Below are 56,068 nucleotides of genomic sequence, written 5' to 3' on the forward strand. Positions count from 1 at the left end.
ACCGACGACCACGTCGTCGTCACGAACAATCTCGGTTAGTTGGTGATCCAGTCGCTGGAGCCGTCGTTCTTCTTGTACGAGCCACCGCTGGAGTTCTTCACGATGATCGGGTCGCCCGCACCGAAGTTGTCGAAGAACCACTTGGCGTTGCTGGGGCTGATGTTGATGCAGCCGTGGCTGACGTCGCGTTTACCCTGGTCGTCCACCGACCACGGGGCGCTGTGCACGAAGTCGCCGACGTTGTCGAACCGCACGGCCAGCTCGACGGTCACCTTGTAGCCGTAGGTCGAGTTGACCGGCACCCCGTAGGTCGACGAATCCATCACCACCGAGGGCATCTTCTCCTGTACGTAGTACGTGCCGTTCGGGGTCTGGTGGTTGCCCGACGTCATGCCCATCGACATCGGGATGGTCTTCTCCACAGTGCCATTGCGCGTGACGGTGAGCTGATGCGTGGCGTCGTCGGCCGTGGCGATCAGCTGGTCTCCGGTCCGGAAGCTCGACCTGGTGCCACCCGCGTCGATATTCACCGCGGTGTTGGCGGGCCAGAAGTTGATCGGGCGCCAACGCAGCTGCGTCGGAGTCATCCAGTAGAACTTCCCGGGGACCGGCGGAATGGACGACACGTGCACGGCGGCCTGAGCGGCGCCGGCGTCATCGACATGTCCGGGGAAGTTGATGATGATCGGCTGCGCGACACCGACCATCGCGCCGGTCTTCGGGACGAACGAGGGCGTCCCGAACGGCGCGGTGCCGGTGAACGGGGTCGGGTCCTGCCCGTCGGCGGCCGCCACTGCCACCGGCGGCGCCCACGGAGGCGGCGGCGGAGCGTCACCCGGGGGCGGCGGCGGCAATCCCGGCAACGGCGGCAGCTCGAATGGCGGTGGAGGCGGAGCGGGGGGTGCGGCAACCACGTTCGGATCGGCGGGAACCGGGTCCGGATCCGCCAGTGCCGGGGCGCTGCCCAGCACGAACACAGCGGCGATACCGGCTGCGTTCAGAGCCGCGAAGAGGCTTGCCCTCGTCCAGCCCGACATATGCATCCCTCCAGTCAGTTACTGGACCCAGTGTGGCATAGCGGCGCCCCCAGCTACCTAATCCGCACCCGGCGCAACACTCGTCAGGCCCGCAATTGTGTGCTGTGAGCTGCCGGGTTATGAATCGCGTGAGCTTGACGGAGCAACGTCCAGCACCCGCCGGTTGGCCGCAATGCCGGCCAGCGCGATTCCCATCAAACCCGCCGACGCGGTGAGCATCGTCGCCACGCTGTGCTCGTACAACAAACCACCGGACAGGGAGCCGGCCATGATGCCCACCTGAAACGCCGTCACGTACAGGCCGGACGCGCCGTCGGGGTCGTCGGCGCCGTTGCGCATCGCGGCGGATTGCATCATCGGCGACACCGCGGTGGCCATGGCACCCCACAGCACGATGGCGGCGGTGCCGAGCAGCGCGGTGAGCACGGTCGTGGTGCGGTCGCCGAACGCCAGCGCGGTCAGCACCACGAATGCGGCGGTCAATCCCGCCATGCACAGGATGATCGCGCCCCGGGGCCGACGGTCCAGCGGCCGCGCCACCAGGGATACCGCCAGCAAGCCGGCCACCCCGTAGGCGGCCAGCAGCCAGGCCTGATTGGGCCCGCGCACGCCGACGACGTCGCGGATGACCACAGAGATGTAGGTGTATGAGACGAAATGTCCGGTGACCGCGACCATCGCCAGCAAGCTCACGATGATCAGTCGCGGATTGCGGTGGTGGGTCGATCGCGGGCCGACGCAGGCCAGCTGATCCTCGGTGAGCACCATCGGCGGCAATATCACCCGGGCGGCGACCGTGACGATGGCCGCCGCGGCCATCACGCACACGACCGCCAGCCGCCAGCCCCACATCAGGCTCATTGCCGCCGTGAGCGGGCTACCGATAACCAGCGCCAGGCTGGTCCCGACATAGATCGACGTCGTCGCGCGGCCCGCGTGGCTGGGCGGCACCAGGCGGGTGGCGATCGGGGCGATCACCGCCCACAGCAGACCGTGGGTGAACGCGCACAGCACCCGTCCCGCGGCCAGCACCGCGAAGTTGGGTGCCAGCGCCGAGATGACCTGCGAGGCGGTCAGGCAGGTCAGGCTGAGCATCAGCGCCCGCCGGCGCGGCCAATGCGCGGTCCAGCGCACTAGCGGAACCGTCGTCAGGGCCGCGACCAGCGCATACCAGGTCAGCAGGGTTCCCACATAGACGACGCTGACGTGCAAGTCCCGGGAGATCGCGGACAGCGCGCCCACCGGCAGAATCTCGGCCGTGACATAGATGAATGCCGCCGCGGCCAGCACTGCCAGCTGCGCGGCGATCCGTGGCGTCCACGTACGCGCGGTGGCGGCGGCTGTTCCGGTTTCGGCAGTCATGGCGTGGGATACGGTATCGGCCGGGCTCCCCAGTTCCTGGGTTGTCGTGCCTAATGCGATCACACTGCCTTACCGTACGCACCTCAACAACGGGTTCGTCCAACTTAGGACCGCAACATCGGTCTCAACTACGTCACCAATCAGGAACGAACCAGACGCGCGATGGCCGCGGATGCCTCGGCGAGCTTGTTGTCAGCGTCGCTGCCGCCCTCGGCGACCGCGCGCGTCACGCAGTGCCCGAGGTGCTCGTCAAGCAGGTTCAGCGCCACCGACCGCATCGCACTGTTCACGGCGCTGATCTGGGTAAGCACGTCGATGCAGTACTTGTCGTCCTCGATCATCTTCGCGATGCCGCGCACCTGACCCTCGATGCGTCGCAGCCGCTTGGCGTAGTTGTCCTTCTGCTGCGAATATCCGTGTGGAGTCGTCATCTCGGCCTCAAAACCCTTCCGGCTGCGCGCCCAGCTCCCGCTGCATGTCAATCCTCCACGATACCTCATACCCCAGCGGGGTATGGCCTGAAAATTGGCTTGTCAGGGCCGCGCATACTTGATCAATGGCCCTGCACCCCGACGCGGCAACCGCCGACATCAAACCCCGTAGTCGTGACGTCACCGACGGTCTGGAGAAGACCGCCGCCCGGGGCATGCTGCGCGCGGTAGGGATGGACGACGAGGACTGGGACAAGCCGCAGATCGGTGTCGCCTCGTCCTGGAACGAGATCACGCCGTGCAACCTCTCGCTGGACCGGCTGGCCAAGGCGGTCAAAGAAGGGGTGTTCGCCGCCGGCGGCTACCCGCTGGAGTTCGGGACGATCTCGGTGTCCGACGGCATCTCGATGGGCCACGAAGGCATGCACTTCTCGCTGGTGTCCCGCGAGGTGATCGCCGACAGCGTCGAGACGGTGATGCAGGCCGAGCGACTCGACGGCTCGGTGCTGTTGGCCGGCTGTGACAAGTCGCTGCCCGGCATGCTGATGGCCGCCGCTCGCCTGGACCTGGCGTCGGTGTTCCTCTACGCGGGCTCGATCCTGCCGGGGGTCGCCAAGCTCTCCGACGGCAGCGAGCGCGAGGTGACGATCATCGACGCGTTCGAAGCCGTCGGCGCCTGCTCGCGCGGGTTGATGTCGCGCGAGGACGTCGACGCCATAGAGCGAGCGATCTGTCCCGGCGAGGGCGCGTGCGGCGGCATGTACACCGCCAACACGATGGCCAGCGCCGCCGAAGCGCTGGGCATGTCGCTACCGGGCAGTGCGGCGCCCCCGGCCACCGACCGACGCCGCGACGGGTTTGCCCGGCGCAGCGGCCAGGCCGTCATCGAACTGCTGCGCCGCGGGATCACCGCCCGCGACATCCTCACCAAAGAGGCTTTCGAGAATGCGATCGCGGTGGTGATGGCATTCGGCGGCTCGACCAACGCGGTGCTGCACCTGCTGGCCATCGCCCACGAGGCGGAAGTCGATCTGTCCCTGGACGACTTCAGCCGGATCGGGTCCAAGGTGCCGCACCTGGCCGACGTCAAGCCGTTCGGCCGGCACGTGATGTCGCACGTCGACCACATCGGCGGCGTCCCGGTCATGATGAAGGCGCTGCTGGATGCGGGACTGCTGCACGGTGACTGCCTGACGGTGACCGGGCGCACCCTGGCCGAGAACCTGGCCGCCATCGAGCCGCCCGACCCGGACGGCAAGGTGCTGCGTTCGCTCAGCGACCCGATCCACCCGACGGGTGGGATCACCATCCTGCGTGGCAGCCTGGCTCCCGAGGGGGCGGTGGTGAAGTCGGCCGGTTTCGACTCGGACGTGTTCGAAGGCACCGCAAGGGTTTTCGACGGCGAACGAGCCGCCCTGGACGCACTTGAAGACGGCACCATCACCAAGGGCGATGCGGTGGTGATCCGCTACGAGGGCCCCAAGGGTGGCCCGGGAATGCGCGAAATGCTGGCCATCACCGGGGCGATCAAGGGTGCCGGGCTCGGTAAAGACGTGCTACTGCTGACCGACGGACGGTTCTCCGGCGGAACGACCGGCCTGTGCGTGGGACACGTCGCACCCGAGGCTGTCGACGCCGGCCCGATCGCCTTCGTGCGCGACGGCGACCGGATCCGGCTCGATGTCGGCGGCGGCACTCTTGACGTGCTGGCCGACCCGGCCGAATTCGCTTCTCGCCAAAAAGGTTTCACTCCTCCACCGCCGCGCTACAAGACCGGCGTGCTGGCCAAGTACGTCAAGCTGGTCAGTTCGGCAGCGATCGGCGCGGTCTGCGGCTAACCCTGCCCCGAGCCGATATCGATCGGCCGGGCAGAGTGAATTACTGTCTGGCTTAGCTGTTTTCGCCGCTACGCGTGGTCAGTCGCGGCGCGCGTGCGCATGCCGAAGTAGGCCGCGTTGAGACCGAGGAAGGTCATCAACGCGCCGGCGACGACATGCGACCAGATCGTGCCGGTGGTTAGCGTGACGCCCGGCACGGCCCACGGCGCGACGACGACCCATCCGCCCAATACCGGCAACGTCCAGGTCATCCCGTGCGCGCGGTCCAGCGTCGTCGCGAACCCGTACGCCAGGAACGCCACCGCGATCCCGACGATGAAGTCGGACGTGGCAAGCGATGCCGTCCCGCTGAATCCAACGATCCACGGTGATGCGGCGACGTACAGGCCCGTCAGCAGAGCCAGGCCAAAGGTGAAATGCGCACTCATCGACTCGGCGACGCGCTCGTAGCGCGCCCGCAGGGCCAACAAATCGGGGTGGTGATCGATTGATGAATGGACTGTACTCATTTTGTAACCTTTCTGTTATGCAGCAAGCCCGTTGTGTAGCAAGCACTGTGAGCGGACTGCACAACCATCCATCTGTTCCAGAGTACGCCCGATCACGCGACGTCAGCAACGAAAGTCGTTGCCGCTAAACGGCCGCCGTTCCTGCGGTTTAGAGCGCCTTCACCAACGCGATCGCAAAGCCGTCCCAGTGCTTGGCGCCGACCGTCTGAATCACCGCGGTGTCCAGCTGTGCGTGCTCACCCATCACCTGCAGCGCCTCACGCGTCGCGGCGACCTTGGCATCATCGGAGTCCGGCGCGAGTATCTCGCCTTCGCGAATAACGTTGTCCACCACTATGAGTGCGCCGGGGCGAGCCAGCTTGACCGCGAACCGCACATACTCGACGTAGTTCTCTTTGTCCGCATCGATGAACACCAGGTCGAAGGGATCACCGTCGATGGTGGGCAAGGTTTCCAACGCCGCGCCGACCAAAACCTGCACCCGGTCGGCGACTTCGGCCCGCTGCAGGTTGGCGCGTGCGACATCGGCGTGGTTGGGCTCGTACTCCAGCGTCACTACCTGTCCGTCCTGGCCCACCGCGCGCGCCAGCCAAATGGTGCTGAAACCACCGAGGGTGCCGATTTCCAGAACGCGGCGCGCCCCGATCGCAGTGGCCAGCAGGGACAGGAACTTGCCCTGCTGCCACGACACGGCGATCTGCGGCAGCCCGGCCGCGTTGCTGGCCTCCAGCGCGGCGGACAAGGCCGGATCGTCACCGATGACGGTGCTGTCCAAGAAGGCGTCGACGTCTTGCGGGGTGGGTTTCTCGGTCATGCGATCAACGCTAGCCGCGCGCGCCGCACCCCCGGCGTCGCGCCTGGTCACACATCCGATCGATAACAGACACCCCGCAAGTTCTTTACCAGATACCCGTATGGGGTATACATTGAGCGCGGTCGCCCGCTCGGCGGGCAACCACTGAAGAAGGTAACCACCGGATTCCGGTGAACGAACCGGAATCCCGCAACAGACAAGGGTGATTCACATGGCGCATTACGACGAGGGGACGCTGCTGACCTGCGGTCACGAGGGGTGCGGGTGTCGCGTCCGCATCGAGGTCCCCTGCCACTGCTCCGGCGCGGAGGAGGATTACCGCTGCGCCTGCAGCGAAGTATTGGTGCCCGTCAAGTAGATCCCGCAGGCCGGTCGGTGCGTTCGCAGTGCGACTCAGCGCGCGAACGCTCGGCCGGCCAGCTCGACCTCGGCCGTGAGCCGTAGCGCGACCGCCGAGGCGCCGACCGCCACTGTGTGGGGGCCCGGCTTGATCCGCCAGCTTGCGCCTTCATAACGCGCGAGCAGGCGCGGGTCCGCCGCGATGGTCACCCGGCACGTCGCCCCCGGGTCCAACTCGACCCGCTCGAATCCCAACAACCGCAGACATCGCGCACCGGCGCCGGTCAGATATAACTGCGGGACATCGGCCCCGCTGCGATCGCCGGTGTTGACGACGGTGAAGCTCGCCGTCACCGTGTTCCCGCCGGTGACCACCAAGTCGCGGTACTCAAAGCTGGTGTAGGACAAGCCATGACCGAACGCGAACAACGGCGTTTGGCCCCGGTCGTGGAACCACCGGTAGCCGACCTCGGCACCTTCGAAGTAGTCGATCGTGGTCGGTGTCCCGAACGGGGCGCCGAGGTCGGGCAGCTCCGGGCGCGGTGTCTGACCGAGTCCGACCGGAAACGTGATCGGTAGCCGTCCCGATGGATTGACTTGGCCCGCAATGATCTCCGCAATCGCCTGACCGCCGGCCTGGCCCGGATACCACGCCTGCACGATCGCGTTCGCCGACTCTTGCCACGGCATCGCCACCGGGTTGCCGGTCTCGAGCACCACGACGGTGTTCGGGTTGGCGGCCGCGACCGCGGCGATGACCCCGTCCTGGCCCCACGGCAGCGACAAGTCGGCGCTGTCGAAACCCTCGCCTTCGACGCGGATCGCGAACACGATCGCGACGTCGGCCCGCCGCGCGGCCAGCACCGCCTCCGCCGGGCTGAGACCCGGATCAAACTCGATCTGCGCGTGGGGGAACTGCTTCCTGAGTTCGTCGAGCGGACTGGACGGCAAGAGGTACAGACTTCGGGTGCCGCCGGTCAGGCCCGCGCCCCCGATCGGGATCACCTGCGCGTAGCCGCCCGGTGGAACCACGGCACTCGAGCCGCAGCCGGTGGGAACCCCGAGCTGCGCGTAGCCGCCGATCACGGCGATACGGGCATCGGGCGCCAGCGGCAGCACCCCGCGGTTCTGCAGCAGCACGGTCCCCTGCCGCGCGATCTGCAGCGCAATCTCATTGTGGGCGGCCATATCCGGCTTAGAAGTGGGGCCAACCGTGTCCCCACCTCGGTCGATTCCGACCGCGAACATCGAACGCAGGATCCGCCGAACCATGTCGGACAGACGGTCTTTGGGCAACCTGCCGTCGGCGTAGGCGGACCGCAGGGGTTCGGTGAACGCCTCGGATTGCCAGAACACGGTGTCGATCTGGGCGCCGCATTCCTGGTCCAACCCTTGCAGCGCGCACTCCCAGCTCGGGGTGGCGCCCCAGTCCGACATGACCCAACCGCGGTATCCCCAAGCACCTTTCAGGATGTCGATGAGCAAGACCCGGTTCGCCGAGGCGTAGTCACCGTTGACCTTGTTGTAGGCCGTCATCACCGCGCCGGGCTGGGACCGCTCGATCGCGATCTCGAAGGCCAGCAGATCGGATTCGCGATGCGCGTCGGGATCGATGATCGCGTTCAGCCAGTGCCGGTTGGTCTCGTTGCAGTTCAGCGAATAGTGCTTGAGCGTCGAGATGACGCCCTGTTGCTGGATGCCTTTGACGGATTCGGCGGCGATGGTGGCCGTCAAAAGCGGGTCTTCCGAGACGTATTCGAAGTTGCGGCCATTGCGCGGGTCGCGTGCCAGGTTCATCGCGCCCGCCAGTTGGACGTTGAAGCCGCGGCTGCGCGCCTCGCGGCCGATCACCTGGCCCGCGGCGTGCGCGAGAGCGGGATCGAAACCCGCGGCCAGCGCCAGGCCGGCCGGCAGCGCGGTCGCGGTGTCACCCGGCCGGTAGCCGGGATTGGTGACTCCGAGGCCGGCGTCGCTCATCCGCAGCGCCGGGATACCGAGCCGGGGGATCCCCGGCACATACCCGGCACTCATCGGGGTGCCGGGCGGGATGCGGTCATCCGGCAGCGGCCACAGTTCCGACATTCCCATCACCGCGACCAGCAGCGTGAATCGCTCGTCGTCGGTCATCCGGTTTTCGATGTCGCACGCCCGGGCGTCCGGATCGTCTAATTCGCCCAGGCTCAATTGTCCGGCTCCTCAACGGCCCGCCCAGCGGGCCGCATCGTCGCCGTCCAGTGCACACCCTCTTTGGCGTAGACCACCCGCAGCACGTGCCCGAGTTCCGGTCCCATCACCAGCTCGGCCAGCGAGCAGATCGTGTCGACAAACTCCGGACCGTGCGCCGGCTGCGCATGGCACAGATGGTGTGCCACCTCGTGCAACACCACCAGCTCGCGCAGCGCCCAGTCGGCGGTGTTACGGTCGGGAACCGCGATAATGCCTGCACCATCATGGTTTTCGTAATGCGCGGCAGTAGCGGCCCGCCGCGACCGCACTCTCAGCGGTGACACCTCGGGCCAGCGGTCCCGCACCGCCGGTAACGCAAGCACCTCGTCAACATAGCGCTGCACGGACGCCACGGAGCCGAATCGCCCTTCCGGCGGCAGCGTCAACTGCGTGCCGAAAAACTCCACGGCCGAAGAGCCGTACTCGGCGGCCCGGTCGAACATGGTGCGGACGAACTCCTCGGCCGCATACACCTTGGAGCGCTGGGAATCCCGCTTGGGCGCATCCCCTTCGGTCACGTGCCCAGCGCGCTCCGCGCTCCGGGCAGCTCGGGACTGTCGCCGAGCCGCGCGCGTTTACCGGCCCGATCACCCGCGCGCCGTGCGGCCGACGAGTACCCCGCCGTCGCTCGGCTGACTTGGTAGGTGCCACGCGCCTTGGACGCCCTGCGGTAATGGTCATGCAGCTCAACATCTTTGTCCCGCAAAGCAATAGCGGTACCAGGCCGACGACTGCGATCCCGGGTCGCCTCGCGCCGTGCCTCTTCGCGCGCCTCGCCGAGCCGGTGACCGACGCGGGCCCCGAAGGCCAGCTGGAAGTTGAGCCGCGCGGTGATCGTCGGAGTGGGCCGGTGGGCGCCCGACGCGAGGTAGCTATCCGAGGCCCGCACCATTTGAACGACCAGGCTGGCGTACAGGGCGTGGCTGGCGTCGATGTCCTCGGCGAACCCGTAGGCGTACACGAACGTCGAATTCGACGCCACGTCGCAGCGCACGTCGTTGGCCGACGCGATCACCACGAAGAGCTGCACGTAGGTCCGCAACCCCTTGGTGCCGGCCGTCCCGATCGTGATGGTCCGCTGGGTCGGCGCTTGGGCCGCCGAACGGGTGGCCGCATGGGAACGGGCGACCGCCAAGTCGATGGACGCCGCCGTCGCCAACCGCTGCGCGGCGGTCATGAAGGCGTCGGCCTCGTGCGTGTTGTCAGTGCCTTCGGCCTGACGCAGCAGCGCGGCGATGCGCGCCAGCATTTTGTCGTCAGTCATAGCGCCGCTCCTCCTCATCGCTGCGCTCTGCATCGTCGCCGGCGCGGGTCATATCGCCAAACTACAAGAGGGATCCGACAGTTCGCTTACAGCCGATCGGTGATCCAGGCAACGACATCGTCCAGCACCTGGTCTTGCTCGGGCTCGTTGAAGACCTCGTGGTAGAGCCCCGGATAGACCTTCAGCGTGACGTCGGTGGATCCCACGCATTCGACCAGGCGACGACTTCCGGCGACGGGAACCAGCCGGTCTTCGCCGCCGTGCACCACCAGCAGCGGCGCGGTCAGCGCCGGCGCCCGCTGCGGCATGGTCTCGCTGACCTCCAGCATCGCCCGGCCGACACCGAACGGGATCTTCCCGTGGTAGACCAGCGGGTCGGCCTTGTACGCCGCGACCACCGCGGGGTCACGGGAGATGCCGTCGACGTCGAGGTCCTGCACCGGCACGCCGGGCAGTACGGCGCCGAGGAATTTGGCGGCGAACGCCACCAGCGCCGGCACCGCATCCTGGGCGGCCACCACCGGCCCGGACAGCACCATCAGGTCGTAATTGTCCGGCCGCTCGACGCCGTAGGCGAAGACGATCCCGCCGCCCATGCTGTGCCCGAGGACGATGCACTTGAGGCCGGGGTGTTCCCTCGTCGCGATACCGACCAGGGTGTCGAAGTCGGCGGTGTACTCCGAGACGTCGCGTACCAGCATGCGCTTGCCACCGGAGCGGCCGTGCCCACGATGGTCCAGCGCGTAGGTGACCAGCCCGGCCTCTTCGAAGCGCTGCGCGACGTGGTCGTAGCGGCGGGCATACTCGCCCAGACCGTGCGACAGCACCACCACCGCCCGCGGCGGTGTATCCGGCGTCCAGACGTCGTACACGATGCGCACGCCGCCAAGGCCGTCGAAATTCCGTTCAGTGCGGGTCATCGGTCGTCCTAGTCATTAGGGGCAGCGTAATGGCTCCTGAGGCGCTATGGTCCGAGGCGCTGCGTAGGCTCATTCGGGTGAGCGTGCTCGCGGAAAACTCCGACGACGCAGAAATCCCCGCCGCGCGCGGGGCCCACGGCGATTTCTCAGCCCGTGCCGAGCCGTATCGTCGCGAGTTGCTGGCGCACTGCTACCGGATGACCGGGTCCCTGCACGACGCCGAAGACCTGGTGCAGGAGACGTTGCTGCGGGCCTGGAAGGCCTACGACCGGTTCGAAGGCAAGTCCTCGATACGGACCTGGCTGCACCGCATCGCCACCAACACCTGTCTGACCGCGCTGGAGGGCCGGACCCGACGGCCGCTGCCCACCGGGCTCGGCGGGCCCAGCTCGGATCCGACGGCCGAGCTGGTGGAACGCCGCGAGGTGCCCTGGCTGGAGCCGCTGCCCGACCTGACGGAGGATCCGGCCGACCCGTCCGTCATCGTGGGCTCGCGCGAGTCGGTGCGGCTGGCATTTGTCGCTGCGCTGCAGCACCTCTCACCCCGGCAGCGCGCGGTGTTACTGCTGCGCGACGTGCTGCAGTGGAAGGCCGCCGAAGTGGCCGACGCGATCGGTACCACCACCACCGCGGTCAACAGCCTGCTGCAGCGGGCCCGGTCGCAGCTGGAAACCGTCGGACCCAGCTCGAGCGATCGCCTGGCGGCACCGGATTCGACCGAGGCGCAGGACCTGCTGGCCCGCTACATCGCGGCGTTCGAGTCCTATGACATCGACCGGCTGGTCGAGCTGTTCACCGCCGAGGCGGTCTGGGAGATGCCGCCGTACACCGGTTGGTACCAGGGACCGCAGGCCATCATCACCCTGATCCACCAGCAATGTCCCGCCGAACATCCCGGCGACATGCGAATGATCGGGCTGGTCGCCAACGGCCAACCCGCCGCCGCGATGTACATGCGAGCCGGCGAGCAGCACGTGCCGTTTCAGCTGCATGTGCTGGATGTCCGCACCGACGGGGTGTCGCGTGTGGTTGCATTCCTCGACGACGCATTGTTCACGAAGTTTGGACTGCCCCGCTCCCTGTGACGGGGCAGATGCCGGTCGCAGAGAAGGGTATCGCCCATGCCAGAGTCCCCCACCGTCACGCCGGTTCCGGGCAAGCCACTCTTGCTGTTGGGCGGCTTCGATATTGGCGACCTGGGCTACGTCGCCGAGGAGTTCTTCGTCTCCGGAACGGCCTCGTCGTACGCGCCGGCTTCGGAATTGGGCCCCGACGGCCGGTGGGCCGTAACACCTTCCGGCACAGATGATTACACGACCCGGATCGTGGTGCTGACGCCGTCGGATCAGGCGCAGTTCAACGGGACGGTGCTGGTCGAGTGGCTCAATGTCAGCGGCGGCATCGACGCTCCGGCGGTGTGGATGATGGCGCACCGCGAAATAGTCCGGGCGGGCTACGCATATGTCGCGGTCTCGGCGCAGAAGGTCGGGGTGGATGGCGGGACGAGCATGCTCGGCTTCGACATGTCGCTCAAGACCCAGGATCCGACCCGTTACGCACCGCTTGGCCACCCGGGCGATGCGTTTTGCTACGACATCTTTTCGCAAGCCGGTGAGCTGGCCCGCAGTGCCGACATCTTGCGCGGATTGCGCGCCGAACACGTTATCGCCGTTGGCGAGTCGCAATCGGCGATGTACCTCACCACTTACATCAACGCCATCGATCCTCTTGTCCGGCTGTACGACGGGTTCCTGGTGCATTCCCGTTTCGGCCCTGCCGCACCACTGGATGGCGGTTCCATCTTCGACGAATTGCAGAGCGGCACAAAGCAGGCGGTGAAGTTCCGTCACGACCTGCGCGTGCCGCTCCTCGTGATCATCACCGAAACCGACCTGTTCGGCGGCCTCCGTATTGGCTATTACCACGCACGTCAGCCGGACAGCGAGCGGCTGCGGGTCTGGGAGATCCCCGGCTCCGCGCACGCGGACAACTACACGATCATGGTGGCGCCGATCGACACCGGTTCGGCGCCGCTCAAGGACATCGTGGCCGCCTACCAACCCACCAACATGCTGATGGGCCAGCAACTCGACCACTACATCAACTTCGCGCCGCAACACCACTACGTCGTGCAGGCGGCAATCGCGTCACTGAACACGTGGGTCGACACCGGCGAGGTCGCACCCGCCGCGCCATTTATCGAGGTGCGTGAAACCGAAGAGCCCCAACCGATTCTGGATCCCCACGGCCTGGCAAAGGGCGGCCTCAGGACGCCCTGGATCGACGTGCCGCTGGCCCGGACTTCGGGTGACGGCGCCCTCGCGGACGACGCCTCGAATTTGATGTCGGCGATCTTCGGCTCCGGCGAACCATTCGACGAAGCCACCGTGCGCCGGCTCTACCCGGGCGGGGCCGCAGCGTATCTGGACAGTTTCACCGCGGCGCTGGACACGGCCATTCGGTCCGGCTTCATCCTGCCCGCAGACCGTGCCGAGATTCTGGAGCTGGCTACCGCGACCTATCCGGGCGGCGATTCGTAAAGTCCGCGTTTACTTTTCGTCGGCCAACACGTCGCGCACCGCGGCATCGACGGCGCTCAGCACATCCGGGTCGATGCCGGACCGGCCGCGCACCAGTATCGAGGCGCAGTTGGGTGCCGGCAGTCCCTCGGCCGGGCATAGGCCGTCGGGAAGCTTGCCGATCTTGGGCAGCAGAGCCAACCCCAGACCCGAGCGCACGGCCGCGTAAAGCCCTGCCAGGTCACCACACTCGGCCACGATCTCGTAGTCGACGCGTTGTTTCTCGAGCAGCGCGAAGGCCGGCTCACGCAACGTGCACGGTTCGGCATAGATCACCAGCGGCAGCGGCTCCCCCTGTTGGACAGTGCAGGTCCGAGCTGAAACCCATTGCAGCTGAACGATTCCCGATGCATTGACACGATCTAGCCCCGAACCGTCGAGCATGATCGCCAGGTCAACCAGCCCCCGGTCAATCGCGTCCGCCAGGGAAACGTTGCGATCCAGCCGGAAACGCGGCCGCCGGTCGGGAAGCCGCTCACGCAGCACGCTGGTCAGGGCGGGCAACATCACGTCCGCGCCGTGCTCGGTGGCGCCCACCGTCAGCACCTTCTGTTCGGTGGCGCCGAGGTCGTCGAGCGCCGCGTCGTGCGCCGCCAAAATCGTGCGCGCATGCCGCAACACCCGCTGACCCATTTCGGTGAACAACACACCACGCCCGGAGCGCTCGACCACCGGCTTGCCGACCACGCTCTCGACTTTGCGCAGATGCTGGCTGACCGCGGACTGGCTCAAGTGCAGGGCGGCGGCGGCGCGGTGAAATCCGCCGCAATCGGCCACCGCGACGAGGCTGCGCAGCGGCGCGATGTCGAGCACCTGAGGCATAACTCACAACCATAGTTCGATCAGCAATCCTGATCAATTATTCGGATAGATGACCTGGATATTCCCAGATACTGCGAGAGTCGATCACGATTCATGATCGGTTGTGATCGCCAAAAATCGTTGGACGGAATAGCTCGCCGTTCGCGACCATGGGGGCATGCACCTACCGCGCATGCCCCTGAGCACCGCTTCGGCGGTCACCTTCACCTATGCGGTCGGGTATCCGATCGGCGCCCTCGCGGTGGCCGAGATGACCCCGATGGCCGTGTTGGTGCTGCGCTTCGGATTCGCTGCCATCATCCTCGCGTCGTGGGCCTTGGTGGCCCGGGCGGCCTGGCCGCGCGGGGCGCAGTTCGGTCACGTCATCGTCGCGGGCCTGTTGATCCAGGCCGTGCAGTTCTGCTGCTTGTACGAGGCGCTGCTGCTCGGCGCGTCCGCGGTGCTCTGCGCGGTGGTGATCGCGATGAATCCGGTCATGACGGCCATCCTGGCCACGACGTTCCTGCGCGAGCCGCTCGGCCGGCTGCGGGTCGTTGCGCTGGTCCTCGGCGTCGTCGCGGTGCTCGCCGCCTGCGCCAGAAGGCTGATGGGCATGCACGGCGTCGACCCGGTGATGTTGCTGCTTGTGGCTGGGCTGCTTGGCCTTTCGGCCGGCGGCGTGTATCAGCAGCGGTTCTGCGCCGGCGTGGACTTCCGCACGATGAGTGCGGTGCAAAACTCCGTGGCGTTCATCCCTGCAGCGGTGCTCGCGATGCTGACGCCGTTCGCGGTGCACGACCCGGGCAGAGCCGCCGCCGCGATCGCGGGCATGGTGCTGCTCAACGCCACGCTCGCGGTCAGCATTTACCTGCGTGCCATCAGCATTCACGGCGCGGCGGCGGTGGCGATGCTGTTCGCCATCATCCCCGCGGCCGCCGCGGTGCTGTCCTGGCTGATGCTGGGCCAGCGCCCGGATGTCGGCGTCGCGATCGGCCTAGTCGTCGGCGGCGTGGCCTGCTGGCTGAACAGCCGGGCAGGCAAGCGGCACCGCGCGGAAAAGCCGAGCCCCGAGCCGGAATTCGCGCCCGCGCCGCGCAACATGGTGAGTTGTTCAGCGTCCGACTAGGTGTTGCGGGCTTGCACGCAGAGCAGTGCGGGAGGGCATGGCGCTCGGGAAAACGGGGCCTGGTTGTCTGGGCGCCAAGCGAAAGCGACAAGCCAACGCGCCACACGACTTACGCGGTCTTCTTCGAGGAGCGGTCCCGGCCCGGTTCGACAGCCGAAACTTGTCGTACCTGGCTGCGATGATGACGTTATGTCCTCGACCGCATCGCCGCCCGCGGCGGTGAGCCCTGCCGAGCGTCTTGAGGTGTTGTTCGCCGAGTTGGCGGAATTGGCCGGTCAGCGCAACGCCATTGATGGACGCATCGTGCAGATCGTCGCCGAGCTGGATCGCGACGAGCTCTGCGGCGCCACGGGTGCACGGTCGGTAGCGGCGCTGGTGGCCTGGAAGCTCGGCTCGTCGTCGGCAAACGCCCACACGATCGCCACCGTGGCGCGCCGGCTGTCGGAGTTTCCACGCTGCGCGGCGGGCATGCGGGAGGGTCGGCTGTCCCTGGATCAGCTCGGCGTCATCGCCGGACGGGCCGGCGACGGATCTGATGAGCACTACGCTCAGCTGGCGGGCTCCGCCACGGTCAACCAGCTGCGCACCGCGGTCAAGCTGGAACCTCGACCCGAACCCGACTCTCGGCCGGAGCCGCCGCACTCGATCACCAAGACCACCAACGAGGAGTTCACTTGCTGGCGGATCAAACTTCCCCACGACGAAGCGGCGATGTTCGACGCGGCACTGGCGTCCCATCGTGATGCGCTGATCGCCGAATGGAGACACGATCGTGGCAACGGCAACTGTGCATTGGATATCGCGCCGCCGTTGCCGGGCCCTGTCGAGGCGTTCCTGCGCCTGGTCGAGGCCGGATGGGACGCCGAGGCGGCCCGCCGACCCCACGGGCATCGCACCACTGTGGTGGTGCACGTCGACATCCACCAGCGCGCCGCCGCGCTGCATCTGGGTCCCCTGCTCACCGACGCCGAACGGCTATACCTGACCTGCGATGCCACCTGTGAAGCGTGGTTCGAACGGGACGGCGAGCTCATCGGCGTCGGCCGCGCGACCCGGGTGATTAACCGGCGGCTTCGCCGCGCGCTCGAGCACCGCCATCCCGCGTGCGCGGTTCCCGGCTGTGGCGCCACCCGCGGTCTGCACGCACACCACATCCGGCACTGGGAAGACGGCGGCCCCACCGAGTTGTCCAACCTGGTCTTGGTATGCCCGTACCACCATCGGTTGCACCACCGAGGCGTCGTTACCATCACCGGAACCGCCGACGAGCTCACAGTCGCGGACCGCTCCGGCCGACCACTCAGCGCAGGATCGCTCGCGCGCCCGCCGAATCTTCCCCCGTCCGCTGCCCCACCGTGCCACGGGCCCACCGGTGAGCGCGCGCAGTGGTGGTGGTACCAACCGTTCCAGCCGCGACCGTCACCAACGAACAACTAGAGCGGTTACCAAAGTCGGACATTGCCGGCACGGTACCGATGCCCAAACAGGTTGAAGCATAGAGGAATTCGTTCGCTATACCTCATCCACGTCATGGCCTCATGTGACGAGGCGGCTGTCCGGTGATGGCCCGTCGACCGGACGGACCAGTCCGGTCCCGGTGATCAGCGGCAGATCGAGCGCGGACAACAGTCCGGGCGCGGCCGCGCACACCGCGGGGATCGCGTTGACCATGCGTGAGGAGCCCGCGATGCGTGCCCCCAGATCGTGGTCGTGGTCCTCGGCCATCTCGAATTCGCACCGCATGCTCGGCGAGCCCTCGATCTCGACGCGGTAGACACCGCGGCCCGACGCCAGTCCGAAGCCGAGGTCCTTGGGCGCAAGGCTGATGTGCGGTTGCGGCCAGTCCGCGGCGATGTCGTCGCGCATCCGTGTCACGTGGTCGACGACGAAAGTTGGCTTGTCCCCGACGTATCCGGTCAGAGTCGAGCGCATCGCCGCGATCGTTCCGGCCTCGATGTGGCCGGTGGGGGTGTCGAACGACTCGGTGGTGGGGACGCGTTCGTTGCTCTCCTCGACGGTGTCGATCTTGACGCCCAACCCCGCCGCGAGCTGGTGCAGCACCGGGCCCCAGCCGAAGGTGAAGATTCCCGGCTGGGCGGCGAAGGCCTGATACTCCGGCGGCTTGCCGAAGCCGAGGATCTCGTACACCGCGGCCGGATCCGGGTAGGTGGCGTAGTTGAACATCTCGGTCACCCGCACCGATTCGATGGCCCGCGATACACCGGTAAGCACCAGTGGCAGAACATCATTGGCAAATCCTGAGTCGATCCCGGTGGTGAAAAACGATACCCCGCCATCCAGCGCAGCTTGGCGCAACGGGCCGGTGAACGCCCCGTCGACCGCGTCGGGGAAGACCAGCGGCACCACCGAACACGACACCACGTTCTTACCGGCCCGCAGGATCGACACCATGTCCTGCACGGCCTCCAGCGGCCGCAGGTTCGCGCCGGCGGCGTACACCACCGCGTCGGCGTCGCCGGCGAGCATCGGCGCCGGATCCTGAGTGGCCACCACGCCTACCGGGGCGATTCCACACAGCTCCCCCGCATCACGACCCGCTTTGGCGTCACTGTGCACGACGAGATCGGTCAATTGCAGCTCGGGGTGGTCGATCACGCCTCGCAGGGCGATGACGCCCATCGAACCCGGCCCCCAGACTCCCACCTTCAGCACTTTATCTCCTAATATTAGGATGCCTATTCTTACATTTTGGACGGATGCTAGGGAGCTGGGCATGGGTACGTCAACCGCCAAGTCGCCGCCGACCGCCCGGGTGATGGACGTGCTTGCCGCACTGGCGGATTCGCCGGACGGGCGAACCTCGGCGGAGCTGGCGAAGACCTGCCGGATCAGCACCTCGACCTGCGCGCTGGTGCTGGCCGAGCTGGAAGGCCGGTCCTGGGTCACCCGGCGCGGGGACCGCCGTTATTGCCTGGGCAGTGGATTGTTCGGGCTGGTGCACGGGCTGCGGACACAGTTCCCACTGCTGGACCGGGGGCGCGATGCACTGGCCTACCTGCACCACACCCTCGGCGCGGGCTGCTCGATGTCGAAGATCGGCGGCCGCCATCTGACCACGGTCGACGCGGTGGGACATGGCACCGACGGCGCACATGCCGTCGGCCAGCGCTTCCCGATCGATCCGCCGTTCGGACTGGTCGCGATGGCCTGGCGCGACGACGATTCGGTCGCGGCCTGGCTGCAGCGGGTGATGCCGCGTCCGACTCGCACCGAAATCGCGCAGCATCAACGGGTACTCGCCGACATTCGCGCCCGCGGCTATGGCGCCTGGCGGTTCGACGACACGCATCAATCGCTGCACCATCGCCTGGCCGGGGTGCTCGCGTCGCTGGAGCCGACCGCGCAGGTCACCCGGCAGCTCACCACGCTGATGACAATGGTGACGCTGCAATCGATCACCGACACACTCGAAAAGGACTTGACGTCAACGGAATTTGTTGTGCTGCCAATTTTCGGCCAGGACGGGCAGCCGGAGTACCAAATCGAGATCCATCTGGGCGGCCCGGCCGGACTGACGCTGGCCACGCTCGACGACGCGCTGCGGCAGGCACAGCAACTGCTTGGCGCCGGGGTGGCCTGAGGAGAGCGATTACGCTGAGGCCATGCCTGCCAACTCCGAGATTCGGCGTGCGGCTGACCGGGCTGTCACCACGACGCCGTGGCTGACGTCCAGACATTCGTTCTCGTTCGGCGACCACTATGAGCCGGAGAACACCCACCACGGGTTGCTGGTGGTGAACAACGACGACGTCGTGGCGGCGGATGCCGGTTTTGATACCCACGCCCACCGGGACATGGAGATCGTGACGTGGGTGCTGGAAGGCGAATTGACACACCAGGATTCGGCCGGTAACCGCGGCGTGATCTATCCGGGCCTGGCGCAACGGATGTCGGCGGGCAGCGGGATCCTGCATTCGGAGAAAAACGATTCGTTAACGCAGCCAGTACATTTCGTTCAGATGTGGGTGATCCCCGACGAGAGCGGTATCTCACCCGGCTACCAGCAGCATGAGATCGGCCACACGGGCGCCGAACTTGTGACGATCGCCTCGGGCATACCCGGGCACGACGCGGCCATCTTGCTGCACAACCGCGGCGCGGCCCTGCACGGGGCGCGGCTGCAAGCCGGCGACACCGTCATCGCGCCCACCGCCCCCTACCTGCACGTATACGTGCCGCGCGGCCGGCTCACGCTGGACGGGGCCGGCGAACTCGGCGACGGAGATGCGGCCCGGCTCACCGACGTCGACGGCCCGCGGCTGACGGCGAGCGCGCCGACGGACCTGCTGATCTGGGAGATGCACTCAAAGCTGGGCGGCTAGACCCAATAGAGTGGGCATGACAGACAGGAGCCGGGATGTCGAAAGCCCAACCGCGGCACGCGGTGCCGAACCCGAAGCACAACGCAAAAGCACTGAAAACAGTGCAGTTCTGGGCGTTGCCGATCGGCGCCACGCTGGCCCTGATGTCGGCGCTCTGTGCGCTGTATCTCGGCGGCATCTTGAATCCGACCACCAACCTGCGCCACTTCCCGATCGCCGTGGTGAACGAGGACGCCGGAACCGCCGGCCCGAAAATCGTCGACGGCCTGCTCTCCGCGCTGGATAAGAACAAGTTCGAAATCAAGGTCGTGTCGCACGACGAGGCCAAACGGCTACTGGACCGTGCTCAGGCGTACGGCGAATTGGTTATTCCGCCCACGTTCTCGTCGAATCTGCGCGAGTACGGTGCGAGCGCGGTCACGCCCACCAAGGCCGAGCGGCCCTCGGTCACGATCTTCACCAACCCCCGAGCGGGCACGTTGGGCGCCGGCATCGCCGGGCAGACCCTGACCCAAGCCATGGCTGTCGCCAATACCAAAGTGGGACAGTATCTTTCGTCTGAAGTCGCCCAAGAGACCGGCGGGGCGCCGCTGACCGGTGCGTCCCAATCGGGATTGGCCAGCCCGATCGATATCAAATCAGCCGTGTACAACCCGCTACCCAACGGCACGGGCAACGGACTGTCGGCGTTCTACTACGCATTGCTGTTGTTGCTGGCCGGGTTCACCGGCAGCATTGTCGTGTCCACCCTGGTGGACTCTTTGCTCGGATACGTGCCGGCCGAATGGGGTCCGGTGTATCGATTTGCCGAGCAGGCCAACATCTCTCGCTTCCGCACGTTGTTGGTGAAGTGGGGAATCATGCTGGTGCTGGCCTTGCTCACGTCGGGCGTCTACCTGGCCATAGCCCACGGACTCGGCATGCCGATTACGCACGGCTGGGAGTTGTGGGCGTACGGCGTGTTTGCGATCGTCGCGGTGGGTGTGACGTCCAGCTCGCTGATCGCGGTGCTGGGCTCGATGGGCTTGCTGTTCAGCATGCTGGTTTTCGTCATCCTCGGGTTGCCGTCGGCCGGCGCCACCGTGCCGCTGCAAGCGGTGCCGCCGTTCTTCCGCTGGCTGGCCGAGTTCGAACCGATGCACCAGGTGTTCTTGGGTGTGCGGTCGCTGTTGTATCTGAACGGCGACGGGGAGGCCGGCCTCTCGCAGGCGTTGTTGATGACGTCGATCGGGCTGGTCATCGGCCTGTTGGTGGGCGGCATCGTCACCCGCATGTACGACCGCAGCGGGTTCCACCGGATTCCCGGCGCCATCGGCGTGGCGATCGCCGAGGCGCACCAAGCCCAACACCAATCGCAACAGAAGGCGCGCGCGGGCAAGCACGAAAGTTCGGGCGAACCCACCGACGCCGACTCCGCCGAGCCGGATCCCGAAAGCGTAAGCAAGCAAACGTAATTCGCGCGCGGCCTAAGTGTCACACGTTTGTTATTTATGTTGACAGTGGGGCTTATGTGACTGATGCTGTGAATGTTGCATCCAGTTAAGGGCCGAAAGGGCTGCCGTGCTGACACGACGCACCGGGCTGCGCCGACTGGCGGCCAGCCTCACGGCGATGTTCGCCTGCACCCTGTTGACGAGCACCGTCGGGCCACCCGTCGCCCACGCCGCTGACGCCCGCGAACTCCTGGCCAGCGCGATCGGCGCCACCAAGGGCTCGTATCTGGTCTACAACTTCGGCCCCGGCCACCCCACGCCGCTGATGGACGCCAGCGGTCGCTGGTATGAGATGAACAACGGCGGCCACCTGATGATCATCAAGAACGCGGCGGGACGCCTGTCCCCGCATCTGCTGGTCGACACGCACCGGGGTGACCAAGCGCGCTGCGAGAGCAACCCCGGGGCCCGCACCGGCGAGGGGTTGATGCAGGCCTCCGAGCTCTATACGCCGCTTAACGCGTGGCAACGGATGGGGCAGCCGACCATCGCGATCAACGCCAACTTCTTCGACGTGCGCGGACAGAAGGCCGGTTCGTGGCGTCAGACCAGCTGCAGCTCGCCGCTCGGCGCCTTCATTGACAACACCAATGGACAGGGCCGCGCCAACCAGGCGGTCACCGGCACCTTGGCCTACCCCGGCAAGCAAGGGCTCTCCGGCGGCGGCGAGAGCTGGTCCTCGTTGACGACGATGATCCTGCCGTCCGGCGGTGCGCCGTATGTGGTGTGGCCGCGCAGCAAGAACGACTACGACGCCGCCACCCCGGTGGTGGCCGACCTGCTCAACAAGAACGAGAAGTTCGTCGCGGTGTCCGGGATCGGGCTGCTGGGCCCCGGCGAGACTCAGCAGCTGCGCGACGGTGGCCCCAGCGCGGCGCGAACGGCCCTGGCCTATGTCAAGCAGCGCGACGAGATGTACATCTTCGAGGGCGGCAGCTACACCCCGGACAACATGCAGGACCTGTTCCGCGGCCTGGGCAGCGACACCGCGATCCTGCTGGACGGCGGCGGCTCGTCGGCGATCGTGTTGCGCCGCGACACCGGCGGCATGTGGGCCGGTGCGGGGTCGCCGCGCGGGTCGTGCGACACCCGTCAGGTGCTGTGCGACTCCCACGAACGCGCGTTGCCCAGCTGGCTGGCCTTCAACTAACCGTCAGCCGGCTCGGCAGTCGCGGCCACCGCGGATTCCGTAGCGGGAGGCCCGAACCGGAAGATCAACAGGCTGGCCGCCACCAGGACCGCGATGAAGGTGAACACCGGAGCGATCACGAACCGTGAGATCGTCGCGCCGGAGAACGCACCGGCGCACATCGTCAAAACGACAGTGAGACGCAGCTTTTCGCGAGCACCCGTCCCACCGGACAGTCGGCTGTCCATACCGAGACTGACGATCGTCGCCGTCAAGACGGTGGTGGAGAGCTCTTGGATGCCGAATTGGCGCGCGCTCGAATGCTGCAGGCCGAACGTCACCGCGAGTAAGCCGATCACGATGAGTTTGGTGTCGTCGTGATAGCGCAGCACACCGGAGCCGGCCAGGATCGACAACACCGTCAGCAACACGATCTCCAACGACAGGACGATGGTGATCCACGGGCGCGTCCGACTACCGAAATAGCGGGTCAGCCTGCCGCTGAGGATGGTGGTGATGACGAAAGTGGGCAACGCCACGACAACCGCGGTCAAGTCGACGTTGGTTCGCGGAGCGAGCCAAAAGCCAAGGAAGATCACGTTGCCGGTCATATTCGCGACGAACACGTGGCCAAGAACCAAGACGCTGATCGCGTCGGCCAACCCGGTGGCAAAGGTCAGCAGCAACAGCGCCACGACGGTCGATCGCTCGGATACCGGCGAGGCCTTGAATTCCACGGCTCGGAGTATATTTCGGCGATCTCGGTTCGGCCGGGCTACGTACGCGGGGTCAGATCCAGCGAGGTCACGGTCGTCATCCTGGTCACCAGCCAGCGCCCGTTCGCGCGCTTCATGAACAGCCGATAGGACAGGTACTTCAGCGCCGGGATGTTCTTGGTCAGCGGGCTGGTCGAGGTGGTGTTGGTATACACGATGACGACCGCGTTCGGGCCGTCCAGCGATTCGACCGCCGCGCCGGTGACTTGGGTTTTGTTGGTGATCTGGGCTTGCTTGTTCGGGGCCACGATGGCGTCGACGAATTTTCGGTATTGGGCCTCGAAGTCACCGCCGAGGTAGGCCGACGCGCGATCGGCGAGGCCGTCCATATTCTCCGGCGTGTAGGTCCACAGCGTCGTGATCGCATTGGCCGCGGTGCGAGCCACCTTGAGCTTGGTCGCCGCCGCGGCGCGGTCGGCCAGATAGGGCTGCATCGTCGCGCCCGCGAACGCCGCGGAGCCAACGAACAGTAAGGCGGCCACCACCACGACGATGGCCATCCATCTCCCGGCCAGCAGTTTGCGCCGCTTGCGGCCACCCTCTTCAGTCGCAGTTTCGGACTCATCGGTGTCGGCTTCGATCTCATCCGTGGTGTCCACGGCGGCCTCACCGGCCGGTTTGGTGCCGGATTCCGTTGCCGTGGAGCTGTTTTCGTTGTCCTCGGCGACGTCGTCGGAGGCCGCCTCGGCGGTCAGATCACCTGCAGCAGGCTGCTTATCTTCCACTGATTCCCTTCCCGCGTAGCAGTTGCCGTCCAACGATTCGTGTTCTCGAATACCTGCTTCTGATCCGGCGACTTGGACGTGACTTCGGTCGCCACCATCACGGTAGCGCTGCCATCGTCGTTCCACCGTTCCACGGCCGCGCCGAGGATGCTGCCGGTCGCGGGCTCCGCGCGCGCGACCTGCAGCAGAATCTCGTTGGCCTTGTCGTGATACTGCTTGGCGAAATCGCCTGTCGCCTGGGCCATTATCCGCATGACGTAGTCGTTCGCGTGATAGGGGTCAAGAGAGGTGAACTGCGTCATGAACCCCGTCACGTAGTTGAGCACCTCGCGGTCTTTGGACGCGGTGTGCTCACGGGATTGATGGGAGATCAGCATCAGGGTGGCGAGCGTGATCGCCGCGGTCATCAGCACCGCGGCGACCGCACCGGCAGCGGGTAACCCCCACGGCCGGCGCTGGATCTGCGGATCCGTCGCGACGAGCAGCGCGCCCTCGCCGGGCTCAAACTTGCGGCGGGGGCTCATTTTCCGTTCCCCGACGGTTTCGGTTTGGTCAGCACGGTGAGGTTGTCGACCAGCCAATGGCCGCCGGCGTCCTTGACGAAACTCACCCGGACGGTTGCGGTGATGTACCGCTCCTCGGGCGCCGCGCCGCGCCGCCCCTGCATGAACAACAGCATCGTCGCCCGATCCGGCGACGCCGACTCGATCGAGCCGTCGGTCACCCAGTACTCGTTGATGACCGGGTTGCCCTTTTGGACGATGTCCTGCTGCGCCTTGAGCTGGCCACGATAATTGTCGGTCGCCAGCGACTGGGCACGCACGAAATCGTCATGCAACGACTTCGGGTCGTACGTCAGCATTTGCGCGACGATCTTCGGTCCCTGTATCGCGATCTGGGCCCGCGTTTGATCGGTCGCCTGATCGCGGGAGTACACCACCCCATAGCTGACGACGGCACCCGCCACGCATAGCCCGGTCGCACTGAGCACCGCGATGATCGTCCACCGCCGAAGGTCCGATCGCGGCGTTTCCGAGCTCCGCACTTCGGTACGCAGCAACATGTCGGCGAAGGTGCGGCGCTGCGAATCCCACAGCGGCCAAAGCCATCCCACCACCGACACAGTGTCGAGCAGATGAGCAACGTCGCGCAGCAGCAGGCCCCACGCGCCGATGGCGCCGCCGTCGCGGTGCACCACCGCGATTCCACACAGTGCGCGTCCCAGGCTCCAGCCGAAGATGGTCGGCAACAGCAACCGGTTGACCAGCATGGCCAGCACGGCGGTCCCGAGAACGCAGCTGCTCAGCCACCACCACGCGCCGCGCGCCGGCACGGTGAACGACACCAACGCCATCGTCGTCGCCACGGCGGCGGCCGGCAGGACGTCGATCGCGAACGCGCACGCGCGAATATGCCAGGGCGCCAAGGCATTCTGCGATGACACTTGGGGGGCCGTGGTCTGAGTCTCCTCGACCACCAGCGTCACTTCGTCACCTGGTCGAGCCTGGCGATCCGGTACTGGCCTTCGTCCAGCGCCATCTTCACCCGCAGCCGGTAGCCGGTCTCGTTCTCTGATTGCTCGGTGGCCACCTTGACCCGCATCGCCACGAGCACCTCGATCGAACCGTCTTTGTTGTTGCGCTCGACGGCGGCCCGGACATCGGCGACCTGAACGTGGATATTGGCGGACTGGTAGGCCTGCACGAGCATGCCGGTGTAGACCATGGCCTGTTCACGGAAGGCACCGGTGCCGCACTCGATGATCTTCTGCTCGCTGGCGATCATCGCGTTGGTGTCGGGCGCCTGCGTCGCCGACACGCATTCGATCGCCGCCTTGAGCGCCGCGGCGTTGTTGCGCGCGATTGCCTGGCTCTCGTGGTGGTAGCGCAGCGCCAGGTAGCCGCCGGTGCCGACGGCACCGGCCAGCAGGACGAGGGCGGCGGCGATGCCGGCCAGCCACGCGCGGCCCAGGGCCGACGGGGGGCGCCCGGAACCATCCGCCTCGGCCGCGGCGTCGGCATCGTCGTGATCGCCGTCGGCCTCCGGCTGTTCGGCATCGTCTGCTGCGGGCTCGGATTCGGCTTCGGCCTCCGGTTGTTCCGGGGCCGCGGCTTCCGGGGTGGCTTCGGGTTCGGGGTCCGGCGAATCCGGCGCCGTCACCTCGGCGCCGGCCTGGTCGGCTTCGACCTCGGAGTTGGTCTGGTCGGCTCCGTCCTCGGATTCAGACGAATCCTCGGCCGTCACCTCCGGGTTTGTCTCGTCGGTGACGTCGTCCGAGTCCTTCGGCCGTCTCCGACGCAGACGACTAAGCATCGACATCGGTGGTGGGTTCAGCCGGCTGGCGCCAGCATCTCCTTCCATCCGTCGTCTCCTGTTTTGGTCGAGTTTTCGACGGAGTATCTGACGCCGTCGGGCCCTACCAGTTCACCGCTCTGGGGACTGTATACCGCCGAGGGAGGTCCAGTGGGTGTGTAGACACACGGGTTGGGCTGCTGTCCGTTGCACTGCACGGTACCGGACCCGGGCCGGGTCAAGGGGTCACTGGTCGCCGGCGGCGTCCCCGCGACTCGGTCCGAAGGTGCCGGGTTCATGCCGTTGTTCACCGACGGCGCCGGGATCACCATGCCCGGGCGCACCGACTGGTCGCAGCGCGCTGACGGCGCCGGGCAGGTCAGAATCTGGTTCGGATCACCGAACCAGGGGTTCGTTCCGGCCGGGACGTACGGCCTGGGGTCGCGGCACTCACGCGGCGTGGCGGCCCGCTTGCCGGCGACGTCGGTACACGGGATGTTGCGCGATCCACGCACGCTGTTGGCGGGCGTATCCATCGGAATTTTGCAGTAGGTGCCCGACGGCAGCGGCGCCGTGCTGGTGTCGGCCGGTGAGCGCCACTCCGGGGCCGGAATGAAACCGGTCAGACAGGGCGGCGGCTGGTTGATGGACAGCGCCAAGTCGAGCGCGGCCTGGTTCGGGAACGGTGCGGCCACCGTCTGCGCGATCGAGGCACCCTGCGGCAGGAACACCAGCACCTGCTCCACCCCGGTGTGATAGCGCTTGAGCAGGTCGAACACGATCTCGAGATTCGCCAGCGTCTGTGGCAGCGACTCCCGCACATCGCTGAACACGTCGTTGACCTGATCGGCGGTCGGCGCCGCTTGCGACAGAATGCTTTTCACGTTCGCGTCGCGTTGCGCGGCCTGCGCCGCCAGCGTGTTCAGGTTGCGCGCCCAGCGCTCGATCGCGTCACCGGACTTCACCTGGCTGTCCAGCACCCCGCCGGAGTTCTGGATGATGTCGTTGACGCCTCCGATGTTCGTCCGGAAATCGCCGACAATCGCCTGCGTGGAGTCGACCAGGCGCTGCAGCGCGGGACCCAGGCCGCCGACGGACTCCGCCGTTTCGTCGAGCAGCTTGCCGATCTTGTCCTTGGGCAACGCCTCGAGCCCGCGGTTAGCGGTGTCGAGCGCCGGCCCGATCTCGGCGGGCACCGTTCCCTTGCTGATGGTTTGTCCTTCGGACAGGTACTTTCCGGGGTTTCCCGTCGAGACCAGGTCCAGATACTGCTCACCGACCGCCGACACCGAGTGCACGTTCGCGATCGTGTCGACCGGGATCTTGTACTGGCTGTCGATGCTCATCGTCGCTTCGGCGCCATGCTCGGTCGGCTCGACGTCGGTGACCTTGCCGATCGTGATGCCGCGATAGGTCACGTTGGCCGTCGGGTACAACCCACCCGAAGCCGGCAACTCGGCCTTCAGCGAGTACCGACCGATCCCCATCAGGCTTGGGACCTGCAGGTAGTAGACGCCAAGCACCAGCAGCGAGACAACCGTGAGGACCAGGAACGCCCACAGCTGGCGTCTAATGAACGGAGTCAGCAATTCCGGTCCCCCCGTTCCACCAGCGGTCCGCCGGGCGCGTCGTTCGGGTTCGGCGTGTAGCGGACGTCGGGGATCATCGTCTCGGGGTCACGGCCGAAGGACTGCTCGAGTGCCCGCAGTGCGCCCGACAATCCGGTTCCGGTGAGGAACGCGTTGTCGACCGAGCTGTAGGTCACGTCCAGCGTCAGCGAGATGTTCACGTAGTCACCGCGGAACATCTTCGGGACGGTGTCGATGTCGAACGGCTGGGTCAGGATCAGCTTCAGCGCCCCGATCAGGTACGGCGAGGAGCGGCCGAGTTCCTTCAGCGGGCATTGCAGCGCCTGCAGGTCGGTATGCAGCGGCCCGCGCGCCTCCGAGAGGTACTGGTCGGCGGACTGACTGAGCCGGCCCACCGAGTCGACGGCGTTGATCAGCAGGTTTTTAGTGTCGGCGAAATGCTTGATCAGCGGCGGGAGGTCGGTCAGCACTCGGTCGAGGACATCCGACCGGGCACCGACGTAGACCAGCAGCCGGTTGGTGGAGTCGATCGCGTGGGTGATGTCGTCACGCTGCTGGTTGAGCTGGGTGGTGAAGGTGTCCAGCTTGCCGAGGAAGGACCGGATCTGCTCCCCGCGCCCGTGGAAGATGTCGTAGACCTCGTTCTGCAGCACTTCCAGGTTCGGGATGCCGCCACCATGCAAGATCAACGACAGGCTGGCCAGCGTCTGTTCGGTGGTGGGATACGAAGTCGCATTCTTCAGCGGAATGGTGTCGCCGTTCTTCAGCAGCTCCGACGACGGGTTCGGCGGCGCGGCCAGCTCCACGTGCTGAGAACCCAGCAGTGACGTCTGGCCGATCCTGGCGATGGCGTTCTTGGGCAGCTTGACGGTGCTCTTCACACCCAGCGTCAGCGTGGCCACCCAGTTCTTCAACTGGATGTTTTTGATCGAACCGACGAAGACGTCGGCAACCATGACCTTGCTGTTGCCGTTGATCGCCAGGGTGTCCGGCACCTGCACGTAGATGGTGTAGGACCCCGGCCCGTCGCCCGGACCGCCCGGAATCGCCACGTTGGAGATGCCGCGCCAGCCGCACGAGCTCAGCACCGCGGCGACCATCAGCAGCACCAGGCTCTGCCAGGCCCGGTGCCGGATCAGCTGCGTCAACCTACTCAGTACCGGTCGATTCGGCTTGCTCCTCGCGGCTGCGCCGCGCATCGCGCGCCTCACTGGCCACCCCCGAAGTCAGCGGCGACAGGCGGACCACCGGCATTGGGCGCCGGGGCCCCGACCGGTGCGGGCGTCGGTCCGACCGGACCCGGAATCACTCCCGGTCCCGGCGCCGGCGGTTGAATCGGCGTCGGAGCCCGCAGCCCGATGGGCGGCAGGATCGGGTTCTCGTCGTAGGCGTTCGGCGGTCCCGGCGGGGTCTGCAGGTTCGACTGCACGGGCTCGATGTTCGGTCCGCCCATCAGTTCCTGAAGCGACTCCGGGGTCATCAGGCCCGCGGTGATCGGCCCCACCTGCTGGCCCTGCATGCCCGGGGCGACGATCCAGCCCTGCTGGGTGTTGCGGTGCGAGGTCGGCGTGTCCGGCACCCAGATACCCGGGACCGTCGTGTCCTTATAGCCGTTCGGCGGGTGCAGCCGGTCCTCCGAGTACGCGACCTCCTTGGGCAACGTCTCGGCGGTGCTGAACAGGTTCAAGCCGAACGGTAGGTAGTTGAACTTGATCGCGTCGAGCACCGGCGCCAGGTACTGCGCGCACAGTTCGGCGGATTCCTGGTAGCCGAGCCGGCTGCCGGCCTGAATCGAGCTGCAGATGAACTGCATCGGGTTCGCGAAGTTCGTGATCGCGGGAATGGCGACCACCGAACCGTGCGACGGGTGATAGATCTGGTTGATGTTGGCCGCGGCCGTCGGCAGGACGTGCAGCGCGGTCTCCAGCCCGTTCAGCGGATCGGGCTGCACCAGCGTGTTCGTCGCGGTGGCCAGGTTGTTGATGTCGGTGGTCAGCACCTCGCGGTTCTTGTCCAGCCACGGGCGCACGGTGGTCAGCAGGCTGTCGAACTGCTGGAGGGCATTGGACAGGGCGCCGTCGTCCTGCGCGAGCCGTCCGGTGACATCGGCCAGGTTCTGGTTCAGCGCGACGAACTGCGCGTCGTCCTGGTGCAGCGCGTTGACGAACAGCGCCAGGCTGCGCACCACGGCGAAGAAGTCGCCACGGCCCTCGTTCAACGCGGTCAACGCCGACGACAGGCTGTTGAGCGCGGTGTTGATCTGCTTGCTCTTGCCGGCCAGACCGTCGGCGAACGACGAGATGACCTCACCGAACGGCCCCGTCGGCTGCTCCTTGGTCGGGCCCAGCTTCGAGATGATGTTGGTGATGCTGTTGCGCAGTTCGTCCCACTCCACCGGCACCTGGGTGCGCTCTTCGGGGATCACGGCGTTGTCGCCCAGCACCGGCCCGCCCTTGTACGGCGGTTCCAGCTGGATCGCGCGCGATGCCACCAGGGTGGGGTTCAGGATCACCGCCGAGGCGTTGGCGGGAACCTTGTACTTGTTCTCGTAGTGGAACGTCACCTTCATCTTGTCGCCGACCGGTTCGATGCTGTCGATCGAGCCGACCCGCAGGCCCATGATCTGGACCTTGTCCCCCTTGTAGAGGGCGTTCGCCGCCGGGAAGTAGGCGACGACGGTGTTGTTCGTCAGCTTCTCGAAAAGCCGGTAGCCGACGTAGCCGACGACCAGTGCCACGACGACGACCAGCGCGCCGATGATCACCGTCGTCCGGGAGAGCTTCGGTAGCCGCACATTGCGGACGTCAAAGATGGTGCTCAATTCTGGCTACCTCCCGTGACACCACTACCGCCCGAACCGCCCGGGTTGATGTACGGCGCCGGCAATTGGTTCCCCGGTCCGGGTGGGGCCGGGGGACCCGGCGGTAGACCGGGCGCGAAGGTGGACGGCGGCGGCGTCGGGCCGGCCGGCGCCAGGTTCTCGGTGCGCGCGCCGGGCGGTGCCTGCGTCGGCAGCGGCACCGGCGTGCCGACAACGTTCGGGGGCGGGTCGCCCGGGCGACCGGCGATCGGGATGCCAGGCGTGGGCGGCAGGCCGTCCGGGTTCGGCGGCGACGTCGCGACGTCGACCGGAGCGGGGAAGCCCGGCCCGCCGAACGGGCCGACGCTCGCGCCCGCACAGGGCAGCGGGTTCCATGGCCGCGGCAGACCCTCGTCGCCGACGGTGATGTTGCCGCCAGGGTTGGCCGGCGTGTACGAGCACGGCGATCCGGGTGGGATGGCGGGTCCGGGGTGCTCCGGGGTGCCCTCCAGCACCGGCGGTGCCGGCGGCGGCGCACCGTTGGGGAACCGGGTGCCGTTGGGGTCGGGCCAGCGGTACTCCGGCAGACCGGCACTGCGCCAGAAGTTCTCCGGGTCGATGCCGCGCTTCTTGAATGCGGCGTCCACCCAGGGCTGGATGATCTGGTACAGCGCCAGGTTGTGCAGCACCACCTTGAAGAACGGGCCCGACGCGATGGCCTCGTTCAATGACGGCAGGAAGTGGCCGACCTCGGTCAGACCCGCTGCCACGTCGTCTTTGCGCTCAACCAGGATCTGGCTGATCGTGCGCAGCTGCTCCAGCACGTGGTTGAGGTTCGGGTTGTCGTTGATCAGGCCCTTCACCTGTTCGGAGAACGCGGCGATGTTGCCCAGCAACGCGTTGATGGCCTGCCCACGCTCGTTGAATGCGGCCAGCAGCGTCTTGGCGTTGACCAGCAGGCGGTCGACCTGTTCACTGCGGTCGCCGAGCACGCTGGCCACCTGGTTGGCCTGGGCGAGCAGATGCTTGACCTCGGCGTCTCGTTTGCCGACCGTGTCGGAGAATTTGGCGACACCCTCGAGCGCGGCGCTCAGGTGCGGATAGGTCTGGTCGATGGTCTGCGACAACACATGCAGCGACTCTTTGACCGTGTTGATGTCCCAACCGGAGGCGGCCTTGGTGACGTCGAAGAAAGCGTCGTAGATCTGGTAGGGCGTCGTGCTCTGGCCCACCGGCAACGCGGCCCCGGGGCGTAGCGGCTGGGAGCCACGCGCCTCGATCTCCATGACCTTCTTGCCGAGGATGGTGTCGGTGCGGATCGCCAGCCGGCTCTCGGTGCCGATGGTGTTGGTGCCGATCGAGAACTTGATCGAGATGTGGTCGCCGTCGATCTTGAGGTCCTCGACCTTGCCGACGTCCATGCCGGCGATGCGCACCTTGTCGCCGACGTTGATCCCGCCGGAGTCGGTGAACTGTCCGTAGTAGGCGGGCCTGGCCATCAGGATCGGGACACTGGTGAAGCTTTGCCCGACGCCGATGACGAGCAGCGTGACCACGATGCCCATCAGGCCGATCCGAAGCCGGTTCGGAGGTTCCAGCGTTCTCATTGCGGCGTGCACCTACCCGTCGGCTGCTGGAAGAGCCGGACCGTGCGGACCGGGCCACCAGCCTGCAGACCATTGATCTTCAACGTGATGTCGCAGGCGTAGAAGTTCACGAAGTCGCCGTAGGACCCGATGGCGCGCCCGATCATGTTCAGCGCGGTCGGCACCTTCTTGAGGTAGTCCTGCAGTTGGTCTTGCTGGTCGATCAGCGGCTGCTGGATCCCGTCGAGGTAGTTGATGGACTTGTGCAGCAGCGCGCGATCCTCGCCCAGCAGATCGGCCACGGTGCCGGCGGCGTTGCTGATGTGCGCGGTCCCGCCGGCCAGTTGGTCGCCATGGTCCTTGAGCCCGGTGATCAGCACCTCGAGGTTGTTGATCGTCTGGTCGAATTGCTGGCGGTGCCGGACCGTCGTGTCCAGCACGATATTCAGGTTCTTGATCACCTCGCCGATCGCCTGGTCACGCTCGCCGATCTGGCTCGTCAGTTGCGCAGTGTTGTCGAGGATGTCGTTGATCGTGCCGCCCTGACCCTGGAACACCGTGATGAGCGCGGTCGCGATGGTGTTGACCTTGTCCGGGTCCAACGCCCGAAACAGCGGCTTGAAACCACCGATCAGCGCGTCCAGGTCGAGCGCGGGCGCCGTACGCGACAGCGGGATGAATCCATCCGGCGGCAACACCTTGTCGGCGCCTTCGCCTTCGCCGCGCTTGAGCTCCAGGTACCGGTTGCCGATCAGGTCGAGGTAGCGGATCTGCGCCGTCGTCGACTGATACAGCGGAATCGAGCGGTCGACCTTGAACTTCACCCGCACCCGCTTGCCGCCGTCGATCAGCTCTACGGTGTCGACCTTGCCGATCTCCACCCCGGAGGCGCGGACGAACTGGCCCTGGCGCAGCCCGCTGATGTTGCTGAACTCCGCCGTGTACGCGTTGGTGCGGTCAAACCGCATCTGACCGAACACCACGATGATCATCACAGTGAACAGCAGCAGCACCAGTGAGAAGATGCTGAGTCGGACGATCGTACCGGTGATTTTCATGGGTTGATCGTGTTATCCCCTACCTGACGGCCCCAGACGAACTCGATTGCGTAGGGCGAACCGGTGTCGAGGTGGTTGTACGGCGCGATGCTGTTGCCGGAGTCCATCACCAACTCGGGAGCGGGCCAGAGGTCATGGGTGATGTGCTGCCAGCAACCCGGCGCACCGCCCGGTCCACCACGGGCGTTCACCCGCGGCAGGTTTTCGGGATAGATGTAGGGGTTCGGCGCTCCACCGACCACCCCGGCCAGGCCTCCGACCAGGCTGGCGATCGTGGCCACCGCCGAGACGGGGTTGGCGAGCAGCCCCAGGCCGGACAGCGCCTCGGTGTGGGCGTTCAGCGAGTACCCGTTGCCGGCGAGGAACGAGGCGGCCTTGGGCTCGATGTCGTGGTAGTTGCGCAGGGTGCAGAAGATCGCCGGGCTGTAGGTGTCCAACAGCTGCGCCGACGGCACCAGGTCGGCAGCTCCGCGCGCCAGGTACGGGCCGCCCTTCTCGAAGATCTCCGCGCCGGTGTTGCCGAACCCGGCGGCCGACAGCAGCGCCTGGTCCAGATCCTTCTGCTGCTGGTTGATCGTGCGCGAGGTGACGACCGCGTTGTTGAGGAAGTCGAACAGGTCCGGCGAGGCGTTGGCGTAGGTGTCGCCGAGGCCGGCCAGCTGCTGGATGTCGTGTCGGATCTGCGGCATCTGCGGGTTGACGTCGTCGAGCACCGCATTGCCGTTGACGATCGACTGCCCGAACCTGTCGCCCAACCCGGCCAGCGATTGCGCGGCCGCGCTCAGCGTCAGGTTCAGCTTGACCGGATCCACTTTCTCCGCGATCGAGGTGATGGTCTGGAACAACGTGTTGATCTCCGTCGTCACCGACCTCGCGTCGATCACCGTCGACGCGCTGAGCTTTTGCGTCGACGGGCTTTGCGGCGTCGTCAGCGACACGTACTTGCCGCCGAACACCGTGGTGGCCTTGATGTCGGCGTTCACGTTGGCCGGGATCAGTGACAGGTACCGGGGATAGACGTCCAGGGTGAACTTGGCCGCCGGCTTACCGTCGCGGACGATCTCCGAGATGGTGTCCACCCGGCCGATCTCGACCCCGTTGTAGGTGACCTTGGAACCCGGGTCCATGACCAGACCGGCCCGCGACGCCAGCATCGTCAACTTGGTCTTGGGGGTGAAGTCGCCGCGGAACTGCCCGTAGACCAAGACGAGAACGAGCGCGCCGATGACCAACATGCCGATGCCCGCCAACTTGTACGGCGGGGTCCGCGCTGCGTTCGTCTTTCCGGGTCGGGTCATGGGCGCTACACCGTTAAGGCGAAGTTCGGGTTGACGCCGTACAGCGCCAACGCGGCGGACAAGACCACAACCTGCACCGAGACCAGCGAGAAGCGCATCGAGCGACCGACGGCCTCACCGACGCCGACCGGCCCGCCGCCGGCGTTGTAGCCGTAGAAGCAGTGGGTGATCATCACGACCGCGGTGATGATGATGGCCTCCAGGAATGACCAGAACACGTCATCGGGGCGCAGGAACGTCCGGAAGTAGTGGTCGTAGGTTCCGTTGGATTGCCCGTAGAGGACTGTCGTGGTGATCTGCGGCGACAGGAAGCACATGATCATCGCCATCGCGTAGATCGGGATGATCACGACCAGCCCGGCCATGAATCGCGTGGTTGCCAGGAACGAGATCGACTTGATGCCCATCACTTCCAGGGCGTCGATCTCCTCGCTGATCCGCATGGCGCCGAGTTCAGCGGTGGCGCCCGCGCCGACGGTGGCGGCCATCGCGATGCCGGTGACGACGGGGGCGGCGATGCGCACGTTGATCAATGCGGCGAAGAAGCCGGTGAACGCCTCGACCCCGATATTGCCCAGGGACGCGAAACCCTGGATCGCGACCAGTGAGCTACCGGACAGCGTGACGAAGCCGACGATCGCGACGGTGCCGCCGACCACGGCCATGGCCCCGGTGCCCATGCCGATCTGGGCGATCAGCCGCAGCGTTTCCTTGCGGTAGTTACGCAGCGCGTGCGGCACGTGCCCGATGCAGACCATGCCGAACCAGGCCATCTTGCCGAGGTCGTCGAGCCCGCGGCCGGCGGCACCGCCATAGCGATTCAGGTTTTCGGCTGCCCGCGGGAACCGGGCGCGCAGTACGGCGACGTTGGTCATGTCAGTGTCCCGTTCCGAATCGCACACCGATGGTGGTCAGAATGACGTTGACCGCGTATAGCGCGACGACACAGAGCACCACGGTTTCGTTGACGGCGGTGCCCAGGCCCTTGGAGCCGCCGCGCACGGTCAGCCCGCGATAGCAGCCGACCAGGCCGGCGATCAGGCCGAAGACCGCGGCCTTGATGGTCGCGATGACGACCTCGGGCAGGCCGGTGATCGTGGTCAGGGTGGCCAGGTAAGCCCCACCGGAGACGTTCTGCAGGTAGACCCCGAACAGGTAGCCGCCCACCAGGCCGACGGTGATGACCAGGCCGTTGAGCAGCGTGGCGACCAGGGTCGCGGCGATCACCCGGGGCACAACCAGGCGGTGGATCGGGTCGATGCCGAGCACCTCCATCGCGTCGATTTCCTCGCGGATGGTGCGCGCGCCCAGGTCGGCGCAGATTGCGGTCGATCCGGCGCCGGCGACCACCAGCACCGTGGTCAACGGGCCGAGCTGGGTGACCGCACCGATCGCCGCGCCGGCACCGGACAGGTCGGCGGCACCGAACTGGGCCAGCAGCACGTTGAGCGTGAAGATCAGCAAGACGGTCAGCGGGATCGAGACGAAGACGGTCGGCAGAAACGCGACCCGCATGATGAACCAGCACTGCAAGATGAACTCGCGCCACTGAAATGGCCGGCGGAACAACGCCCGGCCGGTCAGGACACACATCCGGAAGAACCCGCCGATCAGGGTCAGCGGTGTCTCGAGCTGGTCGCGCACGTAGCCGACCAAGCGCGGACCGGACGACGTCGTCACCGCTGCCCCCTCATGCCGGCGCCGCGCACCTCACGGCGCAGCGAATCGTGTCGCACGCCTCGCACGCCTCCCCCTTGCACGGACCCCACATGTGTGATCACCGACTCCCTACTGGCAAGTAGTAACGGAGACCACAGGAATGTACCCGATGGCCAAGCAGGTGTGAACCGCATCCGCACAATTAACCCTTCGTCAACAACGGGCAAACGTTACAGTTTCTGTCAGCTTTCCTCTCTTGACGTGAAATCGCTTGAAGTAGCCTGCTTTTGGGTTGTGCCCGCGGACCCGTAGCGAACCCGTAGCTCAGTCTTCAGGACCTTGCCGGCCGGGTTGCGGGGCAACGCATCGACGATCTCGAGCGCCTTGGGGTGCTTGTAGCGGGCGAGGCGCTCGGTCAGGAATTCGTCCAGGTCATCCAGGCGCGGCCCGTCGGCACTGATCGCCGCGACCGCGATCGGTACCTCGCCCCATTTCTCGTGAGCACGGCCGATGACCGCGACCTCGACGATGCCGGGGTGTTCGGCCAGCACGTTCTCCACTTCCGCGCAGTAAATGTTCTCGCCGCCGGAGATGATCATGTCCTTCTTGCGGTCCACCACCCAGACGTAGCCGTCGTCGTCCATCCGGACGAGGTCGCCGGAATGGAACCAGCCGCCCGCGAACGCCTCCGCGGTGGCCTCCGGGTTGTTCCAGTAACCGCTCATCAATGTCGGTGCCCGATAGACGATTTCGCCTACCTCACCGATCGGCACATCGTTCATGTTCTCGTCGACGACGCGCGCGGCGACCGTCGGGATCACCTTGCCGACCGATCCGCGCTTCCGGATGGCGTCCTCGCCGAGCAGCATGCAGGTGACCGGAGACATCTCGGTCTGGCCGAACGCGGCCAGGATCTGGGTGCCGGGGAATGTCGCCGACATCTCCCGCAGCAGCGCATCCGGTGCGGGGGCGGCCCCCCAGGACATGATCCGCAGCCTCAAGTCGCGCGGTCGCGCTTGTTGTTCGGCGCAGACCGCCTGCCACTGAGCCGGAACCAGGAAGATGCCGGTGACCTTCTCCGCCGCCAGCACGTCGAGCAGCTGGCCCGGGTCGAACGCACCGAGCGGGTAGATCACCGTGGGCAGGCCCATCAGCAGCCCACCGAGCAGGTTGCCGACGCCGGCGATGTGGAACAGCGGGACACCGATGAAGCCGACATCGTTGTTGATGTCGGCTCCGTTGGTGTAGAGCCCGGTCATCGTCTGCCCGGTCAGATTGGTGTGGGTCAGCACCGCGCCCTTGGGACGCCCGGTGGTCCCCGAGGTGTACATGATCAGGGCCGGCGACTCGTTCGGGACATCCACCGGCTCGGCCGGGTCCGCGGGCTCGCCGATCAGGTCTTCGTAGCCGAGCACACTGTCGTCGGTCGAGCCGCCGGCCACGACCACCGTGCTCAGCAGCGGCTGGATGTCGCGGACCCCGGTGGCGACCGGGGCCAGTACCGCTTCGGTGACCATCACCCGCGCTTCGCAGTCCTCGACCAGGAACCCGATCTCGGACGGGGTGAGCCGGAAGTTCAGCGGAACCGCGATACCGCCGAGCATGGTGGTGGCCAACATCGCCTCGACGAACTCGGTGCGGTTGAGCATCAGGATCATCACCCGGTCCCCCGCGCCGACCCCTCGGCGGCGGAGAGCTCCGGCCAACGCGCTGACCCGTCGCTGCAGGTCAGCCCACGTCAGGGTGCGACCCATAAATCGCAGTGCGACGGCCTGCGGCTGCATCAGCGCGTGCCGCTCGAGCTGGTTGACCCAGTTCTGCCGGCGGGCCAGATACGGCTGCTCGTGCGGGTGTGACGGCTGCGATGCTGGTGCCTCGTGGCTAGCAAGTTGCGCGGTCAACTAATACCTTCCCTTCACTCGCGCACCGCTTGCGACAGGTTGATATTTGATAAAACATAGTGTTGTGTGGGTCACACTATGGCCTTACCGCCCTGATGACAAGCCCCGATACGCCCTGAAAACTCCCTGAAATCGCCCCCCGAAAGCCCTGGCTAACGACGTGAACGTACCTCTATCTACGCGACCCCACGGCAGGCGGCGACAGCTGCGCCGGGCGCAGCTGTCGGATGAGGTCGCGGGTCACCTGCGGGCGGCGATCATGTCGGGGACCCTGCGTCCGGGCACCTTCATACGTCTCGACGAGACCGCGGCCGAACTCGGGGTGAGCGTGACGCCGGTGCGCGAGGCACTGCTGAAGCTGCGCGGTGAGGGCATGGTGCAGCTGGAGCCGCACCGCGGCCACGTCGTGCTGCCGTTGACCCGTCAGGACATCGACGACATCTTCTGGCTACAGGCCACCATCGCCAGGGAACTTGCCGCGGCGGCGACCGACCACATCACCGAGGCCGAGATCGACGAGCTGGAGCGCATCAACAACTCGCTCGTGGTCGCCGTCGGCTCCAGTGATCCCGAGACCATCGCGGGCATCGAGTTCTCGTTCCACCGGGTCTTCAATCAGGCCAGCGGACGGATCAAGTTGGCCTGGTTCCTGCTCAACGCCGCACGGTATATGCCGGTACTGGTATACGCCGGCGATCCACAGTGGGGAGTCGCCGCGGTCGACAATCACCGGCAGCTCATCGCCGCGCTGCGCCGCCGCGATACCCCCGCGGTGATCGAGCACACGGTCTGGCAATTCACCGACGCGGCGCAGCGGCTGACCGGAATGCTGGACGGGGCCGGGATTTTCGGTTAACCGCTAGCTGGCGGCCAGCTGTTCGGCGCGCTTCTTGAGGTTGTCCGCCAGGTGATCGAGGACGTTGTTCAGCATCATCTTCACCATCGGCGCGGGCACCGGCAGCGACGGTTCGACGTCGATGTCCACCGTCAACAGGCTCGAGGCGCCCGTTTCCACGACGCTGAACAGCTGTTCCTGTTTCTTGAACAGCTCGCCCTGCTGCAGGACGGTCTGAATCTGGTTCGGTGCCGGGTAGTAGATGGCCTGAATGAAGGTTCCCTCGAAGCCTTGGTAGGCGGCGTCCAGGCGAATCTGGCTGGGCCGGCCGTCGTCGTAGCGCGCCAGCACCCAGCAGCCCTTTGCCCCGTCGCTCCACTCCGGGTACCGCTCGAAATCCGCGACGATGGCCATGATCGCGGCGGCGTTGGCGTCGACCTCGACGGTTTTGCTCAAAACGGGCATGGGCGAAGCATAGCCGGGTAGGCGAAAGCCCCAGCGCGGGGCGCTATCTCGGTCAAGCCTCGACGCGGACCGTCGACAACAGGGTCCGGATGGGGTCGGGAATCGGGATGGGTTTGCGGCTGGCGCGGTCGACGTAGACGTGCACCCAATGCCCGAGCGCCGTGGTCGGCCGCGGCTGTTGACCTTCGCTAGCACCTTCGCTCGAACCGAACACACCGAGCCGGTAGGTGACACTGCTGCGGCCCAGCCGGGTCACGGCGAGGCCGACCTCGAGGCGCTGCGGGAATTGCAGTTCGGAGAAATAACGGCAGCCCGACTCGGCGACGACGCCCAGCGCCGGCATCGTGGTCGGGTCGAGCCCGGTGCCGATCGTGATCCAGGCATTGATCGCGGTGTCGAAAAGCTGGTAGTAGACCGCGTTGTTGAGATGGCCGAACATGTCGTTGTCGGCCCACCGGGTGCCCACCGGCCACAGCACCGGGAAATCGCTGCTGGTGAGCTGCTCGGGTGCGGGCGGAATCATGGCCATGGTGGTATTCCAACATGTTTCGCCGAGTGCCCGGCTAGCTCCCGTAGAAGGCGGTCGTCAGGGCATTGCCCTGCAACCTGAACAGCCGCTCGGAGCCGGCCCAGTCGGGCTGCAGCGAATCGAAGCCGTGGCAGGTGCGCGCGAACACGTGCAATTCGGTGGACACTCCGGCGTGCAGGAGCCGCAGCGCGTAGTCGATCGCTTCGTCGCGGAACGGATCGATCTCCGCGCAGGTGATCAAAGTTGGTGGTAGACCATGTAATTCGGCGCGGCGCGCCGGTACGGTATCCGGCGATGCGGGCTGTTCGCCGAGGTAGTAGCCCCACATCAGTTCGGCCGCCTCGCTGTCGAAGGCCGGGCTGGTGCGAAACTCCGTTTTCGACGCGGTCGCGCGGTCATCGAGCACCGGCTGGTGCAACAGTTGGAACACGACCGGCGGCAGGGACCCGTCCGCGCAACGCTGCACCAGGGATGCGGCCAGGGTGGCACCGGCGCTGCTGCCCGCGATGGCCAGCCGGCCGGTGTCGATGTCCAAGTCCGCGGCGCCGCCGGCCACCCAGTTCAGCACCGCGATCGCGTCGTCGAGCGCGGCCGGGTAGGGGTGCTCCGGGGCCAGCCGGTAGTCGACCGACACCACCGTGCAACGGCCGCGACGGGCGAGTTCCGCGCACTGCCGGTGATCGGTGTCGAGGTTGCCCAACGCGAATCCGCCCGCGTGGCAATAGATGACCACCGGTGCCGGCGACGGCCCACCGCGATAAATGCGGACGGGGACCGCGCCCGCGGCGTGGTCCTCGCTGATCTGAACGCCCGGCAGATCGGTCAGGTGGGCGGCGGCGCGGCGGCGCTGGTCGAACGGCCCGCGCATCAGCGCGATCGCTTCCGGGGAGAAGACCGTTCGGGTGCTCGCGACCGCGCGCAGCACCGGGTCGAGCCGCTGCGCGCCATCCAATTCCGTCATCGTTGCTCCGCTGCCGCGTGGTCGCCGGCGAACACGGGTCTGCGCGGGTTGCTGGAGAACATGAAGTCGGTGGGAGTGAACCTGCGCGTCATTTTCCAGAAGCTACGCGCGCTACGTGGCCATTGTGTTACCACGCGCCCGTTCGCGGCGCGGAAGTAGTTGCTGCACTGGGTCGTCCATACGGTGCCGACCATCCACTGGTCGATCTTGGCGATGAACCGCGCCAACGCCGAGGGCCGCACCGCCACATACGTTTTGCCCCTGCGCCGCATGTACTTCAACGCCCGCACGATGTAACGCGCCTGGGCCTCCAGCATGAAGATCACACTGTTGGAGCCGACATTCGTGTTGGGTCCGTACAGCATGAAGAAGTTCGGGAATCCGGGAACGGCCATGCCGAGATACGCATGCGCCCCCTCGCTCCAGACCTCGCGCAGTGTCGTGCCGCCCTCGCCGGAGACATCCAGCTGGCCGAGATAGTCGGCGGCGGCGTAGCCGGTGGCGCACACCACGACGTCGACATCGCGTTCGGTGCCGTCTTCGGTGACGAAGGATCGGGCCTTGAGATAGCGGGCCGGGCTGGACACCACCTCGACATTGGGCCGGGTCAGCGCCGGGAGGTAGTCCGAGGAGAACACCAGCCGCTTGCAGCCCATCGGGTGATCGGGAGTCAGCCGCTCCCGCAATTCCTGGTCGGCGACCGTCTTTTCCAGTAGGCCGAGGGCAATCGCGGTGAACTCCTGTGTCTTTTCGCTGCCGTGCTCGATCACCGAGATGTTGGATTCACTGCGCAGCCACAGCCGGGTCCGGTACAGCTTCTTGGCCAACGGCAGATGAGCGAACGCCCAGCGTTCCCGCCGGGTGTAGTGCCGGTCCGGCTTGGGCAGAATCCACGTCGGCGAGCGCTGCACCGAATACACCTGGCCGGCCACCTTCGCGAGTTCGGGTAGCAGCTGCGACGCCGTCGACCCGGTGCCCAACACGGCCACCCGCGCGCCCGCCAGGTCCACCGAGTGGTCCCATTGCGACGAGTGCATCACGGTTCCGGTGAACGGCTCCTGCTCGACCAGCTCCGGAAAAAGCGGCCGGGTGAACAGACCGACGGCGGACACCACGACATCGAAGCGGTGTTGCTGACCGCTGCCGGTGGTCAGGCACCACTGCTGGGAGTCTTGCACCCAACGCGCCGAATGGATTTCGGTGCGTAGTTTCAGGTGCGGCCGCAGCCGGTACTTCTCGGCGCAACGCTCGAAGTAGGCGAGGATCTCGGGCTGGCCCGACCAGAGCCGCGACCAATGCGGATTCAAGTCGAAGGAGAAGGAATACAGATGCGACTTGACGTCGCAGGCCAGCCCCGGATAGGTGTTGATCCGCCAGGTGCCGCCGACGTCGTCTTCGCGGTCGAAGATGGTGAAGTCGTGAAACCCCGCACGGGCCAACAGAATTCCCAGCGCCAGCCCACCCGGGCCGGCACCGATGATGCCGACCGACAAATCCGTTCTCATATCGTCCTCATCGAATCTGTAGGCATTGCCCACCATCGACGACCAGTTCCGAACCGGTGATGAACGACGCCGCCTCCGACACCAGGAAGGCGACCGCGTCAGCGATTTCGGTAGGCTGCCCCAGCCGCCCGAATGTCGCCGTTGCCGTCAGCCGGGCCTGCGTGGCGTCATCGAGCATCGAGGTTGCGATCGGTCCGGGAAACACCGCATTGACCCGGATACCGGACGGCGCCAGCTCGGCCGCCGCGGTTTGGGTCAGACCCCGAAGCGCCCACTTCGACGATCCGTAGGCGCAGTGCGCCGGGAAAGGGCGGATGGCGCCGGTGCTGCAAATGTTCACGATGGCCGCGTGTTCGGCCTCCCGCAACTGGTCGAGCGCGGCGCGCATGCCCAGGAATGCACCCAGACAATTGACCCGCCAAGCATTTTCGAAATCCTCGACCGTCTCGTCGCTGAGCGCGGAACGATGCAGCACCCCGGCGTTGTTGACCAGTGCGGTCAACCGCCCGAACCGGTCCACCGTCTTGTCCACGGCGGCCTGCCACTGCGCTTCGCTGGTCACGTCGAGTGCGATCGCGACCACCTCGTCGTCGCCCAACTCAGCGACCGCGGCGGCGACGTCCTCGGCGCGCCGATCGCAGGCGGCCACGGAGTATCCCTGGGCGCGAAGCTTTTTCGCGATGGCCCAGCCCTGGCCGCCCGCGGCGCCGGTGACGAGTGCGACGCTCATGATGACGGAACCTCCGGGCTATCGGACAGGCCGTGGCCGGTGATGAACTGGCATCGCCGCTGCTGGAAACGCCATTGCCGGTCGCGGCGGACCAGCTGGTCGTCGTACAGCGCGGGCCGCAGGTGCAGGTCGCCGGCCCTGACGAACAGGACCTGCGAGCGGGCGGTCGCGGTGTCGGGATCGTCAGGGCCGATGTCGATGCGCGACACCCCGGTCAGATGCAGTCCGCGCGGCGCATCGCGGAACATCTTGGCGATCTCCTGATGTCCGGCGAAAGTCCGTCCGTAGACCAGGAATTCCCCGTCGGTGGTGAACAGCTGCGCGCACGCGTCGATGTCACCGGCATCGAGAGTCAATGCGTAGCCGGCTATCAGTTCGCGGATCGCGGCTTCGTCGTCGGTCACTGTCCGGTCGCCTCGCGTAGGTGCTCGATCGCGCCGCGCCGCAACGCCGCCGATTCGGCGGCCAGGGTGATCAGCTGAAAGCCGAGCTGCGCCATGGCGTGTCCGGTCTTGCCCTCGCTGGCGTGAATCCCGGTGACCAGTCCGGCTTCGGTCGCGACGCCGTGGATGTGCACGATCGCGTCCAGCACCTCCGGATGCCGGGTCGCTCCGACGGTAGCGTGACCCAACGAGATCGCCAGATCGGCGGGCCCGATGTAGATTCCGGCGAGGCCGTCGACCGCACAGATGTCGCCGAGATTCGTTAATGCCGCCGCAGTTTCGATCATCGCGAACACGCTCACCCGCGCTTCGTGAGCGGCCGGGTCGGGGCCCAGGCTGGCGCGCAGCGGGCCGAAGCTGCGGACGCCGCCCGGTGCGTAGCGGGTGGCGGCCACCGCCGCGGCGGCCTGGTCGGCCGATTCGATCATTGCGATGAAGACGGCGTCGGCGCCGGCGTCGAGCACCCGCCCGATCGGCGCCGGGTCGGCGTTGGGCAACCGCACCGCGGTCGCGATCGGCACCTGCTCGAGGCGCCGGAGTATTCCGGCGATGTCGGCGTCGTCGAGATAGCCGTGCTGGGCATCGAATCCGACGTAGTCGTATCCGGCGCGGGCGAATTCCTCCGGCCCGATCAGCGTCGGGCCGGTGACCCACCCGCCCCATATCGGAGTGGTCTTGCTCAGCGCCGCACCGAAGCTGCTCATTCGGCGATCGCAATCTTCACGCGATCGGGCACCGGCCGGCACGCCAGGTCGAATGCGCCCTGCACATCGTCGACGCCGAAGGTGTGGGTGAGATAGTGGCCGAGCAGTTCCGGATGTTCGGCGGCGAACTTGCCGGCGAGCTCGAGAACCCGTCGCCGGTCAAGCGTCACACCGGATTTCAGCGTCAGATTGTTGCGCAGCATGAGACGCATGCTAATCGGGTACGCCTCGTCGTCGGCGACGCCGAAGTAAAAGACGGTGCCGCCGGGCGCGGCGGCTTCGATCGCATGCCCCAGCGTGGCCACCTGATGACCGACGGCCTCGATGACGATATCGGCGCGGTCGGCTGGCGCCAGTTGACTGACCCAGCGGTCGCTGGTCGCGCGCACCACGTCGTCGACACCGAATGTCGTTGCGAGGCTTTGCCGGTCGACGGGGTCGACGCCGGTGACGCGCCGGGCGCCGGCCGCCTTGGCGACGTAGGAGAACAACAGCCCGATCGACCCCTGACCGATGATCGCAACGTGCCGGCCGGCCAGATCCGGCAATTGCTCGCAGGCATACAGGACACACGCCAGCGGCTGCAGCCCGACCGCCTGCGACGGTGTCAGGGCGGGGTCGTACGGCGCAAGTCCGTTGCCGTCGCTGACGACCCGCTCCATCAACCCGTCGAAGCCCGAGGCCCAGCCCACCACGCGATCGCCGATCCGGTGTTGCCGATGCCGGCTGGCGATCACCTCGCCGGCCACTTCATGGATCGGAAAGCCGTCCTTCTCCGCGGCGCTGGCGCCGTCGTCGCCCGGCAGTCTGCCCTTGGCGCCCCGGAAGCCCGGCAGGTCGCTGCCGCACACCCCGGCGGCCAAGAACCGCAGCAGCACCTGACCATCGGACACCTCGTCGGCGGTCTTCTCAGCGATGTCGGTGCGCTCGAACTCATACGGGGCGATGATCCGGTAGGACCACACGTCAGACCTCCACCGGGATCTGGTTCCATCCCCACTGGAAGCTGGACGGCAGCCGGGTGGCGGACTGGCCCTTGATCTCGAAGTCGGGCACCCTGCGCAACCATTCCTGCACCAGCACAGTCACTTCCAGCCTGGCCAGGTGATAGCCGATGCAGAAGTGCTGGCCACGGCCGAACACCAGCGAGCGGGCGATCGGCCGATCCCAGATGAACTCGTCGGGGTCGGGGTACTCCCGTTCGTCGCGATTGGCCGAGGCGAGCAGCGTGATCACCCGCTGGCCCGGCTCGATGGTCTGGCCGTGAATGGTGAACGGCCGGCGCGCCGTTCGGGCGAACCACTGCGCGGGCGCGCAGTAGCGCAGCATCTCCTCCCGGGCGACCGGCACGGTGGCGGCCGGATCGGCCCGCACCGCGGCGAGCTGGTCGGGCCGCTGGCTGAGCTCCCACAGGCCGTGCGCGGCGATCTTGGGCACCGTCTCGGTGCCCCCGATGAAGATGCACAGCATCTGCGTGGCGGTTTCGACGTCGTTCAGCGCGCTGCCGTCGGGCAGCCGGTACCCCAGCAACCCGTCGACCACGGGAAGCGGACCGCCCGATTGATCGGTTCGGCGCCGCTGCACCACGGGTATCAGGTATTCGAGATAGTTGGGGCGGGCCTGCGCGGTGTCGACGCCCTCACCCGGTGCGGCAAGGCTACCGGCATTGACGGCGGCCAGCACCTGCGGTGCGAGTTCGGTTGATATTCCCAGTAAGTCGCAGACCATCGAGGCCGCCACGATGCCCCCGTAGTCCTGGGTCAGATCGAACGACCCTTGCGGCAGCAGCAGATCGAGGCGCTCGTTGGCGAGCTCGCGGATCCTGGCCTCCAGCCCCGCGACCGACCGCGGCCGCAATGGCGCCGAGTGGGAGCGACGGATCTCGCCGTAGAGGTCGGTGTCGAACACCGCGTGAAACGGCATGGGATGCAACGGCGGATCCTCGACCGGCCCGGTGTTGTGCTTGGCCAGCACCGCCGCCGGGGGCAGGGTTCCTTCCGAGGCGACGAAGGTTCCGTCGTTGACTTCCAGAACCTGCCAGATGTCCTCGAAGCGGGACAGCGCGAAGGTGTCCCACTGCGGCATGTAATAGACCGGATGGTGGTCGCGCAGAGTTCGGTAGTACGGCAACGGATTTGCCATGACGTCCGCGTCGAAGGGGTCGTACGCGAAGTCGGAGGCGGGGGCGGTCACTGCAGCGGAGAGGGCGGTAGGGCCTGCAGAATCGAGTCCTCCCAGCCGTCGCGCAGTGCCGGGGCCACACTCATCCAGGTGACGATCTCGGCGGGCGGGCTGTCCTTCCACGAGGGATAGTGGTTGGCGAAGCATTCCCAGCCGCCGTCCAGCGCCCAGTAGTGGATGACCTCGTTGAAGCGGAACGTGGTGGTGAACGAACCCAGCCAGCGTTTTCCGGTGCGCTCCGACCACGGGACGTAAAGCCGCTCCAGTTCGCGGATGTAATCGTCTTGGCGGCCCGGCTTGGTTTGCATGATCTCCTGAATCACCAGTGGCGCGCTGAATTTGGCCTCACGCAGTTGGGCCAGGTTTTTGTTGCTGGGCCCGGGGTACATGATCCGCCCCTCCCCCGAGGCACCGGTCTCGGCCAGAAACGCCGACCACTTGCCCGCCGCGGCCTCGTGACTGCCACCGCGGGCCTGGGCCGCCCCGATCCTCGCGTAGTCGGAGAACCCGTCGATCTCCCAGATGACCGTGACCTGCGGCCAATGACCGTTGTAGGGCGTGGATTCCCACATGGCGAACAGCCGCGCGCCGAGCGCATCCATCATCGGCTGGCAGGTGTCGGTGAAAACCTCGGTGAAGCGGTCGCTTAGCCCGGATCCCAGTGAGATCGTCTCGTGCAGGTAGAGCAGGGTGTGGCCGTAATACTTCTTCATCAGTCGAGCCGGACCAGCTCTGAATCGACGCTCGAATGGCTCGCCTCACACAGCAACGTCTCGGTTGGTTCGACCAGGGCAGACGGGATCCCCGCTGCCGCAAGGGCGTAGCCCTTGAACTTGCGCGCCGCAGCGGACAGCACGTGCTGGGCCCGAGTCATTCCACGGTTCACTCCCAACGGCCACCCGTCACCCCACAGCGCGACCTCGGTCAGGCGGTCGTCCAGGGACTTCAGCACCTTGTCACGCACTCGTGGATCCGCGGTGAACGCCTCGGCGCTGACGGCCAGCGTCTGACTCGTCGAGCCCATCGCGGTCGGGACGAACTCCGATTCGGTGTCCACCACCGCCACCCCGAGGATGCGTAGCGGCCGGGTGTCGCAGCTGCCCGGCAGCAGGACGGTCACCTCCCAGCCGGCCGTCACCCGGTCGTAGAGCCACCCGCCGGCCGAGTGCACGACGTCGACAGCGCTGCCCGCGACCACGTCCAGCCGATACCGCAGACACTCACCGTTGCCGTGGGTTGCTCGCCCGGCGCTAACACGCCCGCTCTGGCTGATGTCGAACGTCGGAGTGACCATCAAATCCGTTCCTCACCGCCACACCGCGGAGTGCGTTGGCTCCAAGGCAGCTGCAGCGCTTGTCATGGGCTTCCCAAGGCTGACACCGCCTCACGCAGCGGGTGACGCGGCTCATGGCACAGCGTGACACTTCTGCCGAAATTTGTAAAGCTCCTGCCGAGCGGTCAGGAGCGGCGGCGGGCCTTCAGCTCGGCCAGAATCTCGTCGGTGTGCTGCCCGAGTCCCGGGGCCGCGGAGCGCGGCGCCCACGGCGTTCCGTGGAAGTCCGCCGGGGTTGCCACCATCGCGACGCTGGCCTCTCCATCGGGGACGTCGACGATGCCGCCCGCGGTGTGGAACTGCTCATCGGCCACGACGTCTTCGATGGAGTTGATCGGCGACCAGAAGAAGTCCGGTTCAGCCGCGAAGGCCTGCGCCCATTCGTCCAGCGAGCGGGTTGCGAAGATCTGGTCGAGCTCGGCGATCAGCTCCGGGCCGTTGACGAAGCGGGCGGCGGCGTCGCTGAAGCGCGGGTCGTCGACCCATTCCGGGTGGCCGACGACCCGGCACAGCGGCGGCCAGTGCCGGTCGCCTTCGAGACCGACGATCCAGAACCGCCGTCCGTCACCGGCGGCGTAGTTGTTCATGCACGGGTTGCCCATCGTTTCGCGCTCGCCTATCGCGATCGGCTGGCCGGTCAACAGATAGGTGTTGAGGTCGAAGCTCACGGTGTAGGCGCCCTGGCGGTACAGCGAGGTGCTCACCAGCTGACCGGTCCCGGTGCGCTCGCGGGCCAGCAGCGCCGCGCAGATCGCCGCGGCCAGCGTCATGCCGGCCGAGTGGTCCCCCATGCCGCCGCGCTGAAACGGCGGTGTCTGGCCGGGCCGGGTGAGCAGGTGGGCTACCCCAGCGCGCGACCAGAACGCGGCGACGTCGTAGGCGGCCCGGTCGGCGTCGGGGCCGGTCTGGCCGTAGCCGGTGATCAGGCCGTAGACCAGCCGAGGGTAGCGGGCCGACAGCGACTCGAAGTCCAGGCCGAGGCGCTGCAGCGCACCGGGTCGGACATTGGTCACGAAAACGTCCGCATCGGCCAGTAATTCGAAGGCGGTCTCCCGGCCCTCGTCGGTGGTGAGGTCCAAGACGATGCTGCGCTTGGAGCGGTTGTCCAATTCGAACGGCGGGTTGACCCCCAGGTCGCAACCCAGCATCCGGCCGAACATGCGGCCCGGATCGCCGGCCGGCGGCTCGATTTTGATGACGTCGGCACCCCAGTCGGCCAGGATGCCGCTGGCGGCCGGACCGGCAACCCACACTCCGAGCTCGACGACTTTGAGGCCTTCCACCGGTCCTGCCATGGCTAAGTTCCTACTCCGTAGGCCCGTCGGCTCTTGCGACCGGGGCAGCTGAACTGCGCACCGATGATTCTTCGCGGCCCGGTGTATCGGAATACCAGCAGGCACCGTGTGCGCCCTGCACTACGACACCAACAAAAGGAGATCGTCATCGTGGTCACAATCTCAGGCAGAGCGGTCCTGATAACCGGAGGCAATCGAGGGATCGGGAGCGCATTGGTCGTGGAGGCCCTCAACAGGGGCGCCAGGCGCGTGTACGTCGGCACCCGAAAGCCCTTGGCCGACAACGGCGATTCCCGCGTGACGGCCCTCCCCCTGGACGTCACCAACGCCGCCCAGATTCGCGATGCTGTGCAACAGGTGGACTCTCTCGATGTCTTGATCAACAACGCCGGCCTGGCCGTCTACGACGATCTGAGCGATCCCTCCGCTCTGCAGCAGCATCTTTCGGTGAATCTTCTCGGCACCTACGGGGTGATTCAGGCGTTCCTGCCGCTATTGGCTCGATCCGGGGGCTCGGTCGTCAACAACCTGTCGGTGAATGCCTTGGCACCTTTGCCGCTGATTCCCGCGTACTCCATCTCCAAGGCCGCCGCGTTCTCCCTGACCCAATCGTTGCGCGTCATCTTGGCCGGACAGGGCGTGCGGGTCCACGCGGTGCTGACCGGTCCCGTGGCTACCGACATGACCCGAGGCCTCGATATACCAAAGGCCTCTCCACAATCCGTGGCGCAAGGCATCTTCGACGGGGTGGAAAACGACGAAGACGAAATCTTCCCCGACCCGATGTCACGGTCCTTGGCGGAAAGCTGGCGGGGCGGCCCCGCGAAGCTGCTCGAGCAGCAGTACGCGGCGCTACTGGCAGCAGCAGAGCCCGCCAATTCTTAAGTCCCGAAACCATATTCGTCCTGTATCTGTGAATGGAGAAGGAACATGTCGCTGGAAAACAAGAACGCAGTTCTGTACGGCGCTTCGGGAGCGGTGGGCGCTGCGGTTGCCCGCGCGTTCGCTCGCGACGGAGCCCGCGTATATCTGACCGGACGAGATCAAGGCGCCCTCGACGCATTGGCTAAGGAGATTACCGGTGCCGGCGGAGCCGCCGAGACTGCGGTGGTCGACGCGATGGACCAAACGGCAGTGCAGAGCCACCTCGATGGCGTGGTGGCCAAGGCGGGCGGAATCGATATCTCGTTCAACGCCATCGGGATTCCGCAGCAAGGGATGCAGGGAATTGCCCTCACCGAGCTGTCGGCGGAAGACTTCGCGCTGCCGATCGCCACCTATCCGCGGGCACATTTCCTCACCGCCCGAACGGCCGCGCGTCACATGATCAACCAGCGGTCCGGGGTCATCCTGATGCACACGCCCGAGCCGGCACGCCTCGGTGTGCCACTGACCGGTGGTATGACTCCGGCTTGGGCAGCACTCGAAGGCCTCAATCGGTTGTTCTCAGCCGAATGGGGGCCGCACGGAGTCCGCACCGTGTGCCTGCGCACCACCGGTATCGAAGAAACAGCAACCATCGATGTCGTCTTCGGCCTTCATGCCGACGCCCGCGGCGTCTCCAGGAAGCAATTCGCGTCGGCAGTTCTGAACGCGTCTCACACGAAGCGGGCGACCACGCTCGCTGAACTCGCCGACGTGGCCGCATTCGTGGCCTCCGATCAGGCCGCCGCGCTGACGGGGACGGTCGTCAACCTGACGGGCGGAGTCATCGTCGACTGAGCCGGCCGATACCGCGGGGTTGTCAGCTCGCCTTGAGCTGATCCCGTCGCACGAAACGGCCGTCGTGGTCGAACTCGGCCCGGTTGGCGTTGACGTAGTCTGCCACCGTCATCGGCTGGCGGCCGCCGATCACCTCGACCAGGTTGTTCTCGCCGGAGAAGACGCCGTCTTGGTAGTCCTGGGCGACGTTGCTGATGTGTTGCACGAAGAAATCCGGGAAGCCCGCGGCGGTCAGCCCGGCCGCGAAGGCGGGGATGGAGACCGGCTCGTAGCGGACCGGGAAGCCGAGCGTGTCCGCGATTTCGTCGGCGATCCCGTAATGGTCGAACTCGTGGTCGCCGACCAGCGGGTAGACCTGGCGGTCGTGCGGCGCCGGGTTCTGCAGCACGGCGGCGATCACCGCGGCTTGGTCGGCGCCAGAGATGGGCGCGTGGCGGCCGTCACCGAAGGGCAGCCGTAGCACCCCCTCGTTGTCGTCGCGTTGCCATTGCCACTTCAACCACTCGGCGAAAAAGGTCGGACGCAGGTGCGTGGTCTTGAACGCGGCGCGATCCAGCAGCCGCTCGGCGATCCAATGCTGCTGAGCCGCATTGCTTTTGGCCTCCCGGCGGGCCGATATCTGCGACATGTTGACCACCGCGTCGACGCCCGCCTCGCTGGCGGCCTGAGCGAAGATCGCGGTGGCGGGCAACAGGGTGCCCGGGGCGATCGGATAGCAGAAGTAGGCGGCGTCGACGCCGGTCATGGCCGCGCTGACCGAACGGAAGTCCAGCAGATCACCCTCGACGACCTCGGCGCCGAGCGCGGCCAGCGCGTCGGAGCGGTGGTCGATACGGTGCACAAAGGCGCGTACCCGGTGACCGGCTTCGCGCAGGATCTCGACGGTGGGCGCCCCGGTGTTGCCGGTGGGTGCGGTGATCAGAAACAGCTTCTCGTTCGACATCTCGTCTCCTCGAGGTTTGTCGGGACTGGCATCGATCGCCGGGCTTGCTGACTAACGATGTCGTTAGTAAGATCAAAGCACTGTATGCTGACTAACGCAAGCGTTATCCATAGGAGTTTTGGATGGAGTTCGAAAAGCGGCTGGCCGACCGCCAGCTTTGGTCCGTCGGCGAATCCTGCTCGATGTCCAAGGTGCTCGAGCTGCTGAGCACCAAAACCGCGTTCCAGGTGCTGCGCGAATTGTTCTTCGGCACGACGCGTTTCGAGGATTTCGTCGAGCGAGTCGGCACGTCGGCGCCGGCCGCGTCGCGGGCCCTCAAGCAGCTGGAGGCGGCCCAGATCGTCACCCGCGTCCCGTATCAGGAGCCGGGCAGCCGAGCCCGGGACGAATACCGGCTGACCGAGGCCGGGGAGGACCTGCTGCCGGTGTTCATGTCGCTGGTGCAGTGGGGCGACACCTACCTACAGGACGGCCCGGCGCCCCTGTCGTTCATCGACTCCGATACCGGCCAAACCCTTGCGGTCCGGGTGACCGCCGAAACCGAAGGCCCCAAGAAGCGTTCGGCGGACATTCAGATCCGCGGCATCGGCGCCGGGCGCCGGCGCTAACCTGAGCACCATGACTCTGGTGGCCGGACGTGGCCCGCTCAGCAGCGACCCGGCCGGTCGGTTCTCTCCCCCGCTGCCCGGCGGCGTCGTCTACATCGAGCCGCACCCGCGCCGCGTCCAGGCGTTCAAGGACGGGCGCCCGGTGATCGACACGGAGCAGGTGCTGATGGTGCACCGGCAGGGCCATCCGCTGAGCTATCTGTTCCGCGCCGACGAGGTCGGCGAGCTGCCCGCCGAGCCCGAGCCGGAAGCGCCGGGCTACGTCCACGTGCCGTGGAACGCCGTCGACACCTGGCTGGAGGAAGGGCGCAAACTCGTGCACTACCCACCGAATCCCTATCACCGCGTCGATTGCCGCCCCACCACGCGACACCTGCGCGTCACGGTGGCGGGCACCACGCTGGTGGATACCCAAGACACCGTGATCTTGTTCGAAACCGCGCTCGAGCCAAGGCTTTACGTCGATCCCGCGCAGGTGCGCACCGATCTGCTGCGGCGCTCGGAAACGACGAGCTACTGCAACTACAAGGGTTTCGCCACGTACTGGTCCGCGGGTGACATCGAGGACATCGCCTGGAGTTATCCGGATCCGCCGCCCGAAAGCCTGCCCATCAAGGGTTTTCTGAGTTTCGACGACGCACGCGCCGACGTGCTGGCTGAGCTGCCGCTCAGCCGCCGTAGCTAGGGCGCCCGAGCTTCAGCTCGTGCTGGGCGATCATGTTACGGAAGACCTCCATGGTGCCGCCGTAGATCCCCGCCGGCACGCCGTGCCGGAAGATGAACTCCACGGCGCCGTCGTCCGCGGAACCCGTTGTGTCGGTGGGCAATGCCGATGCTGCGCCGAGCATGTCCATCAATTCCGGCGAGATGTCCCGCATCGTCTGAATGAGCGCCACCCGTCCGTACATTCCGGGTGTCGACAGCGCCGCCTCGATGCGGGCGAGGCTGCGCCCGAGCCGGTATTTGATCGACTCGTCATCGATCGGGCGTCGCCCGTCCGCATCGGGCGTGGACAGGATCGCCACGACCCCGTCGGCCGCCTCGGCCATCAAGTGGCCGTGCTCCGACATCATCGAAATGTTCTGCAGGCCATGGTCTTCGGTCTCGGTGATGCCGTGTTCGGCGTCCAGAGCGAATCGCATCACCGTCCAGCCTGCGTTGACCTCACCGATCCGGTAGCGGTCATCGACGCGTACGTCGCTGTAATACACGATGTTGGTGCGGTCGCCGTCCAGCGTGCGGATGCCCTGGATCTCGATGCCCGGGGAATCCAGCGGCACCAGAAACATGGTCAGGCTCTTGTGTTTCGGCGCTTGTGGGTCGGTGTTGGTGAGCAGAAAGACGTACTTGGCGTTCTGCGCGTTCGAGGTGAACATCTTGGACCCATTGATGATCCACGCGTCACCGTCGCGCACGGCTCGGGTCTTGCAGGTCGCGACGTCGGAGCCACCCTCGGGTTCCGTGTATCCCAGACACAACCGGATTTCACCGGACAGCACGCCCGGCAGTACCTCGTCGACGAGTTCGGGTGCCCCGAATTGCTTCACCAACCGCGCGACAACCGCCGTGGTGCCCCAGTGAAACCACGGTGTATGGGCGCGACCAATCTCGAGGTGGAAGATTCGCCGGCGCACCGGATTGAATCCCCCTTCGGACTCCTGCTTGAAATCCGATGTCAGATAGCCCTCTTCGCCCAGTGCCAAATGCACTGGCTCACTGAAGTTTTCGCCCGTCTCGCGATCACGCCTAAGGACGTCCTGGGTGACATGTTCGGCGACGAACGCCCGGGTCTGGTCAAGGAATTCCTGATCCTCGGGCGAGAGCGCTACGCGGGAGAAGTCCACTACGCCGCGTCGATCACGAGGGAACGGAACCGATCGAGAGTCTCGAGCGCGTGCCCGATGCTGTCGCCGGGCAGGTGCACACTCACCCAGGTGACCCCCAACTTCTCCAGCTTTTGCAGACCCTCGAGGTAAGCGTTGGCGTTGAAGTCGTCGTCGGTGATGCTGCCACCCTCGAAGTTGGTGAAAGTGATGTCGATCGCCGACCAATCCCTGTCGGCCGCATCGCATCTGCGTCGGAGATCGTCAATGCATTCCGTGAGACGCTCGACGGAGGTGATGGACGCCGTGCCGGCGGTCTGGGCCAATTGGGGCGGGGCCGGAAACGGGCACCAGCCATCGCCGTATTGCGCGACCCGCTGCCGGGCCGACGTGGTGTTGCCCCCGATCCAGATCGGTGGGCTGGTGACCGGCCGGGGGTGCGCGGTGATGCCGCGCGCGCTGAAATGCTTTCCCTCGAATGTGAGGTCGTCGCCGGTCCAGATGGCCCGGATCACTTGCAGGGATTCGTCGAACAGCTCGGCACGCTCGTCGTAGCTGACACCCAGCGCGGCGAACTCGCGCTTGAGGTAGCCCACGCCGACCGCCAGCGTGAAACGCCCCTCCGACAACAGGTCCAGGGTGGCTCCAGATTTGGCCACCACGAACGGGTTTCGATACGGCAGCACCACGATGTTGGGGATCAGCCGCAGCGTGGAGGTGGTGGCCGCCGCGAAACCCAGTGCGACAAAAGGATCTAACGCGTCATGACCGCCCGCCTCGAGCCATCGCTGCGATGGTGCCGGGTGATCGGTGAAGCCAAAGCCGTGAATGCCGGCCGCTTCGGTGGCCGCGGCCACCTTCCCGATGCCGGCCCCGCTCACCAGCTCAGGGTTGTAGGGATGGCTGTGCATCGGGTGCGTGATCGTGAAGCGCATCTGGGCTCCCAGTCGTCAGAAGCGGGCGCGCGAGTCGATCGCGGTGTCGCTGGTGCGCAGCGGCCGGATGAGCGCCTCCTGAGCGAAGGAGGCCAGCAGCTCCCCCTCCTCCGAGTGCACGGCGCCGCGCACATAGGACATGCCCGCGCCGACCTGGGTGCTCTCATGCGTGTAGAGCAGCCACCCGGTCCAGTCGACCGGCTCGTGGAAGGCCACCGAGATGCTCATCGGAGCGGTGGACACGGTCAGGTGCGCCTGCGCGGTGCCGATGCCCTCATGCGCGCGCATCGTGGTGGAAATCCCGAGGTGGCCGGTGAAGTACGCCAACAGCGCCTTGGCCAGATCGTCTCGCGTCGGAATCGGGTCGTAGTGCAGCCACGCGTAGAGCTCCGGCGGGCCGACCTCGTCGGGGCTGTTGACGTCGACGACGTCGACCAGGCGCAGCTCGCGCCCGACCATCGGCATGGGCGAGTGATGGGCGTCGGCGGGGGCGGCCACGTCGGGCTTGGGCAGGTGGTGGCGGATGACGTCGTCGGTGGGGACGTCGGTCAGCACCGTGATGCTCAGGCAGCGCCGCCCGTTCTGGTGCACGGCGACGACCGCGGTCGCGGTGGACCGGCCCTCGGACACGACGTCGAGGACGAGCTCGATCGGCGGGCCGACGACCACCGCACGGGAGAACACCGCGTGCGCCGAGCGCACCGACTTGTCCGGGAATCGTTTGGCCACGGCGACAATCGCCTGGGCGAGCACCTGAGTGCCTTCCACCACCTGACGTTCGTCGCCCACGGCGATGCCGGTGTCTCCGGTGAACCGATCGTCCCCGTCGGCCCGCACGTCAAACAGATCCAGCAGGCCCTGAACCGTCCACTCAGTCTGCTCAGATTCCGTGGTCAATCCGCTCACCTTTCACGTTGGCAGCTTCCGGCTCAGCGTGACACTTTGAGTAGGATTTGTAAAGCTTGGCTAACAAGACTCCGTCGAACCCTCCGGGCAGCGCCCGTAGGGGCCAATGGAAAGCGCAGAGAGGCAACGCAATTGGGCATCGTGACGACCACGTCAGAGACCGCGTTCACCCAGTCCGCAGAGACCGTGTACGACTTTGTCACCAATCCGCAGAACTGGACGAAGACCTATCCCGGCAGCGCGCACATCGGCAAG

57 protein-coding genes and 1 pseudogene (2 of these 58 cut by a window edge) are annotated in these 56,068 nt (G+C 66.5%); 17 read left to right on the forward strand and 41 right to left on the reverse strand.

The window, feature by feature from the left end:
- Positions 1 to 39: the 3' end of a carbon-nitrogen hydrolase family protein gene (locus LMQ14_RS26180; RefSeq protein ID WP_267732500.1), read on the forward strand. The gene continues 1,053 nt to the left of window position 1, outside the view; the window shows 39 of its 1,092 coding nt (coding positions 1,054–1,092); its start codon lies off the left edge, out of view; the stop codon is at positions 37 to 39.
- Here the strand turns inward: LMQ14_RS26180 and LMQ14_RS26185 are convergent.
- The 3 genes from LMQ14_RS26185 to LMQ14_RS26195 all read right to left on the reverse strand — a co-directional run bounded on the left by LMQ14_RS26185 (position 36) and on the right by LMQ14_RS26195 (position 2,830).
- Positions 36 to 1,037 (reverse strand): L,D-transpeptidase, encoded by a 1,002-nt coding sequence (locus LMQ14_RS26185; protein WP_267732501.1) that lies wholly within the window; start codon positions 1,035 to 1,037, stop codon positions 36 to 38. The two genes, LMQ14_RS26180 and LMQ14_RS26185, sit on opposite strands and share 4 nt — an antisense overlap.
- Before the next feature lie 117 nt (positions 1,038 to 1,154).
- Positions 1,155 to 2,399 carry an MFS transporter gene (locus tag LMQ14_RS26190; RefSeq protein WP_267732502.1) on the reverse strand — a complete coding sequence of 415 codons (1,245 nt, stop codon included), beginning with the start codon at positions 2,397 to 2,399 and terminating at the stop codon, positions 1,155 to 1,157.
- Between the two features lie 140 nt (positions 2,400 to 2,539).
- Positions 2,540 to 2,830 carry a metal-sensitive transcriptional regulator gene (locus LMQ14_RS26195; RefSeq protein WP_267732503.1) on the reverse strand — a complete coding sequence of 97 codons (291 nt, stop codon included), beginning with the start codon at positions 2,828 to 2,830 and terminating at the stop codon, positions 2,540 to 2,542.
- A 125-nt stretch (positions 2,831 to 2,955) separates the two neighbouring features.
- Here LMQ14_RS26195 and ilvD point away from each other — a divergent pair, with 125 nt between their 5' ends.
- The gene (gene ilvD, locus LMQ14_RS26200) at positions 2,956 to 4,668 is read left to right on the forward strand and encodes a dihydroxy-acid dehydratase (RefSeq protein ID WP_267732504.1); all 1,713 of its coding nucleotides are present in this window, start codon (positions 2,956 to 2,958) and stop codon (positions 4,666 to 4,668) included.
- 68 nt (positions 4,669 to 4,736) lie between these two features.
- Here the strand turns inward: ilvD and LMQ14_RS26205 are convergent, their stop codons facing one another.
- On the reverse strand, positions 4,737 to 5,177 hold the full coding sequence (locus tag LMQ14_RS26205; RefSeq protein WP_267732505.1) for an SPW repeat protein: 441 nt from the start codon (positions 5,175 to 5,177) through the stop codon (positions 4,737 to 4,739).
- Between the two features lie 148 nt (positions 5,178 to 5,325).
- Positions 5,326 to 5,991, reverse strand: coding sequence for an O-methyltransferase (locus LMQ14_RS26210; RefSeq protein WP_267732506.1), 666 nt, complete (start codon positions 5,989 to 5,991; stop codon positions 5,326 to 5,328).
- Positions 5,992 to 6,193: 202 nt separating this feature from the next.
- Here LMQ14_RS26210 and LMQ14_RS26215 point away from each other — a divergent pair, with 202 nt between their 5' ends.
- A complete protein-coding gene (locus tag LMQ14_RS26215) occupies positions 6,194 to 6,349 on the forward strand; it encodes a metallothionein (RefSeq protein WP_324291090.1) in 156 nt (51 codons plus the stop codon).
- A gap of 35 nt (positions 6,350 to 6,384) precedes the next feature.
- Here the strand turns inward: LMQ14_RS26215 and LMQ14_RS26220 are convergent, their stop codons facing one another.
- From LMQ14_RS26220 to LMQ14_RS26235, 4 genes are all read right to left on the reverse strand, one after another.
- Positions 6,385 to 8,457 (reverse strand): beta-glucosidase, encoded by a 2,073-nt coding sequence (locus LMQ14_RS26220; RefSeq protein ID WP_267735690.1) that lies wholly within the window; start codon positions 8,455 to 8,457, stop codon positions 6,385 to 6,387.
- Positions 8,458 to 8,510: 53 nt separating this feature from the next.
- Positions 8,511 to 9,074: a TIGR04338 family metallohydrolase gene (locus LMQ14_RS26225; RefSeq protein ID WP_267732508.1), complete on the reverse strand. Its 564-nt coding sequence runs from the start codon at positions 9,072 to 9,074 to the stop codon at positions 8,511 to 8,513.
- Positions 9,071 to 9,820, reverse strand: a complete 750-nt coding sequence (locus LMQ14_RS26230; protein WP_267732509.1) for a DUF2786 domain-containing protein — start codon at positions 9,818 to 9,820, stop codon at positions 9,071 to 9,073. The genes LMQ14_RS26225 and LMQ14_RS26230 overlap by 4 nt, the downstream gene beginning before the upstream one ends.
- Positions 9,821 to 9,906: 86 nt before the next feature.
- On the reverse strand, positions 9,907 to 10,740 hold the full coding sequence (locus LMQ14_RS26235) for an alpha/beta hydrolase (protein WP_267732510.1): 834 nt from the start codon (positions 10,738 to 10,740) through the stop codon (positions 9,907 to 9,909).
- On the opposite strand from LMQ14_RS26235, the pseudogene LMQ14_RS26240 reads away from it, so the two are divergent.
- Together LMQ14_RS26240 and LMQ14_RS26245 are read left to right on the forward strand one after the other, a co-directional pair.
- Positions 10,694 to 11,825, forward strand: a pseudogene (locus LMQ14_RS26240) (sigma-70 family RNA polymerase sigma factor). The gene LMQ14_RS26235 and the pseudogene LMQ14_RS26240 sit on opposite strands and share 47 nt — an antisense overlap.
- 36 nt (positions 11,826 to 11,861) lie before the next feature.
- Entirely contained in the window at positions 11,862 to 13,280 is a 1,419-nt protein-coding gene (locus LMQ14_RS26245) for an alpha/beta hydrolase domain-containing protein (RefSeq protein WP_267732511.1), read from the forward strand.
- Positions 13,281 to 13,289: 9 nt separating this feature from the next.
- Here the strand turns inward: LMQ14_RS26245 and LMQ14_RS26250 are convergent, their stop codons facing one another.
- Complete coding sequence (locus LMQ14_RS26250) at positions 13,290 to 14,141, reverse strand: LysR family transcriptional regulator (RefSeq protein ID WP_267732512.1); 852 nt, start codon at positions 14,139 to 14,141, stop codon at positions 13,290 to 13,292.
- 157 nt (positions 14,142 to 14,298) lie between these two features.
- Between LMQ14_RS26250 and LMQ14_RS26255 the strand changes: the two genes are divergently transcribed.
- Complete coding sequence (locus LMQ14_RS26255) at positions 14,299 to 15,246, forward strand: DMT family transporter (RefSeq protein WP_420714578.1); 948 nt, start codon at positions 14,299 to 14,301, stop codon at positions 15,244 to 15,246.
- 189 nt (positions 15,247 to 15,435) lie between these two features.
- Positions 15,436 to 16,683, forward strand: a complete 1,248-nt coding sequence (locus tag LMQ14_RS26260) for an HNH endonuclease signature motif containing protein (protein ID WP_267732513.1) — start codon at positions 15,436 to 15,438, stop codon at positions 16,681 to 16,683.
- A 99-nt stretch (positions 16,684 to 16,782) separates the two neighbouring features.
- Here the strand turns inward: LMQ14_RS26260 and LMQ14_RS26265 are convergent, their stop codons facing one another.
- On the reverse strand, positions 16,783 to 17,919 hold the full coding sequence (locus LMQ14_RS26265; RefSeq protein WP_267732514.1) for a dihydrodipicolinate reductase: 1,137 nt from the start codon (positions 17,917 to 17,919) through the stop codon (positions 16,783 to 16,785).
- 61 nt (positions 17,920 to 17,980) lie between these two features.
- Between LMQ14_RS26265 and LMQ14_RS26270 the strand changes: the two genes are divergently transcribed.
- The 4 genes from LMQ14_RS26270 to LMQ14_RS26285 all read left to right on the forward strand — a co-directional run bounded on the left by LMQ14_RS26270 (position 17,981) and on the right by LMQ14_RS26285 (position 22,232).
- Entirely contained in the window at positions 17,981 to 18,847 is an 867-nt protein-coding gene (locus LMQ14_RS26270) for a MarR family transcriptional regulator (RefSeq protein ID WP_267732515.1), read from the forward strand.
- Positions 18,848 to 18,869: 22 nt separating this feature from the next.
- Positions 18,870 to 19,589, forward strand: coding sequence for a pirin family protein (locus LMQ14_RS26275; protein WP_267732516.1), 720 nt, complete (start codon positions 18,870 to 18,872; stop codon positions 19,587 to 19,589).
- A 35-nt stretch (positions 19,590 to 19,624) separates the two neighbouring features.
- Positions 19,625 to 21,043 carry a YhgE/Pip domain-containing protein gene (locus LMQ14_RS26280; RefSeq protein ID WP_267732517.1) on the forward strand — a complete coding sequence of 473 codons (1,419 nt, stop codon included), beginning with the start codon at positions 19,625 to 19,627 and terminating at the stop codon, positions 21,041 to 21,043.
- Between the two features lie 79 nt (positions 21,044 to 21,122).
- Complete coding sequence (locus tag LMQ14_RS26285; protein ID WP_267735692.1) at positions 21,123 to 22,232, forward strand: phosphodiester glycosidase family protein; 1,110 nt, start codon at positions 21,123 to 21,125, stop codon at positions 22,230 to 22,232.
- Here the strand turns inward: LMQ14_RS26285 and LMQ14_RS26290 are convergent.
- The 14 genes from LMQ14_RS26290 to fadD5 form a co-directional block, all read right to left on the reverse strand.
- Positions 22,229 to 22,948 carry a YoaK family protein gene (locus tag LMQ14_RS26290; protein WP_267732518.1) on the reverse strand — a complete coding sequence of 240 codons (720 nt, stop codon included), beginning with the start codon at positions 22,946 to 22,948 and terminating at the stop codon, positions 22,229 to 22,231. The two genes, LMQ14_RS26285 and LMQ14_RS26290, sit on opposite strands and share 4 nt — an antisense overlap.
- A gap of 38 nt (positions 22,949 to 22,986) precedes the next feature.
- Positions 22,987 to 23,712: a mammalian cell entry protein gene (locus tag LMQ14_RS26295; RefSeq protein ID WP_267732519.1), complete on the reverse strand. Its 726-nt coding sequence runs from the start codon at positions 23,710 to 23,712 to the stop codon at positions 22,987 to 22,989.
- Positions 23,679 to 24,236, reverse strand: a complete 558-nt coding sequence (locus LMQ14_RS26300) for a mammalian cell entry protein (protein WP_267732520.1) — start codon at positions 24,234 to 24,236, stop codon at positions 23,679 to 23,681. The genes LMQ14_RS26295 and LMQ14_RS26300 overlap by 34 nt, the downstream gene beginning before the upstream one ends.
- Positions 24,233 to 25,198 (reverse strand): RDD family protein, encoded by a 966-nt coding sequence (locus tag LMQ14_RS26305; protein ID WP_267732521.1) that lies wholly within the window; start codon positions 25,196 to 25,198, stop codon positions 24,233 to 24,235. The genes LMQ14_RS26300 and LMQ14_RS26305 overlap by 4 nt, the downstream gene beginning before the upstream one ends.
- Positions 25,195 to 26,073, reverse strand: coding sequence for an Mce protein (locus LMQ14_RS26310; protein ID WP_267732522.1), 879 nt, complete (start codon positions 26,071 to 26,073; stop codon positions 25,195 to 25,197). Before LMQ14_RS26310 ends, LMQ14_RS26305 begins: the two co-directional genes overlap by 4 nt.
- Entirely contained in the window at positions 26,043 to 27,593 is a 1,551-nt protein-coding gene (locus LMQ14_RS26315; protein WP_267732523.1) for an MCE family protein, read from the reverse strand. Before LMQ14_RS26315 ends, LMQ14_RS26310 begins: the two co-directional genes overlap by 31 nt.
- Positions 27,587 to 28,693 carry a virulence factor Mce family protein gene (locus tag LMQ14_RS26320; RefSeq protein ID WP_420714723.1) on the reverse strand — a complete coding sequence of 369 codons (1,107 nt, stop codon included), beginning with the start codon at positions 28,691 to 28,693 and terminating at the stop codon, positions 27,587 to 27,589. Before LMQ14_RS26320 ends, LMQ14_RS26315 begins: the two co-directional genes overlap by 7 nt.
- A gap of 107 nt (positions 28,694 to 28,800) precedes the next feature.
- Positions 28,801 to 30,414, reverse strand: coding sequence for a virulence factor Mce family protein (locus tag LMQ14_RS26325; protein ID WP_267732525.1), 1,614 nt, complete (start codon positions 30,412 to 30,414; stop codon positions 28,801 to 28,803).
- Positions 30,411 to 32,000 (reverse strand): virulence factor Mce family protein, encoded by a 1,590-nt coding sequence (locus LMQ14_RS26330; protein WP_267732526.1) that lies wholly within the window; start codon positions 31,998 to 32,000, stop codon positions 30,411 to 30,413. The genes LMQ14_RS26325 and LMQ14_RS26330 overlap by 4 nt, the downstream gene beginning before the upstream one ends.
- Entirely contained in the window at positions 31,997 to 33,037 is a 1,041-nt protein-coding gene (locus LMQ14_RS26335; RefSeq protein WP_267732527.1) for a virulence factor Mce family protein, read from the reverse strand. Before LMQ14_RS26335 ends, LMQ14_RS26330 begins: the two co-directional genes overlap by 4 nt.
- On the reverse strand, positions 33,034 to 34,335 hold the full coding sequence (locus tag LMQ14_RS26340; protein ID WP_267732528.1) for an MCE family protein: 1,302 nt from the start codon (positions 34,333 to 34,335) through the stop codon (positions 33,034 to 33,036). Before LMQ14_RS26340 ends, LMQ14_RS26335 begins: the two co-directional genes overlap by 4 nt.
- Positions 34,336 to 34,340: 5 nt before the next feature.
- A complete protein-coding gene (locus LMQ14_RS26345) occupies positions 34,341 to 35,210 on the reverse strand; it encodes an MlaE family ABC transporter permease (protein ID WP_267732529.1) in 870 nt (289 codons plus the stop codon).
- A 1-nt stretch (position 35,211) separates the two neighbouring features.
- The gene (locus LMQ14_RS26350) at positions 35,212 to 36,015 is read right to left on the reverse strand and encodes an MlaE family ABC transporter permease (protein ID WP_267732530.1); all 804 of its coding nucleotides are present in this window, start codon (positions 36,013 to 36,015) and stop codon (positions 35,212 to 35,214) included.
- A 221-nt stretch (positions 36,016 to 36,236) separates the two neighbouring features.
- Positions 36,237 to 37,895 (reverse strand): fatty-acid--CoA ligase FadD5, encoded by a 1,659-nt coding sequence (gene fadD5, locus LMQ14_RS26355; RefSeq protein ID WP_267732531.1) that lies wholly within the window; start codon positions 37,893 to 37,895, stop codon positions 36,237 to 36,239.
- A gap of 160 nt (positions 37,896 to 38,055) precedes the next feature.
- On the opposite strand from fadD5, the gene LMQ14_RS26360 reads away from it, so the two are divergent.
- Positions 38,056 to 38,751: a GntR family transcriptional regulator gene (locus LMQ14_RS26360; protein WP_267732532.1), complete on the forward strand. Its 696-nt coding sequence runs from the start codon at positions 38,056 to 38,058 to the stop codon at positions 38,749 to 38,751.
- A 3-nt stretch (positions 38,752 to 38,754) separates the two neighbouring features.
- Here the strand turns inward: LMQ14_RS26360 and LMQ14_RS26365 are convergent, their stop codons facing one another.
- The 12 genes from LMQ14_RS26365 to LMQ14_RS26420 all read right to left on the reverse strand — a co-directional run bounded on the left by LMQ14_RS26365 (position 38,755) and on the right by LMQ14_RS26420 (position 48,876).
- Entirely contained in the window at positions 38,755 to 39,195 is a 441-nt protein-coding gene (locus LMQ14_RS26365; protein WP_267732533.1) for an SRPBCC family protein, read from the reverse strand.
- A 52-nt stretch (positions 39,196 to 39,247) separates the two neighbouring features.
- Entirely contained in the window at positions 39,248 to 39,718 is a 471-nt protein-coding gene (locus tag LMQ14_RS26370; protein WP_420714724.1) for an acyl-CoA thioesterase, read from the reverse strand.
- Between the two features lie 40 nt (positions 39,719 to 39,758).
- On the reverse strand, positions 39,759 to 40,685 hold the full coding sequence (locus LMQ14_RS26375; protein ID WP_267732535.1) for an alpha/beta hydrolase: 927 nt from the start codon (positions 40,683 to 40,685) through the stop codon (positions 39,759 to 39,761).
- A complete protein-coding gene (locus LMQ14_RS26380) occupies positions 40,682 to 42,190 on the reverse strand; it encodes a flavin-containing monooxygenase (protein WP_267732536.1) in 1,509 nt (502 codons plus the stop codon). Before LMQ14_RS26380 ends, LMQ14_RS26375 begins: the two co-directional genes overlap by 4 nt.
- Positions 42,191 to 42,197: 7 nt before the next feature.
- Positions 42,198 to 42,920 carry an SDR family NAD(P)-dependent oxidoreductase gene (locus tag LMQ14_RS26385; RefSeq protein ID WP_267732537.1) on the reverse strand — a complete coding sequence of 241 codons (723 nt, stop codon included), beginning with the start codon at positions 42,918 to 42,920 and terminating at the stop codon, positions 42,198 to 42,200.
- The gene (locus LMQ14_RS26390; protein WP_267732538.1) at positions 42,917 to 43,324 is read right to left on the reverse strand and encodes a nuclear transport factor 2 family protein; all 408 of its coding nucleotides are present in this window, start codon (positions 43,322 to 43,324) and stop codon (positions 42,917 to 42,919) included. Before LMQ14_RS26390 ends, LMQ14_RS26385 begins: the two co-directional genes overlap by 4 nt.
- Positions 43,321 to 44,067, reverse strand: a complete 747-nt coding sequence (locus LMQ14_RS26395) for an HpcH/HpaI aldolase family protein (protein ID WP_267732539.1) — start codon at positions 44,065 to 44,067, stop codon at positions 43,321 to 43,323. Before LMQ14_RS26395 ends, LMQ14_RS26390 begins: the two co-directional genes overlap by 4 nt.
- Complete coding sequence (locus tag LMQ14_RS26400) at positions 44,064 to 45,032, reverse strand: zinc-binding dehydrogenase (protein ID WP_267732540.1); 969 nt, start codon at positions 45,030 to 45,032, stop codon at positions 44,064 to 44,066. Before LMQ14_RS26400 ends, LMQ14_RS26395 begins: the two co-directional genes overlap by 4 nt.
- A 1-nt stretch (position 45,033) precedes the next feature.
- Positions 45,034 to 46,209 (reverse strand): cytochrome P450, encoded by a 1,176-nt coding sequence (locus LMQ14_RS26405; RefSeq protein WP_267735693.1) that lies wholly within the window; start codon positions 46,207 to 46,209, stop codon positions 45,034 to 45,036.
- Positions 46,210 to 46,256: 47 nt separating this feature from the next.
- On the reverse strand, positions 46,257 to 46,961 hold the full coding sequence (locus LMQ14_RS26410; protein WP_267732541.1) for an NIPSNAP family protein: 705 nt from the start codon (positions 46,959 to 46,961) through the stop codon (positions 46,257 to 46,259).
- A complete protein-coding gene (locus tag LMQ14_RS26415; protein ID WP_267732542.1) occupies positions 46,961 to 47,542 on the reverse strand; it encodes a hypothetical protein in 582 nt (193 codons plus the stop codon). Before LMQ14_RS26415 ends, LMQ14_RS26410 begins: the two co-directional genes overlap by 1 nt.
- 164 nt (positions 47,543 to 47,706) lie before the next feature.
- The gene (locus LMQ14_RS26420; RefSeq protein WP_267732543.1) at positions 47,707 to 48,876 is read right to left on the reverse strand and encodes a CaiB/BaiF CoA transferase family protein; all 1,170 of its coding nucleotides are present in this window, start codon (positions 48,874 to 48,876) and stop codon (positions 47,707 to 47,709) included.
- Positions 48,877 to 49,026: 150 nt separating this feature from the next.
- On the opposite strand from LMQ14_RS26420, the gene LMQ14_RS26425 reads away from it, so the two are divergent.
- Positions 49,027 to 49,761 (forward strand): SDR family NAD(P)-dependent oxidoreductase, encoded by a 735-nt coding sequence (locus LMQ14_RS26425; RefSeq protein WP_267732544.1) that lies wholly within the window; start codon positions 49,027 to 49,029, stop codon positions 49,759 to 49,761.
- Positions 49,762 to 49,806: 45 nt separating this feature from the next.
- Positions 49,807 to 50,598 (forward strand): SDR family NAD(P)-dependent oxidoreductase, encoded by a 792-nt coding sequence (locus LMQ14_RS26430; RefSeq protein ID WP_267732545.1) that lies wholly within the window; start codon positions 49,807 to 49,809, stop codon positions 50,596 to 50,598.
- Positions 50,599 to 50,620: 22 nt separating this feature from the next.
- Here the strand turns inward: LMQ14_RS26430 and LMQ14_RS26435 are convergent, their stop codons facing one another.
- Positions 50,621 to 51,541: an NAD(P)H-binding protein gene (locus tag LMQ14_RS26435; RefSeq protein WP_267732546.1), complete on the reverse strand. Its 921-nt coding sequence runs from the start codon at positions 51,539 to 51,541 to the stop codon at positions 50,621 to 50,623.
- Positions 51,542 to 51,663: 122 nt separating this feature from the next.
- On the opposite strand from LMQ14_RS26435, the gene LMQ14_RS26440 reads away from it, so the two are divergent.
- A complete protein-coding gene (locus tag LMQ14_RS26440) occupies positions 51,664 to 52,149 on the forward strand; it encodes a winged helix-turn-helix transcriptional regulator (protein WP_267732547.1) in 486 nt (161 codons plus the stop codon).
- Positions 52,150 to 52,159: 10 nt separating this feature from the next.
- Complete coding sequence (locus LMQ14_RS26445; RefSeq protein WP_267732548.1) at positions 52,160 to 52,834, forward strand: DUF427 domain-containing protein; 675 nt, start codon at positions 52,160 to 52,162, stop codon at positions 52,832 to 52,834.
- Here LMQ14_RS26445 and LMQ14_RS26450 read toward each other — a convergent pair.
- Genes LMQ14_RS26450 through LMQ14_RS26460 form a run of 3 tightly spaced genes read right to left on the reverse strand, consistent with a single transcriptional unit; the run spans position 52,818 to position 55,813 of the window.
- Positions 52,818 to 53,993 (reverse strand): acyl-CoA dehydrogenase family protein, encoded by a 1,176-nt coding sequence (locus LMQ14_RS26450; protein WP_267732549.1) that lies wholly within the window; start codon positions 53,991 to 53,993, stop codon positions 52,818 to 52,820. The two genes, LMQ14_RS26445 and LMQ14_RS26450, sit on opposite strands and share 17 nt — an antisense overlap.
- Complete coding sequence (locus LMQ14_RS26455; RefSeq protein WP_267732550.1) at positions 53,993 to 54,907, reverse strand: LLM class F420-dependent oxidoreductase; 915 nt, start codon at positions 54,905 to 54,907, stop codon at positions 53,993 to 53,995. Before LMQ14_RS26455 ends, LMQ14_RS26450 begins: the two co-directional genes overlap by 1 nt.
- A gap of 15 nt (positions 54,908 to 54,922) precedes the next feature.
- Entirely contained in the window at positions 54,923 to 55,813 is an 891-nt protein-coding gene (locus LMQ14_RS26460; protein ID WP_267732551.1) for an acyl-CoA thioesterase, read from the reverse strand.
- 132 nt (positions 55,814 to 55,945) lie between these two features.
- Between LMQ14_RS26460 and LMQ14_RS26465 the strand changes: the two genes are divergently transcribed.
- Positions 55,946 to 56,068, forward strand: partial view of an SRPBCC family protein gene (locus LMQ14_RS26465; protein ID WP_267732552.1) — the 5' portion only. Its footprint extends 354 nt past the window's final position; 123 of the gene's 477 nt are visible here — the first part of the coding sequence; its start codon is at positions 55,946 to 55,948; the stop codon falls past the right edge of the window.

This window comes from Mycobacterium sp. Aquia_213, from assembly GCF_026625985.1.
GTDB lineage: Bacteria > Actinomycetota > Actinomycetes > Mycobacteriales > Mycobacteriaceae > Mycobacterium.

Coding starts and splice junctions, on each gene's coding strand:
- LMQ14_RS26310 (WP_267732522.1), bottom strand. CDS start 26,073: ATGGAAGGAGATGCTGGCGCCAGCCGGCTGAACCCACCACCGATGTCG.
- LMQ14_RS26260 (WP_267732513.1), top strand. CDS start 15,436: ATGTCCTCGACCGCATCGCCGCCCGCGGCGGTGAGCCCTGCCGAGCGT.
- LMQ14_RS26220 (WP_267735690.1), bottom strand. CDS start 8,457: ATGACCGACGACGAGCGATTCACGCTGCTGGTCGCGGTGATGGGAATG.
- LMQ14_RS26375 (WP_267732535.1), bottom strand. CDS start 40,685: ATGACGGAATTGGATGGCGCGCAGCGGCTCGACCCGGTGCTGCGCGCG.
- LMQ14_RS26380 (WP_267732536.1), bottom strand. CDS start 42,190: ATGAGAACGGATTTGTCGGTCGGCATCATCGGTGCCGGCCCGGGTGGG.
- LMQ14_RS26330 (WP_267732526.1), bottom strand. CDS start 32,000: ATGAGAACGCTGGAACCTCCGAACCGGCTTCGGATCGGCCTGATGGGC.
- LMQ14_RS26365 (WP_267732533.1), bottom strand. CDS start 39,195: ATGCCCGTTTTGAGCAAAACCGTCGAGGTCGACGCCAACGCCGCCGCG.
- LMQ14_RS26185 (WP_267732501.1), bottom strand. CDS start 1,037: ATGTCGGGCTGGACGAGGGCAAGCCTCTTCGCGGCTCTGAACGCAGCC.
- LMQ14_RS26370 (WP_420714724.1), bottom strand. CDS start 39,718: ATGATTCCGCCCGCACCCGAGCAGCTCACCAGCAGCGATTTCCCGGTG.
- LMQ14_RS26275 (WP_267732516.1), top strand. CDS start 18,870: ATGCCTGCCAACTCCGAGATTCGGCGTGCGGCTGACCGGGCTGTCACC.
- LMQ14_RS26440 (WP_267732547.1), top strand. CDS start 51,664: ATGGAGTTCGAAAAGCGGCTGGCCGACCGCCAGCTTTGGTCCGTCGGC.
- LMQ14_RS26410 (WP_267732541.1), bottom strand. CDS start 46,961: ATGAAGAAGTATTACGGCCACACCCTGCTCTACCTGCACGAGACGATC.
- LMQ14_RS26430 (WP_267732545.1), top strand. CDS start 49,807: ATGTCGCTGGAAAACAAGAACGCAGTTCTGTACGGCGCTTCGGGAGCG.
- LMQ14_RS26405 (WP_267735693.1), bottom strand. CDS start 46,209: ATGGCAAATCCGTTGCCGTACTACCGAACTCTGCGCGACCACCATCCG.
- LMQ14_RS26435 (WP_267732546.1), bottom strand. CDS start 51,541: ATGTCGAACGAGAAGCTGTTTCTGATCACCGCACCCACCGGCAACACC.
- LMQ14_RS26205 (WP_267732505.1), bottom strand. CDS start 5,177: ATGAGTACAGTCCATTCATCAATCGATCACCACCCCGATTTGTTGGCC.
- LMQ14_RS26190 (WP_267732502.1), bottom strand. CDS start 2,399: ATGACTGCCGAAACCGGAACAGCCGCCGCCACCGCGCGTACGTGGACG.
- LMQ14_RS26395 (WP_267732539.1), bottom strand. CDS start 44,067: ATGAGCAGCTTCGGTGCGGCGCTGAGCAAGACCACTCCGATATGGGGC.
- LMQ14_RS26320 (WP_420714723.1), bottom strand. CDS start 28,693: ATGGTCGCCGCGGTGCTGAGCTCGTGCGGCTGGCGCGGCATCTCCAAC.
- LMQ14_RS26280 (WP_267732517.1), top strand. CDS start 19,625: ATGTCGAAAGCCCAACCGCGGCACGCGGTGCCGAACCCGAAGCACAAC.
- LMQ14_RS26235 (WP_267732510.1), bottom strand. CDS start 10,740: ATGACCCGCACTGAACGGAATTTCGACGGCCTTGGCGGCGTGCGCATC.
- LMQ14_RS26340 (WP_267732528.1), bottom strand. CDS start 34,335: ATGACCCGACCCGGAAAGACGAACGCAGCGCGGACCCCGCCGTACAAG.
- LMQ14_RS26345 (WP_267732529.1), bottom strand. CDS start 35,210: ATGACCAACGTCGCCGTACTGCGCGCCCGGTTCCCGCGGGCAGCCGAA.
- ilvD (WP_267732504.1), top strand. CDS start 2,956: ATGGCCCTGCACCCCGACGCGGCAACCGCCGACATCAAACCCCGTAGT.
- LMQ14_RS26420 (WP_267732543.1), bottom strand. CDS start 48,876: ATGGCAGGACCGGTGGAAGGCCTCAAAGTCGTCGAGCTCGGAGTGTGG.
- LMQ14_RS26300 (WP_267732520.1), bottom strand. CDS start 24,236: ATGAGCCCCCGCCGCAAGTTTGAGCCCGGCGAGGGCGCGCTGCTCGTC.
- LMQ14_RS26255 (WP_420714578.1), top strand. CDS start 14,299: ATGCACCTACCGCGCATGCCCCTGAGCACCGCTTCGGCGGTCACCTTC.
- LMQ14_RS26415 (WP_267732542.1), bottom strand. CDS start 47,542: ATGGTCACTCCGACGTTCGACATCAGCCAGAGCGGGCGTGTTAGCGCC.
- LMQ14_RS26230 (WP_267732509.1), bottom strand. CDS start 9,820: ATGACTGACGACAAAATGCTGGCGCGCATCGCCGCGCTGCTGCGTCAG.
- LMQ14_RS26335 (WP_267732527.1), bottom strand. CDS start 33,037: ATGAAAATCACCGGTACGATCGTCCGACTCAGCATCTTCTCACTGGTG.
- LMQ14_RS26250 (WP_267732512.1), bottom strand. CDS start 14,141: ATGCCTCAGGTGCTCGACATCGCGCCGCTGCGCAGCCTCGTCGCGGTG.
- LMQ14_RS26455 (WP_267732550.1), bottom strand. CDS start 54,907: ATGCGCTTCACGATCACGCACCCGATGCACAGCCATCCCTACAACCCT.
- LMQ14_RS26210 (WP_267732506.1), bottom strand. CDS start 5,991: ATGACCGAGAAACCCACCCCGCAAGACGTCGACGCCTTCTTGGACAGC.
- LMQ14_RS26195 (WP_267732503.1), bottom strand. CDS start 2,830: ATGACGACTCCACACGGATATTCGCAGCAGAAGGACAACTACGCCAAG.
- LMQ14_RS26445 (WP_267732548.1), top strand. CDS start 52,160: ATGACTCTGGTGGCCGGACGTGGCCCGCTCAGCAGCGACCCGGCCGGT.
- LMQ14_RS26385 (WP_267732537.1), bottom strand. CDS start 42,920: ATGAGCGTCGCACTCGTCACCGGCGCCGCGGGCGGCCAGGGCTGGGCC.
- LMQ14_RS26245 (WP_267732511.1), top strand. CDS start 11,862: ATGCCAGAGTCCCCCACCGTCACGCCGGTTCCGGGCAAGCCACTCTTG.
- LMQ14_RS26270 (WP_267732515.1), top strand. CDS start 17,981: ATGGGTACGTCAACCGCCAAGTCGCCGCCGACCGCCCGGGTGATGGAC.